We start from the raw sequence: 57,671 nt of genomic DNA on the forward strand, positions 1-57,671 counted from the left end.
GATCAGGTAGATGCGCCCGCGCGGGCTGTCTAGCTCGTTGCCGAGCGTCACATAGGTCGGACAGGTCGCGGTGCAGAAGCCGCAATGCACGCATTTGCGCAGGATCTTCTCGGATTCGGCAACATCAGGGTCGGCAAGCTGGGCCGGCGTGAAATTGGTCTGCATTGCCCTATGCTCCTGCCATCTTCCCGGGATTGAAGATGTCGGAGGGATCGAATTTCAGTTTCAGCCGCTGCGACAGCAAGGCTACAGCTTCCTGCTGTGGCTGAAAGGCAGCCGTCATTGATCGCATCTGTTCGGATGCGCGGATGAGCGTGGCGTGACCGCCGCCCAGCGCCTTGATGAAACGACGCAGGAGGTCGGCATCGGCATCTGCCTCCATCCGCATCCAGATCAGCCCACCTTGCCAGTCGTAGAATGCATCGACCCCAGCCTCAAGCCGAAGTGCCGCGACTAGCTGGTGACCGACGCTTGGGGCTACCGAGACACGCCAGACCGGTCGCGGCGTGCCGTCGGCATAAGGAGCAACGTCGCGGATGTCTTTCCAGAGGCGAACACTCTCGCTTTGTTCCAGCCGCGCGACGGATCCGAACCTTGCCATGGCCGCGGCGAGCTTGGTTGCCCTGGCATCGACAGAGCCGGGCAGGCCCTCGATCCGCAGACAGGTCGCCTCGCCTTCAGAGAGCGTGCTGTCGAGAAATTTCCAGGAGACGGTCATCGGCAGGTGCGCGGCGCCGGAGACTTCGACCGGCAAGGCCATCGCCGCCGCCATGGCGTTGGCGGCTTCGGCATCGTTCAACCCGGAGACGACGATCGTCGCTTCGGTTCGTGGTCGCGGTGGCACGCGGAACGTCACTTCCGTCAGGAACCCCAGCGTGCCGTGTGAGCCGGCCATCAACTTGACGAGGTCCAGCCCGGTGACATTCTTCATCACGCGGCCGCCGGCCTTGATCACCTCGCCCCTGCCGTTGATGAAGCTGACGCCAAGCAGGCTGTCGCGCGCCGCCCCTGCAACGAAACGGCGCGGGCCCGAGACGTTGGCGGCAAAAACGCCACCGATCGTCGGTTCGCCTGCCGTTCCCATGATCGGCCGATGGTCCATCGGCTCGAAAGCCATCATCTGACCGTTCTCCGCCAGTGCGGCTTCGATCTCGGACAACGGTGTTCCCGAGCGGGCAGTCAAAACCATCTCGCCCGGATTATAGGCCGTGATCCCGCCGAGATTGGACGACCGCAGGCGGCTTTCCGCAACCACGGCGTTTCCGAAACCGGACCGGGTGTTGCCGCCGCAGATCGCGAGCGGCTTGCCTTCCCGCGCATGGCTGCGGACGATTGCCGCAGCCTCTTCGTCCGCCATAGGCAATAGGTCGATCATGCGGCTGGGCGCCCCTCGAGCGGGAAGACTTTGGACGGATTCAGGAGCCAGGCCGGATCGAAGGCGGCACGTGCTGCCATCTGCTGCGCCAAATCCGCTTCGGAATACTGATGGCGCATCAGGTCGCGCTTTTCGATGCCGACGCCATGCTCGCCGGTCAGGCAACCGCCGGCATCGACGCACAGCTTCAGGATTTCCATGCCCGCCGCTTCCGCGCGGGCGGCATCTTCCGGATCGTTGGCATTGAAGAGGATCAGCGGATGCATGTTGCCATCGCCGGCATGGAACACGTTGGCGACGCGAAGCCCATAGCGATCGATGATTTCAGAGGTTTTCATCAGCACATAAGACAGCTGGCTGAGCGGAACGGTTCCGTCCATGCAGATATAGTCCGCAATACGGCCGGTTGCGCCGAAGGCCGACTTGCGGCCCTTCCAGATCAGCGCCGCCTCGGTTGCCGACTGGCACTCACGGACGGTTTTCACGCTGTGCCTGCGCGCGATTTCGACAATGCTCTTCAGCATGTCGTCCATTTCCGCTTCCGACCCTTCGACCTCCACGATCAATAGCGCGCCGACATCAAGGGGATATCCGGCCTTGGCAAAGGCTTCGCAGATTTCGATTGCTGGCTTGTCCATGAATTCGATGGCGACGGGAATGATCCCTGCCGCGATGATGTCGGCGACGCAGGACCCCGCCTCTTCGGAGGTATCGAAGCCAAAGAGAACCGGGCGCGCGCCCTCGGGCTTGGCGATCAGCCGAACGGTCGCTTCCGTGACGATCCCAAGCTGGCCCTCATGTCCGCAAACGAGGCCGAGCAAGTCGTAGCCCGCCGCATCGAGTGCCTTGCCCCCAAGATCGATCACGATACCATCCATCAGCACCATCCTTACGCCGAGCAGATTGTTCGTCGTCACTCCGTATTTCAGACAGTGCGCGCCGCCGGAATTCATCCCGATATTGCCCCCGATCGTACAGGCCAGCTGGGAGCTCGGGTCGGGAGCGTAAAAGAAACCATCCGCCGAGACGGATTCCGAGATATTCAGATTGGTGACGCCTGCCTCGACCACCGCCACGCGGTTGGGCAGATCAATTTCGAGAATGCGGTTCATCTTGGATACGCAAACCACCACCGCATCCTCCTGCGGAATCGCTCCGCCCGAGAGCGACGTTCCCGCACCGCGCGGCACCACCGGGACGCCATAGCGATGACAGTATTTCATGACTGCGGCCACTTCCGCGGTGGTCCGCGGCAAGGCAACTGCCAATGGCATCCGGCGATAGGAAACGAAGGCATCGGTCTCGAACGGCATCAGCTCGCGCGCCTCATGCACCAGGCATTCCGGCGGCAGCAGGTCGATGAGATCGGCGACGATCTGCCGGCGGCGGGCAAGCACATCGGCACGCGGGGCGAGAAACGAAATAGTGTCGGACATGGCTCTCTCCCTTCGCTGGCGGCAGCGAAAACCGGACGCCTCCTCCGCGCTGCCGGCTCAATCGGGCTTAGCACTTTCCCCATTATGGCGCAAATGCTAAGCACTTATTCCAAAAGGACAAACAATCAAAGCACATGACCAATCTGGGTGACCTCGAAATTTTCGCAAAAGTCGTTTTGATGGGGAGCATGTCGCTCGCCGGCAGGGCGCTCGGGTTTTCGCCGGCCGTGGTTTCCAAACGCATCAAACGCCTGGAGGACCGGTTAGGCACGCGGCTCCTGCAGCGCACGACGCGGCAGATTTCGCTGACCGAGGCCGGCCAGGGTTTCTACGACCGTGTGCTCGGCATTCTCGCTGGCATCGAGGAGGCCGAATACTACATTTCCGGACGCTCGGCGCAGATGCAGGGAACGCTGAAGGTGACGGCGCCGACCTCGTTCGGACGCACGCATGTCGCCCCGCATCTGAAGTCCTTCATGGACATGCATCCCGGGCTTGCGATCCATCTCGTGCTCAGTGATGAATTCACCGACATCGTCGGCGAAGGCTTCGACCTTGCGATCCGCATCGCGGAACTGACGGACTCAAGCCTAGTCGCGCGGCGACTTGCGCCCGTGCGGCGCCTGCTTTGCGCATCGCCGGATTACCTTGCCGCCAACGGCACACCGCAGACGCTCGAAGACCTCAAGCAACATCGCTGCCTGCCCGCGCACAACAACGATGCCTGGCGGCTCGAAGGACCGGAAGGGCCGCTTTCTCTGCGGCCAGAGGGGATGCTTGTGACGAATTCCAGCGAGGTGGTGCGAGAGGCTGTCATATCGGGGCTTGGCATCGCGCTGCGCTCCACTTGGGACATCAGCCGTGAGCTCAAGGACGGCCGGTTGGTGCACATCCTTCCCGCCTATGAAGGATCGCGCAATGTGACGCTTTCCGCGGTCTATCCGAGCCGCCAGTTCCTGCCGGCCAAGGTGCGGTTGTTCATCGACTATCTCGCCGAAGTTTACGGACCGGTCCCCTATTGGGAACGCTAGAGCCTTCAGGGTTCAATTCGCCAGTCTCTCGATTACGAGATCGAGAAGTGCCCGCAGGCGCGCCTGCCGCTTCATGTCCCGGTGATAGCCGACCCAGGTGTCGCGTCCCGGCGGAGCTTCCCCGAGGTCGACCGGCTCGATGTCAGGGATTGAATCGCCAAGAGGTCGCGGCAGAACCGCCAGGCCGGCACCGTTTCTGCAAAGAGTTGCCTGCACATCGCGATTGTTGCTGCGCATGGCGATCTCCGCCTTCGGCAGAAGGCGCGTCAGCCATGCGACATCTGGCGTGCCGCCAAAGGCCTCGTCCATCGTTACCAGACGCGCGCCTGTGCCGTCGCCTGCTTTTGGATGCTCCCCGCCTCGGCCGACATACAGCCGGTAGTCAATGTGGAGCAGCTTGCGCGATATCACCTCCGGCTCGGTAAAAGGTGCGATCCGAAAAACGACATCCGCTTCTCGCCGGGAAAGGCTCAGCAGGCGGCTATCGGTCAGCAATTCAACGACGATATTCGGGTAGCTCAGCGAGAATTCCGCAAGCACCGGTGAAAGCACGTGTGCACCGAACCAATCCGATGAGGACAGGCGCAGGAAGCCACTCAGTTGGCGGTTCTGCCCGGCGAGTTCTCGCTCAAGGCCAAGTGCTTCCTCTTCCATGCGCTCGGCACGTGCGAAGACGGCGGCGCCCTCATCCGTCAGAACGAAGCCGTCCGCCGTCCGCTGAAAGAGCGTCTGGCCGAGCGAGATTTCCAGCGCACGCAGGCGACGACCCATCGTCGGCTGCGTCAGGCCGAGGCTGCGGGCGGCAGCACCGAGAGTGCCTTGGCGCGCAATCGCCAGGAACAGCTTGAGATCACTCCATTCCACCATCTATCTTCCAAACACAAATGCATGAACTTCATGCAATCTCTTTCATTTCCATTCGCATATCAACGGCGCATTTTCCGTCCCATACAGACGAAAGGAAAGTTGCATGTCTGCGACAACGATGAAGGCGCTGCTGATTGACACGCCGAAAGGCGATTTCCGTTCAGCAGAGATCGCCAGGCCGACGCCGCGTGAAGGTGAAGTGCTGGTCCGGATCAAGGCGAGCGGCGTCAATCCGCTGGACACAAAGATCCGCGCCGGCAATGCCGCCCATGCGCGCCATCCGTTTCCGGCCGTTCTCGGCATAGATGTGGCTGGTGTCGTCGAGCAGGTCGGCCCCGGCGTCACCGCGTTCCATCGCGGCGACGAGGTCTATGGCATGACCGGTGGCGTCGGCGGCATCCAGGGCTCGCTGGCTGAATTCGCAGCGGTCGACGCCAGGCTGATTGCGCCGAAGCCCCACAACCTCTCAATGCGGGAAGCAGCAGCCCTGCCGCTGATCGCAATTGCCGCCTGGGAAGGGTTGGTCGATCGCGCCAACGTCGGCAAAGGCCAGCAGGTTCTTGTCCTCGGTGCCGGCGGCGGCGTGGGGCACATTGTCGTACAGGTGGCGAAAGCCGCGGGCGCCAATGTGTTTGCCGTCGATGGTGCCGCCAAGGCTGACTACCTCGCAAGCCTCGGAGCAATGCCGATCGACTACAGGATAGAGACCGTGACGGACTATGTCGGCAATCACACGGGCGGCAAGGGCTTCGACATCGTCTACGATACCGTCGGCGGCCCCGACCTCGATACTGCCTTCCAGGCGGTCGGCCGGTTCGGTCACGTCGTCAGCGCACTCGGATGGGGCACACACGCGCTTGCCCCGCTATCGTTCAAAGCGGCGACCTATTCGGGCGTATTCACGCTGCTGCCGCTTCTGACCGGCGAAGGGCGAAGCCACCACGGCGAGATCCTGCGTGAGGTCGGCACGCTCGTCGAGGCCGGAAGGCTGATGCCGAGGCTGGACGCGCGCCGCTTCGGACTTTCCGATGTCGCGGAAGCGCATGCGTTGATCGAAAACCGTCAGGCAAACGGCAAGCTGGTGGTGGAGATCGCTTGAATTCACAAGGTGCGGCGTATGCTCGCCGCACCCGTCTTACCGCGCCAGATCGAGATAGGCGCTTGCCACCATGGCATCGATATCTTTCGGCACCGGAACAATGCAGCTCTCGGCGCCGACCTCGCACCTGGCAACACGTTCGAGGCAGCGCGCCTGCAGCGTGAAGCCCAGGTCCATCGACTCCACGGAATTGCCGAGCGGACGGGGACCGGCGAGGTTCGCCATATGCCCGCCGCCCAGAATATGGAAGCAGCGACCATCCTTCAGGTGCAAGGTCTCGATATGGTCAGCCTCGTAACGATCGATCCGCACTACGTCGGGGTAGTGCCGGAACGCGGCGACGTCGATCTCATGCGGGAAATGTCCGCCATTCATCAGGATGGCACCATCCTTGATCAACGGAAGATCCGCTGCGGTGACGATACCGGGGAGGCCGGTGACGGTGATGAGCACGTCGGCGGAGGCAATCGCCTCGTTGCGCAGCGGCGTGGAAAACCCGTCGAGATGAGCCTCCAGCGCTGTCACCGGATCGATATCGACGACGCTGACGCTTGAGAACGCGTTGCGGAAGCAGGCTGCGGTTCCCTTCCCGCAGGCGCCGTAACCGAAGACCGTCACGCGCTTGCCGTTGGTGGAGCGGTTGGTGAAGCGCATGTAGCTTTCGAAAAGGCTCTGGCCGACGGCATGTCTGTTTTCGGCAAACTGCTTGATCGGGCTATCGTTGATGACGAGGATCGGCATGTTCAACTTCGCCCGCATCGGCAACAGGCGCGTGCGGCCCGACGTCGTCTCCTCGGTGCCGCCGAGGAGACTGGCGTAAGGGGCCTCGGCCGCGATCGCGAAGAGGTCGCCGCCATTGTCGAGCAGCAGATCCGGCCTTTCGGCGACAACCGCCTCCAGGCTCTTGCGGTGCGCGACAGGGTCCGTCGTCTGAGTCGCAAACATGGTGATCCCCTGCGCACGGAGAAACTCGACGGTCGAAGGCTGTGTGCTGTTCAGATTGCCGGTGCAGACGAGTCGAGCACCGCCGGCCCTCAGCGTCATCAGCAGCGCCACTGTCTTCGGTTCCAGATGGATACCGGTGCCGATGGTCAAACCGCCGAACGGCTGGGTTTTCTCGAACTCTGCAGCCGTTGCCTTCAGCAATCGGCAGCCGTTGCCAATCCATTCGATGCGGGTTGCGTCTCTCTGCATATCCGTGTCCTTCTGCTCTCAACGCAGTGTTAGACCCGGCAGCAGCTTTCGACCATGGAGATAATTCTTCGCAATAGGGCAGAAAATCTGCCCTATTGCGCGGACGCGTCGGAACGGAGCAGCCAGTCGCGAAGCGCGGTGAAGGCGGGTTTCTTCGCGTCGGTGGCGCGGCAAGACAGGCTATAGCCGGCCGGTCGGCGAATGAAGCCATAGGGTGCTGCGAGCACATTGCGCTGCAAGTCATCCTCAATGGCGGCGCGAGGCGCGAGCACGACACCCACACCCGATCGCGCCGCCCCGAGTGCGAGGAGCAAATCCTCGAACTCCTGCTTGCGCCGGAACGTCACGGCCTGAGTGCCGCTTTCGGCAAACCATTCCTGCCAGAGGGTTGGCGCGCTGCGGCTGACGAGAGCGGTGATCTCCACCATCCGAGCAGGATCGTCGGCGATCATTTCCGTAAGACCCGGCGTGGCAACGGGACCGAAATCATCCTCCATGAATTTGACTGCCGTTATGCCGGTCGCCGACCGGTATTCACCGCCCATGATGACCGCGTCAAGCTCCGGATGCAGCGACAACGGCTCGACGATCGACATCGGCACGATATCGACGTTAACGCTTCCGAGTTCTGCCTGCATATTTGCAAGCCGCGGCATCAGCCACCATATAGCAAAGGCCGAGGGCACGCCGAGGCGGATGCGGCGATGCTCGCCGCCCGCAAATTCCGCGGCGGCACGCTCCAATACAACCAAGGCCTCGTTGGCCGCCTCCGCGAACCGTGCCGCCTTCGCGGTTGCAGCCAGTTTTCTCCCGTCGTGCGCGAACAGTTTCTCCCCGAAATAGTTCTCCAGGATGGCAATCTGCTGACGCACGGCGCCACGCACGACACCAAGTTCCGCGGCAGCGCCAAGAATGCTGCCGTGGCGACAAACGGCTTCGAAGGCGCGGACCGCTTTTAAGGGAGGAAGAAGCATGGTTACCACAGTATTGACATAACAGTGCACGACATGACGCCGTCATTGATTGAAATGCAAGACGGGCCCATATTGAACGCCTGTGCAATGGCGGAACCAGGACAGTATTTGGCGGATCTTCCGAACCGTGGAGATCAAATCCCGCTGGAAAACTTGAAACACGTATGGATTGCGCAAGCTTTCCAGTGGATACTAATATAGCGACTTCAAGGAGCTGAACTTAAAAGGTGACCCGACCGTTGACTCTTCTTTCCCGCCTCGCTTCAGACGTACAGCTGATGTTCAGACGCCCTCCGCGTCAACAGTATGCTGCGCTTTGTTATAGGGTGAAGAAGAGGACAAGCGAGGTCGAAGTACTTTTGCTGACGAGCCGCGATACCGGGCGGTGGATTATTCCCAAGGGCTGGCCGATGGACGGGCGTACAGCCTACGAGGTCGCCGCCCGCGAAGCTTTCGAGGAGGCCGGGGTACGTGGGACGGTCGAGAGCGATATACTTGGCACCTATTCCTATCCGAAGGTCTTGAAGAATGGGCTCAGCGTAACCTGCAAGGTTCAGGTTTACACACTCGAGGTCGCCAACATCGCCAAGAATTTCAAGGAGAAAGGCGAGCGCAAGACCGAGTGGGTTTCCTGTGACGAAGCTGCGAAACGGGTTTACGAGCCCGAGCTTCGGGAGATCTTTTTGCTCTTCAAGCGCCGTATGGCGGAGCAGCTTGCGGCAAGGATGTTGAAACAAATTCCAGCGGAATGATACTGCCATCTTGCGCTGCTAAACTTGGCGACGTTAAAGCAGGACTGAACGCCAAGGAATAGCATGCCCGACCGACCAGCCGTCCTCACCAAAAGAACGCTCGACAAGGATCTCGACAAGCTTACGCATGTCGAGGATGCGACGAAATTCGTGTCGCGCAAACTGGTGGCCCCTGGCCTCGGGCTGATCTTCCTCGGACTGGCCATGCTTTTTGCCGGCGTTTACGTCTTTGACCGGCCAAGCGCGGTGCTCGTGGTCGCGGCGGCGGCGCTTGCCGCCTATATGGCCATGAACATCGGTGCGAACGACGTCACCAACAACGTAGGCGCCGCCGTGGGTGCGCGTGCGATGACGATGGGACAAGCGCTTGTCATCGCAGCAATCTTCGAAATTCTCGGCGCGACGGTTGCCGGCGGCGAGGTGGTCAAGACGATCTCCTCAAACATCGTGGACGCGGTGCAGGTGCCGCCGGGGACGCTCAGCTGGATCATGATGGCGGCATTGATGGCCGCCGCTTTATGGATCAACCTCGCGACCTGGATGAACGCGCCGGTATCGACCACGCATGCGATTGTCGGCGCGGTGATCGGCGCGGGTATCGGCGCGGTCGGTCCCGAGCCGGTGAACTGGCGGGTGATGATCGAGATCACGTCGGCTTGGGTGACCTCCCCCCTGTTGGGCGGCGTGATCGCCGCCGGCCTCCTTTTCATGGTGAAAACCCTGATCATCTACCGCGAAGACAAGATTGCCGCAGCGCGACGTTGGGTGCCCATCCTGATCGCGATGATGGTCGGCGGCTTTTCGTCCTACATGATGCTGCAGCTTCAAGCGCCAAGCGAATTCTCCACGCTGACCATCCTCCTGTTCGGGGTCGCGGCCGGCTTCATCGGATGGGCCGCGGCGCGGTCATTCGTTCTACGGCAGGCCGTAGAGCTCGAAAACCGTAACAGCTCGCTGCGTGTGCTGTTTCAAATCCCGTTGATTGGCTCAGCTGCGTTGCTCTCCTTTGCGCATGGCGCCAATGACGTGTCCAATGCCGTCGGGCCGCTTTCGGCAATCGTGCGCGCGGTCGGCGGATCCGCAGAGGGTGCAGTGGACCAGCCTCCGATCTGGGTGTTGCTGATCGGCGCCTTCGGTATCTCCGTTGGACTGTTGCTCTTCGGGCCACGCCTGATCCGGCTGGTCGGTGAGCAGATCACCAAGCTCAACCCGATGCGGGCCTATTGCGTGGCGCTGTCAACGGCCTTCACCGTCATCGTAGCCTCATGGCTCGGCATGCCGGTTAGTACGACGCATATCGCCGTCGGTTCCGTGTTCGGCGTCGGCTTCTTCCGTGAGTGGTATACGCGGCATTCGAAACGCCGTATCGAATACATACGCCGCAGGGCAGAGAGCTGGGCGCTCGACGAACCGGAAGATCCAAACACGCACGAGGTTCGCCGCCGCTATCTCGTCCGCCGATCGCATTTCATGACGATTATCGCCGCCTGGGTCATCACCGTGCCGGCCTCCGCAGCGCTTGCAGCCATCCTCTATTGGGTTATGTTCGCGCTCTTTGTTTGAGCAGGACTTTTCAATGCGCGCCAATTTTCGGATGCAAAGGTTGTTTGTGGACGCCCCCCTCGCTGCCGGAACAACCGTGGAGACGACGGCAGATCACTTCAACTATCTCGCTAACGTGCTGCGTATGGCCGAGGGCGTCGAGTTGCTTGTCTTCAACGGCCGCGACGGCGAGTGGAAGGCGCGTCTCACCTTTCCGACGCGAAAGCGTATTGTGCTGATTGCCGAGGAGCAGACGCGGCCGCAGCCTGTTCCCTCCGACCTGCACTATCTCTTTGCTCCCCTGAAGGTCGGGCGCCTGGACTACCTAGTGCAGAAGGCAGTGGAGATGGGAGCAGGTGTTCTCCGCCCGGTGATGACCCAACACGTGCAGGGCAAGATTACTAATCTCGATAAGTTGAAGGCAAATGTCATCGAGGCGGCGGAGCAATGCGGCATACTTGATATCCCTGATGTTGCCGAGCCTGTGAAGCTGTTCGATCTCCTGGACACCTGGCCGAGCGACCGCCGCATCATCTATTGCGACGAGGGCGACGCAGGGCAGAATCCGCTGCCATTGCTGTCCAAAATCAGCGAGCGAAAGCTGGCCCTCCTCGTCGGCCCCGAGGGCGGTTTTTCCGAGGAGGAGCGCGCGCGCCTGCGCAGCTTCGATTTCATTACCGCAATCCCGCTCGGGCCGCGGATCCTGCGAGCGGATACAGCTGCGGTTGCTGCCATGGCTGTCATTCAGGCGTCGATCGGCGACTGGAATTAACCTTAGGATCGGTCGCTGCCGAAGTAGGCAGCTATTTTTTTGATGGACCGTTGAAACAATTTCACTTGCAACATACGTGGGAGCGGTCCTAATCACCCTTCCAATTGCCCGGTTTTTTCCGGGCGCTCTCCCATTGCAGGTAGACTTGAATGGCTCGCGATACCACCGACCAGACGCCACTCTCTTCGGTTCAGGAGCTGACCGATTATCTTGCTGTGGGAAGCAAGCCGAAAGAAAAATTCCGCATCGGCACTGAGCATGAGAAGTTCGCCTTCTTCCGGGCCGACAATAGCCCGGTGCCGTACTTCGGTGAGGCCAGTATTTCGGCGCTGCTCAAAGGTCTGCAGCAAAAATCCGGCTGGGATCCGATCATGGATGGCGACAACATCATCGGCCTTGGCGAGCCGAAGGGGATGGGCGCCATATCGATCGAGCCCGGCGGCCAGTTCGAATTATCAGGCGCGCCGTTGGAAACGATCCACGAGACCTGCAAGGAATCGAACGCGCACCTGGCGACATTGCGCGAGATCGCCGAGCCCATGGGCATCCGCTTCCTCGGCATCGGCGGCAGCCCCAAATGGACGCTGGCCGAAACACCGGTGATGCCGAAATCCCGCTACGAGATCATGACCCGCTACATGCCGAAGGTCGGAGCCAAGGGTCTAGACATGATGTATCGCACCTGCACGATCCAGGTGAACCTCGACTTCTCCTCGGAGGCCGACATGCGCAAGAAGATGCGCGTCTCGATGAAGCTTCAGTCTCTGGCAACCGCCCTCTTTGCCTCCTCGCCCTTTACCGAAAGCAGGCTCAACGGCCTGCTCTCTTGGAGGGGCGATATCTGGCGTGACACCGATAACAACCGCTCCGGTCTTCTGGACTTCACCTTCCGCGACGACTTCGGTTTTCATGACTATGCCGAATGGGCCCTCGACGTGCCGATGTATTTCGTCGTGCGCGACGGGCATTATCACGACTGCACCCATGTTACCTTCCGGCAGTTCATGAACGGCGCACTGAAGGGCGAAATCGCCGCCTGGGAGCCGACGATGGGAGACTGGACGAACCATCTCTCGACGCTCTTCCCGGATGTGCGCATGAAGCGCTTCCTCGAGATGCGCGGCGCGGATGGTGGGCCTTGGCGGCGCATCTGCGGGTTGCCAGCCTTCTGGGTCGGGCTGCTCTATGACGACGCGGCGCTCGAAGATGCCGATATGCTGACCAAGGACTGGACGTTCGACGAGGTCAACGCCTTGCGCGATGCCGTGCCGGCTCAGGGCTTGAGGGCAAAGTTCCGCGGGCATGAGCTCTACGAGACCGCACGTGAAGTCATCGCCGTTTCGAAGGCGGGGCTGAGGGCGCGCAACAAGCTCAACAAGGAAGGGCAGGACGAAACCATCTTCCTTTCGCCGCTCGATGAAGTCATGGCGAAGAAGGCGACCTTGGCCGAGGATCTGCTGGCGCTTTACCATGGCCGCTGGGCTGGTTCGGTAGAGCCCGTCTTCGAAGAGTATCAATACTAAAGCCAGGACCTACTAAATTCATCCGTCTGTTTGACGGCATGGGATTGGATGGAGGTAAGCAAGCGCAAGGCAAGGCTTGTAGCCTTGGCGAGCATTGCTTGCGATCAGACGGCCCATGCCGCCTAACCCGAAGGGCGAGACGGATTTTGCCCCTGACTGCTTCGGAAAGACTTGAAAGTGGTAGGGCACTTCCGACGCCTATCCTTCTTGTCGAAAACAAAATCCGTCACGCAGAATGGATGAATTTAGTAGGTCCTGACCCTAAGCCCTTCTGCAAAAAGCGGTTTGCGCATTCCTTTTTCCGGCTATAGTGACGCAATTAAGCGTTGCGAACCGGGAAGGGGATTTCCATGTTGCCACTCTTCGACATGATCATGCAGGCCCAGAACGGCGCGGCGATGGATGCAGTCTCCAAGCAGTTCAATCTTGCCCAGGAGCAGACCGCCAAGGCGATGGCGGCGCTGATGCCGGCATTTTCCGCCGGCCTGAAGCGGAGCACCAGCAGCCCTTACGACTTTATGGGGCTGATGCAGGCGGTCGCCTCCGGCAACTATGCCAAATATTTCGAGGACATGAGCAAGGCTTTCACGCCGCAGGGGATATCGGACGGCAACAACATCCTTGCGCAGCTGTTCGGCTCCAAAGAGGTCTCGCGCGCGGTGGCTGCGCAGGCGGCCCAGATGACGGGAATCGGACAGGAAATCTACAAACAGATGCTGCCCGTGATGGCCGATACGCTGATGGGTGGTCTGTTCAAGCAGTCGATGGGGCAGATGACGACCCCCGTCAATCCGTTCGTCAACACGGCGATGGGCGAAACCATCCAGAAATGGCTCGAAAGTACCGGCTTCGCGCCGAAGCAGAAGCCTACCCCCGAGCCAAGTATCTTCGACAACCCTTTCACCCAGGCCATGCAGCTGATGTTCGGCATGCAGAAGCCGGAGGCCGAGAAGACGGTCACTAACCCGTTTTTCGACAACCCGTTCGCAAAGACCTTTCAGGACATGATGGGCTCGCTTGGAAAGCCGGTCGAGCCGAAAGCAGCCGAAGCTCAGAAGGAGCAGGCGAAAGCGGAGACGGAAAGCTACATGGACATGCTGAACAGCATGTTCGACAGCGGGCTCGAGGTGCAGAAGAACTACCAGAAAAGCATGGAAGCGATCTTCGAAACCTATATGCCTAAGACGCCTTCCTCCACGCCTCCAAAGGCATAAAAAAACCCGGAGACGGCTGGGAGGCCGGTCACCGGGCAAGAGGCAGGGCTATTGGCTATCACCCTGCGGGGAAATCTGAGCCGGCCTTAATCCTTTCGGGACCGGAAGAGCGACTTAGGTCCACGATTGCGCGCGGAACGCGTCAGGTGCTCCGACGGATCTTCAAAGAAGGTGGACGCCAGGAACGCCGAGGTCAGATCGGCCCTGGTAAGGCCGATATCCCTCAATTGCTTGTCATCGAGATCGTGCAGCCGGTTGATCTCCATACGGTTGCGGAACACGCGCAGTACGGATGACAACGTTGCAAAGCCATTTGCGAGACGCTGGGAGAACGTCGGGGTGGTCTGGCTGCAGTCGAGTTCGAGTATCCGGTCTGTCGTGCGCATGGTTGATCCTTTCATTGGCGCGCAACAACCCACCCCTCCCGCGAGTTCGAGCGGGAAGGCATCGGGTTGAAATCGGAGCGGACAGGCAGGGTGTCTGTCCTTCACTTTGCTTGATTTGCACCCCGAAGATGCCAAACACCTATTGATCAGTCCAACGAATGTTTCTAATGATTATCATCAGAGAACTTTATGGGTGAACTCATGACCGCGCCTCTTGATATTGATCAGTTGCAGACCTTCATCGCGATTGTCGATTCCGGCAGCTTCACCAAGGCCGCCGACAGGGTCTACAAGACGCAATCGGCCGTTTCCATGCAGATGCGGCGGCTGGAAGAGCGCATTGGCAAGCAGCTTTTCATCAAGGACGGCCGCGGCAACCGCCTGACCGCCGAGGGCGAAAAGCTGTTGAACTATGCGCGGCGCATCATTCGCCTCAACAATGAGGCGATCGCGGCCTTCGACGACAATCGTCTCGAGGGCACGCTGCGCATCGGCACACCCGATGACTACGCCGACCGCTACATGCCGGAGATCATCGGCCGTTTCGCCAAGACACACCCGAACGTCGAGCTCTATATCGTCTGCGAGCCCTCCGTGGGTCTCGCCGAGCGCATGAATCGCGGCGAACTCGACATCGCGCTGGTGACACACAATCCGCGCGAGCGCATGTCGGATGTCGTGCGAACGGAACCGCTCTGCTGGGTCGGCTCGGCCAACCATCCCATCCGTGACGACGCGCCGGTGCCGCTCGCCGTCGGTCGTCGCGACTGCCAGTGGCGCCAGCTCGCCTGCTCTGCGCTCGATGCGGTCGGGCGCGAGCACCAGATCCTGTTCACCAGTTGGTCGTGCACCGTCGTCGCGGCCGCAGTGCTTGCCGGCATGGCCGTTTCGGTCATGCCAGAATCGGCGCTGCGTACGGGGATGAAGGTCCTGAGCCAGGCAGACGGTTTCCCTGCCCTGCCCCCTGTTCAGATCGGCATCATGAAGCGGCCGGGTGTGTCGATCTCACTGATGAACGCTATTACCGCGCATATCACCGCCTGCCTCGACAACATCACGCCCGCCGTCGTCGACGACAATCTCGAGCCTGAGGTGAAGAATGCCTATGGGCGGGTGCAACCCCGCCTCAAGATCGCCAACATCGTACCGAGCTGGTAGACGTCACGCAGCAGCCGGCGAGAGGAAAGCCTTGCGGATCACGCGCTTCCACTCGTCGAGAATGCGTCTGGCAAGCGAGTCCTCGCTGACGACGGCAAGGCGGATCGAGGCCCCTAGCAGGTGGCTGAACAGATAGCTACGGGCCTGCATGTCGGCTACCGAGAGTTCCGGTGCGACGCGGCGGACGGTATCCTGGAAAATGTCCGCAATCCGCTTGCTGTGCTCGATGTTGAGGCGCAGCAGATCGTGATCGGTTTCAGTGCCCATCCAGATACCGAGATAGGCGGCATCGTTGCGGTAGTCGTCATAGTGCCAGTCAATCGTGGCGGCGAGTACCTCGAGCGCATGGTCGACGGAGTGCACAGACGCAAAGGCATCGGCTATCCGCGTCTGGATCGTCAATGCCTGGCGGTCAAAGAGAGCTTTGACGATCGCGGCCTTCTCGGGAAAATATTGATAGACGGAGCCGATCGGCACCTTGGCGGCGACGGCCAGTTCCGTCATCCGCATGGCGCTCACACCCTTCTCGGCAATGATTGCTGCAGCAGCCGACAAGATGAGGTCGAGCCTCTGAATACTGCGTTCCTGTTTCGGCTTCCGGCGGAGGCCAATACGATCCAAACTTCCGACCTTCATGTCGTTCCCATTTGTTCTATTTGAAGCGACGGAGTGGTTCATGCCGGCGCCATTTGGCCGATATGACATGCAGGTCTTCACGACTCGTAAACGAGATAGATCGGATTGTCTGGATTGGGAAAAGTATAAAAAAATCGGGGTGATACGCCCCGATTTGGCCAGCTTCCGACTGCGAACTTACTCGGCTGCCTCCGGCTCAGCACTGATCGCGGCGATCTTATAGCCGTCCTGGACGCACGCGCGATTAGCATCCGCTTGGGCGCGCTTGAAGTGTGCCTGTTGATGATTGTCGCCCCGCACCACCGGAATGGTTGTCCATTGACCTTCGATAATCTCCAGTCGTATTCATTAAGAGATTCGATTGGAAGAAATTATCATGCTGACACTTCGACAGATGCGCTACTTCGATGCGCTGGCAACGACGCGCCATTTTGGCCGCGCCGCCGAAATGGTCCACATCAGCCAGCCCGCGCTGTCGACCCAGATCATGGAGATGGAAGAGTATCTCGGCGCCAAACTCGTCGAGCGCACCCGTCAGAATACTATTCTGACGCCGAAAGGCGAAGAGGTGCTGCACTACGCCCGCGCCATCCTGCATCAAGTCGACCTGCTCGAGCAGACGGCCCGAAAAGGCGGCGGAACACTTGAAGGTCTGATCCGCATCGGAATTATTCCCACCGTCGCGCCTTACCTCGTCCCGCAGTTCGTGCCACATCTGCGCAAGACATACCCCAGCGTCGAGGTGGAGCTACGGGAGGCGGTAACCGATCGACTGATGGCAGATCTTCTGACAGGGAAACTGGATGCCGTGATCGCGGCGTTGCCGCTCGACATCGAAGGCATCCAGACGCGGCCGCTCTTCACCGACCGCTTCTTCATGGCCGTGGCCGACAACGGCGAGGCGGTGCTGATGTCACCGCTGACCGAGCATGAGGTTAATGTGGACCGCCTCCTGCTGCTCGAGGAGGGACATTGCCTACGCGATCAGGCGCTCGCCGTCTGCAGCGCCGGCAAGCGCAGCCTTGTGAACTTCGGCGCGACGTCGATGGCGACGTTGCTGCAGATGGTGTCGCACGACATGGGCATGACGCTCATTCCTGAAATGGCCATTCCGACGGAGACCAGTCGCAATTCGATCCGCATCGTCCCGTTTGCCGACCCGCAGCCGTCGCGCGAGATCGGCCTCGCCTGGCGGCGTAGCAATCATCGTGGCAAGGAGATGGAGGCGCTGGCAGAGGCGATCATCGCTGTCGCCCCTGCCCCGCACGAATTGGCCGCCTGATCAGGCCAAGTTCTTCTTCAGGAATTCAACCGTCCTGCTCCAGGCAAGATCTGCAGCCTTCTTGTCATAGCGAGCCGACGACGTATCGTTGTTGAAGGCGTGGTTGACGCCGTCATAAACGAAGATCTGGAAGTCCTTGCCGTTCTCCTGCAGCGCCTTCTTGTAGGCATCGATGCCGGCATTGATGCGGTCGTCGAGACCGGCATAGTGCAACATCAAGGCAGCCTTGATGTTCGGCACATCGGCCGCCTGCGGCTGCGCCCCGTAATAGGCGACGCCGGCCTTCAGCTCCAGCGATTTGGTGGCGAAGTCGTTTACCAGCCCACCACCCCAGCAAAATCCGATCACGCCGACCTTGCCGTTGGAATTGTCGAGCTTGGTCAGATAGGCGAGCGTTGCCTCGGCGTTCGCCACCGTGGCGGGCCGGTCCAGCGCGCTGAACATCTCGCGGGCCTTGTCTTCGTTCTCGGGGGTGCCACCATTGGGCGAAAGGAAATCCGGTGCCAGCGCGATGAAGCCTTCCAATGCCATGCGGCGCGCAACATCACGGATATGCGGGTTGAGGCCGCGGTTCTCGTGGATCACGATCACCGCGCCGAGTTTGCCTGAAGCATCCTTCGGCTCGACCAGGTAACCCTTCATCTCGCCGGCACCGCCGGGATAGGTCACGTTTTTTGCGATCAGCCGTTTGTCGTCGGCGGCGATCATTTCCGCGCTCGCCTTATTGGCGGCGAGCATCGGCGCGATGACCGCGGCGGCGCTAGCCGAGCCAGCCAGTTTCGTCAGCTTATCCATGAAGCTGCGGCGGTCGAGTGTCAGATGCGTGTATTCGTCGTAGGCGCTAATCATCGCCTGCGTGATTTCCGGCTTGCTCATTTGGGTCCTCCTGCTCCCTACTTGTTGGCTTTCGCCTGCCGGGGAAGATAGGTCAGCCGCCGGTAACGCAGGAACAAAACTACGTTACTTCAAGTCGCTCAGCCGTTCGGGAAGGCCATCCAGACGGCAAGCCACAGCCACATGGCGCCGAGCACCACATAACCGGCTGCAAAGAGCGGGCTACGGTAACGGAGGTCGTTGCTGGTGACATGGACGAAGGCGTGCAGGTAGCGTAGCGCCACGAAAACCCAGGCAAGGACGACGGCAACGAGGTTGTCGGCCTCCGTGATATAGAGGAGGAAGCAGCACGCGTAGAAGAGCACCGGCAACTCGAACTGATTGGCGAGACAATTCTTGACGACGAGGCCTTCCGGTGGCTCGTCGCGATTTTCGCGGTAGTTCGAGCGGTGCACCTTTCCGACCTGCACCAATTTCTGGCGGCGATAACCGAGAAGCATGTAGAGGAAATAAACCAAGGCTACGTGGGCGATTGCGGGCCAGAACATTTCGTAGCCGGTCATGCTGTCTCTTCCTTGCGGCTTTCCGTTTGATTTCCGTGCTGTAGAGGAAAAACAGCAAGGCCGCAAATGCCCGCCACAGTTCTGCGGCGGGCGCGGCGATGTCAGACTTGAGCAATGCCGCCGTCGGCCGCGGTGAGACTATCACTCGCTCTCTTCGCGATGCATCGCGCGCACGAGGGCGAAACGGGCAATGACGATCACACAGATGGCTAGACTCGCAAACTTCAGTCGCGTCATCCACGGCAATAGGTCAGCGGCCTGATCCGTCCAGGCGCTGTCTCCGAAAGCAACCAGGCTGGAGATGTTCTCGCCGTAGTCGGAAAAGCCATAGATGAAGGGAAGCGCATAGACGAGCTTGGTCAGGGAAGGACGGATCGGGCGATTGAAGTATGAGCCGCTGGGCCTCAACCTCATCAACACCAGCAGCAGAAGTGCAGTCAAAAGCGCCGGGAAGATCAGCTCGGGACCGGCATACATCGCCCGAAGCAAATTGTTGGCGATCTCGTTCTCGCCGAGGAGTCGCTGCATCCGGCCGATGGTCAATTCGTCGTAACCGGCGAAATAGATATCGAGAACCGCCTGCCCGGTCTCATGTTTGAAGGGGACGACAAAGCCGAATGTCGTCCACGCAAGCACGCCAAGGCAGATGGCCGCGAGCAGCGCGATAATCCAGAGCGGAATACGGCTGCCCGCGTTCATTGTCAGCCGCCGGCGCTCGGATAGTTGGGGCTTTCGCGGGTGATCGTGACGTCGTGGGGATGGCTTTCGCGAAGGCCAGCGCCAGAGATGCGGACGAAGGTCGCGCGCTCCTGGAACTCCTTGATATCCTTGCCGCCGACATAACCCATGGCCGCCTTGAGGCCGCCTGCAAGCTGGTGGAGGACGCCGGAGACCGGACCCTTGTAGGGAACCTGGCCTTCGATGCCCTCAGGCACGAGCTTCAGCGTGTCACGCACTTCGGCCTGGAAGTAGCGGTCTGCCGAGCCGCGCGCCATGGCGCCGACGGAGCCCATGCCACGGTAGGCTTTGAAGGAACGGCCCTGGTAGAGATAGACTTCGCCCGGGCTTTCATCGGTACCGGCAAGCAGCGAGCCGATCATGACGGCGGAAGCGCCGGATGCGATCGCCTTGGCGACGTCGCCCGAGAACTTGATGCCACCGTCCGCGATGACGGGAATGTCCTGGGCCTGGGCTGCCTCGACGGCCGACATGATGGCGGCGAGTTGGGGAACGCCGACACCGGCGACGATGCGTGTCGTGCAGATCGAGCCCGGGCCGATACCGACCTTGACGGCATCCGCACCGGCATCGATCAATGCCCTGGTGCCTTCCGATGTCGCCACGTTGCCAGCCATGACGCGCACGGAGTTGGAAAGCTTCTTTACGCGTGCCACGGCATTGAGAACGCCTTGCGAATGGCCATGGGCGGTATCGACGACCAGAAGATCGACGCCTGCCTCGATCAAGCGTTCGGCACGTTCGAAACCATCGTCACCGACGCCAACGGCAGCAGCGGCGCGCAGGCGGCCCTGCGCATCCTTGGATGCGTTCGGGTTCAGCTGCGACTTTTCAATATCCTTGACGGTGATAAGACCGACGCAGCGACCTTCGCCGTCGACCACCAGCAGCTTCTCTATGCGATGCGCATGAAGCAGACGCTTGGCTTCCTGCTGGTCGACGCTTTCCTTGACGGTGACGAGGTTCTCGCGCGTCATCAACTCGTAGATCTTCTGCTTCGGATCCGACGCGAAGCGGACGTCGCGGTTGGTCAGAATGCCGACGAGACGGCCGGACTTTTCTACGACCGGAATGCCCGAGATGCTGTAGGTCTTCATCAGGCCCAGCGCATCGGCGAGCGTCGCATCAGGGCCGATCGTCACCGGGTTGACGACCATGCCGCTTTCGAACTTCTTGACCTGGCGGACCTGCTCGGCCTGCTCGGACGGCGTCAGGTTCTTGTGGATGACGCCAAGACCGCCGGCCTGCGCCATGGCGATGGCAAGGCGGCTTTCCGTGACGGTATCCATGGCCGAAGAGATGATCGGGATGTTCAGCTCGAAATCAGTGGCGATGCGTGTTGCAACGCTCGTCTGACCGGGCAAAACCTCGGAATGACCGGGCTGCAGGAGCACGTCATCGAAGGTGAGTGCGTCCAAACCGGTGGGCGTTTCTATGATGCGAGCCATGGCCAATTTCCTTCAATTAAGAAAATGCAACGCCTCCCGGAACGAATCGTCCGCACCGGCGGTGTGCAAGGGTTGCGTTGGAAGTTGGCGAGGGCTGGTAACACGTCTATGACAGGAAGGGAATAGCAAAAAGCCCGACGTGTCCGCCGGGCTTGGTATGGCTGCCATGCAGCGACCTCACAGATCGAACTGATAGGTCTTCGGAACGAAGCGATAGCCGTCCTCGTATGTCTCGACAAAGCCGACGGCCGGGAACGGAATGTGGTAGCCGAGGAAGGCAACCTTGTCGGCGGCGATCATGCCGAACACCTTGCGGCGCGTGGCTGCTGCCTGCGCCTTGTCCATATCGAAGCGAACCTCCCAGTCCGGTTTCTGCAGCGACAGAATATAGTGATTGGCAGTGTCACCCGTCGCCAGGAGGCGCTTGCCCTCGGATTCGACATGGAAAACCATGTGGCCCTGCGTGTGACCCGGCGCCAGCATCGCGGTGATACCGCCTGCGACTTTGCCGCCATCGCCGATGAAGGTCGCTTTCTCTGCAAGGGGCACCACATTGGCGAGAACCGCCTTGTGGCCACCTTCGGCAGGCGTGCCCTCGCGGGCCTTATCGGTCCAGAAATCAAATTCGATCTGGCCGATGACATAACGCGCATTCTTGAAAGCCGGAGCGCCACCTTCCATCAGGCCGCCGATATGATCGCCATGCAAATGGGTCAGTGCGACCAGCGTGATGTCGTCGGGCGTATAGCCGGCAGCCTTGAGCCCCTCGCGAAGCTGGCCGCTGCCGCGGGCGCGGCCGCCTTCGCCAAAGCCGGTGTCGACGAGGATGACATCCGATCCGGTATCGATCAGCGTCGGGGCATAGGTATTAACGAACTTATCGGTCGGCAGGAAATTCTTCGCGAGCAGCTCCTGGACCGTTTCCGGCTTCTGGTTAGTCCCGAAGGTGTCATAAGGCTTTTCGGCAATCGTGGCCCCGTCCTTGAAGACAGTAAACTTATAAGAGCCGAGCTTGAATTGATTGAACTGGGGCTGCGTCGTCGCATCCATCTTGGTCTTTTCTCCACTTGCGGCCATTGCGGCCGTCTCTCTCAAAATCATCGGCGCCGCCAGCAGGCCGATGCCCGAAGCAAACAAAGTGCGCCGTTTCATCCCCGACGGTACTGCCATATCCAATCCTTCCAATAACGTGCGACCTCTTTACCGACACCCCCAATGACGAACCGACCGCCGCGTTTCTTGCAGCTGGTCGAAACAAACATATGTCAATCTTGACCGTTGAAATTGCTGAGCAAGCCGTCTCACGCAGACGTGATGCAAACGTGCTTCAGAAGCGGAAAGAGAGGTTGGCAGAGCCTTTTCCGAGGACTACAGAGCACTGGCTTCCCGAGCCGCCTTCGCAAGACCTTCAAGGCATTCGCGTATGAACCGCATCGTCCCGCTGATCCTCGCCGTCGCTCTCTTCATGGAGCAGATGGACTCCACCGTCATATCGACCGCCCTGCCAGCAATCGCCAACGATCTTCACGTCGGGCCGATCACTTTGAAGCTGGCGCTGACCTCCTACATGGTGTCGCTCGCGGTCTTCATTCCGATCAGCGGCTGGATGGCGGACCGGTTCGGCGCGAAGCGCATCTTCCGCCTCGCCATCTGCGTCTTCGTCGTCGGCTCGATCTTCTGCGCAATCTCGTCTGGCCTGATCGAGTTCGTCTTCGCCCGCTTCCTGCAGGGCATGGGCGGTGCGATGATGACGCCGGTCGGTCGCCTCGTGCTTCTGAGAACGACGAAACGAAGCGAGCTTGTCTCGGCAATGGCGCTGCTGACCATTCCGGCGCTCGTCGGACCGTTGGCCGGCCCGCCGCTCGGCGGCTTCATCACCACCTATTTCACCTGGCACTGGATCTTCCTGATCAACGTGCCGGTTGGCATCATCGGCGTCTGGCTCGCAACGATCTTCCTGCCCGAGGTGGAGGCGACGGCGCCGCCGAAGCTGGATCTTATCGGCTTCCTGCTGACGTCGTTTTCGGCCGCCGGCGTCGTCTTCGGCCTTTCCGTCGTCAGCCTGCCGGCGTTGCCTCCTATTATCGGCATCACGGCGACGGCAATCGGTCTCGTCTGCGGTTTTCTCTACGTGCGCCATGCCAAACGACATCCGGCGCCGATCCTCAACCTGAACCTCTTCCGAAACCCGACCTTCCGCGCATCGACAACCGGCGGCACGCTGTTTCGCATCTGTATCGGCGCCATGCCCTTCCTGACGCCTTTGATGCTGCAGCTCGGCTTCGGCCTGACGCCCTTCCAGTCGGGTCTCATCACCTTTGCCGGCGCGATCGGCGCCATCACCACCAAGTTCATGGCTCGCCGCGTCTTCGCGGCGGCCGGCTTCCGCACCACACTGCTTTCGGCGGCAGGCGTGACGACGATCGTGACGGTCACGACCGGCTTCTTCACGCCGCAGACGCCGCACCTCGTCATCATCGCCATTCTTCTGATCGGCGGCCTTTCGCGGTCGTTCTTCTTTACCGGCGTCAACGCCCTGGCATACGCCGACATCGACGACGCGCAGGCGAGCCAGGCAACGTCGATGAGTTCGGTGATGCAGCAGATCAGCTTGGCACTGGGAGTTGCTGTTGCCGCCGCGATCCTGGAGACGTCGATCTATTTCCGCGGCGAGGCGCTGCAGGTGGCCGACTTCCACATTGCCTTCTATGTCATCGCGATCCTGACCGTCGTGGCAACCATCCCCTTCATCCGGATGGACAAGAGCGCCGGCGCTCTCGTTTCCGGCCACCGGGCAAAGCGTCTCGCCCCAGCGACGATCGAGGCGGAACAACAGGCCGTGAAGTAAGGCTATTCCGGGTTCTCACAGACGGCGCTCAACTTGTTGCCATCCGGATCGCGGACATAAGCAGCATAGAAATTGGCATGGAACGGTCGCAATCCCGGCGCGCCTTCATCAACACCGCCAGCGGCAAGCGCTGCGGCGTGGAATGCGTCCACGTCAGCACGGCGCTCGGCATGAAGCGCGACCATCGAACCATTTCCGCTCGACGCCCGCCTGCAGTTGAATGGGGTTACGATCCAGAGCCGGCAGCGGGTATCCCCATCTGCGGCATAGCCAATTTCTTCTTCGGAGTAGCGCTGGCGGCGGTAACCGAGCAGCGGCAGGACGATGTCGTAGAACCGCCTCGCCTGATCGATGTCGTTGGTTCCGAGGGTGACGTAGAGGAGCATGGTAGCTGGGCATTCCAAGTCTTGGGAGGCCGATCATCACTCAAGACCGACCCAAAGATCAAGCTTCGGGAATGTCGGGCTCCGCTTGGCGACCCTTGAAGCCTTTCGCCAGCAGGAACATTTCGACCGACTCCGCGCGCGAGGACGCCGGCTTGACGTGAACGACCTGCTTGAAATGCCGCTTCAGCATGTTAAGAAGCTCGCGTTCCGTGCCGCCCTGGAACGTCTTTGCCAGGAAGTGACCGCCCTCACCTAACACTTCGACAGCAAAGTGGGCCGCTACTTCGCAGAGGTGCATGGTGCGCAGATGGTCGGTCCGATGATGGCCGGTGGTGGGCGCCGCCATATCCGAGATTACCAAATCCGGCGTGCCGCCGACGGCCTCGATCAACTGAGCCGGTGCTGACGGATCGAGGAAGTCCAGCTGCAGGATCTTCACGCCCGGCAGTTGAGTCATCTCCAAAAAGTCGATCGCCGCGACACGGATATCCTCATCGGTCGAGCCGGTGACCTTGGCAGCGATCTGCGACCAGCTTCCGGGTGCAGCGCCAAGATCGATGATGCGACGAGCACCCTTCAAGATGTTGTGCTTCTCATCGATCTCGAGCAGCTTGAAGGCTGCGCGCGCGCGATAACCCTCGAGCTGGGCGCGCTGCACGTAGGGATCGTTGATGTGACGCTGCAGCCATTGCCGCGACGACGCCTTCATCTTCTTGTTCTTGACGCGCTGGCCGAGTTTGCGGCCGGTGCGGTTACCCGCAATGGTTGGCTTCGCCATGCTTGTCCCCTATTTGCCGCGCTGGCCGCGGCGGTTGCGGTGGCGCCGCCACACGCCGTCGTCCGCCATCATGTCCGTGAGCAGGCCTTCCCTCAAGCCGCGATCGGCAACGCGCATGCGCGGGCTCGGCCAGCGACGGCGGATCGCCTCGAGAATGGCGCAGCCTGCGAGCACCAGATCGGCGCGATCCGGCCCAATGCAGGGATTGGCGGCGCGGCTTGCGAAATCCCACGACAGCAGCTTTGCCTGCATCGCCGAGACCTCGTCATCCGAAAGCCAGATGCCATCGACCTTGCGTCTGTCATATCGCGGCAGGTCGAGATGAACGCCGGCGAGCGTCGTCACTGTTCCCGAGGTGCCGATGAGGTGGAAATCATCCGCCTGACCGACGTCGATCACAGGGCAATCGAAGCGGTCAAGCATGCCTTCCACCTCCCCCACCATGCCCTCGAAGACATCCGGCGTGACATCACGTCCGCCATGGCGCTCCGAAAGCGTGACGACGCCGACGGGAAGCGAGGTCCAGTGCGTGATGTGGTTGGCGAGGCGATTGAAGCGGTTATCACCGATGCGGATGACCGCGATTTCGGAGGAGCCGCCGCCGATATCGAAGAGAACGACCGAGCGTGTCTCGCGCCCGACAAGCGACGAGCAGCCGGAGACGGCCAGCCGCGCTTCCGTCTCCCGATCGATAATCTCAAGTTCGAGCCCAGTTTCGGCAACGACACGGTCAAGGAACTGGGCGCCGTTGCTCGCCTGCCGGCAGGCCTCGGTCGCAATCAGCCGCATACGGCGGATTTCGCGATTCTTCAGCTTTGAAGCGCAGACGCGCAGCGCATCGACGGCGCGATCCATCGCATCGTCGGAGAGGCGACCGCTTGCCGCCAGCCCCTCGCCAAGACGCACGATCCGGGAGAAGGCGTCAACGACGCGAAACTGGCCCGGTCGCGTCGGCTGGGCGATCAGCAGACGGCAATTGTTGGTGCCGAGATCGAGAGCGGCATAGAGCTCGCCCGGCCACGGGTGTTCGCCCGGGCTGCGCTGCCCGCCGTCGGATTGGCGTGCCGTACGATTGTCGTTCTGGCCGGTTCGCGATTCCGCAGGTCCGTTCCGTCCGGCCGGCACTGGCTGCTGCGGCTGGACCGCGTGTCCGACCGGCGGCTTTTCGTGCGCCAGCGGACGCCCCTGAAGGCCGCGCTTGCCGCGATGCTTGCGGCGATTGCGTCGGCTCGGCGCCGATTCGCTGTCGCCGGGAACGGTGCGTCCTGCGGTTGCGGATATTTCGTTGCTTGCCCGTTGCGGCTGCTGCACGGCTTCGCCTGAAGCGCCCGCGCCACGGCGGCGACGCTTTCGCTTGCGCGCCGCGTTGCCGGCTTCAATTGGGCGCGCCGCCTCTCCGGTATCGCCGGAGATGACATGCTGAGCGGACTGGTTCGCATTGCGGGATTGCCCGCCACGCTTGCCCTTGCGGCGCCTGGATTTCTTGCCATCCCTGCGCCCTACCGCCGACGCCCCGTTACCTTGCGGCCTTGAGCCGCCTTCGGGGTCTTCCACGTTCTTTTTCCACCGCGCCGCGCAAGTCCAAAGGTATGCAGCAGGCGCTCATTCGATTTTGCGTTGGCGCGAAGATACCAGCGCACGGCGAAATCGCCAAATTCTTTTTGGCAGGCGGGATATTAGACCTCCCAGATGGCACCAAAAACCATCCGAACGTCACGTGGATTTTTTTCGAAACAGGTATTTGCAATCCTCGATCTTTTGTTTATAAGCGCCGCACATCAGCGGAGCCGCTTCGAGCGCCGCACCTGCTGGGGAATAGTTCAATGGTAGAACAGCGGACTCTGACTCCGTCGATCTTGGTTCGAATCCAGGTTCCCCAGCCAGTCTCTCTTTGTCTTTATTTTTCAAACACATAGTCCATGCTGTCTTCGGGCAACCGGAACAGTTATTCGCATCACTTTTCCGGATCACTGGAGAGTTTGCGACGAAGTGCGCCGACTACGTCCTCGCTGACAGCGTCGGTTTACGATTTCCTTGCTTGGAAGGCACCAGAAGCACACGACAAGGATAGCAAAAGATACCTTAGCCTTGCACACGGCCTAGCGACTCAATTATTCCGAGACTAATAGTTCTTTCTCGCTACAACGTTGAGCGAGAGCCAAGGCCAACTCGGCTGGAATGATGGCTAGTCAGCAAGGTCTCGGGGGCGACGCTTGACGGTAGATATTGCAGATCTGACACTGGACCAGGTTGTCCAGCATTTGGCCTTTGGAAATGCACTTCATGTATCGGGTGGCGATGAATTCTCATTGCCGCGGCAAGACAGTCGCACCTTGCTGGCGTTCTACAATCAAAATCGGCAGGCCTATTGGAACCCCGACAAGGACACCAACATCTTAGATGGCGAGATTGATCGCCTGCTGGACGCGCTGGACAAACCCTCCAAGGTGACTCCTCCGGCGACACGGCCGGCAAGCCAGCAACAACGCTGGCAGTTGGTTGGGATCACGGCGCACCGTTTCCGCGGACTTCACCGCCATTGCGACGAGAAGGGAGCCGACCCGAAGCCTTTCAAGCTTGATCTTTCCCGGAACGCCACACTCTTTCGTGGCTTCAACGGCGCGGGAAAGACTTCCCTGATCAGCGCGATTTGCTGGTGCTTGACGGGTTATGGACATCGATCCCAAGGTCTTCCCTCTCCCTTGCACATACCCATCACGGTCCAGATTGCCGGCAACGACAACAGCCCCGACCCCAATGCTACATTCGAGCTGCCATCGATTGTGCCTATCCCGACGGAAAAGGAGCTTCTGGCTGTCGACGGACAGCCGCAGGTCGATACGTGGGTGCGCCTAAAATTCCGGTCGTTGGTCGACGGAACCGAAATTGAGGTCGAACGCCGCCTCGAGCGAGACGGCAAAAAGGCCTTCAAGGCGACCGCTATTGGTCTGAACAAGCTCGGATTGTCGGACCTGGCGCTACAGGTTGGCACCTTGATGCCCGGGATAGCCGCGGCGACCCGCTTCGATGACAAGACGACCCTGTCACAGGCGGTGTCGACGCTGACCGGCTTGCGACCACTAGCTCACTTTGGGACCCGAAGCAGCCGCCTCCACGAGCGCTTGATTGGGAAATATCCCAAGCAAGCGACCGAGGACATAGAGCGGTGCGAGAGTGACGCTGGCGAGCAGGTGACGACGCTAAAGGATCTTCTTAAGGACGGCGAACGACTACCGGATCTAAGCTGCGTGACCGCGCCAAGAGAGACCGCCCCGGATGAGTGGAAGGACGGTCTAAAGCAGGCCGAGGAAATTCTGAAGTCGGCTGAGGATCAAGCTGCGACAGACGCCCGGTTGGTTCTCGGAAACCTGCCGCCGGTCACGAGCGACAACGAGATCAAACGCTTCGACGGCGCAATTAAGGCGGCTGAGACTTGCTTCAGCAACGCCGCACTTAAGGGCCTGCCGTCGATGCGACTCGCGCAGGCGCTCGGCGAAATTAGCGAGGAGGATTTGTGGGACGCCGAAACAGCGCTACAGAATATTGAACGTGAGGCGGCGGCTCTGGTAGCGCAGCTTTCACAGGCCGAGCGCGCTGATCGGGTTCGCCTTTATGGCCTGGTGGCAAAATGGCACGACGCGGCTCATCCGGGCCATGCGTTCACTGCCTGTCCGGTTTGCGAGCGCGACCTTCTGCAGGCCGGTGCGGTTCCTACCGACGCCCTGTTAGACAAATCAGTGGCGCAAGCGTTGGAGGATGCGCGTAAAGCCGACGCCGCAATATTGAAGACGGCGGCAGAATGGGAACGTGACACGAAGAAAGGTTTACGCGACCACCTACCTGAAAAGCTGCGCCGGTTCGTCGATGACGACGTCCCTGACGATCTGGCCTCCGTATACGGCGCAGCTCTGTCGAGGGAGATTTTCCATCTCACCGACTTTCCGCAGTCTCTCAAGCCAATGGCCAAAAGTATCGCCTCCCGTTGCGCGGCCGCCTGGAAGGACGCCCCTGAACGCGAGCCGCTGCCCGGCGTCGATTTGCCGGCCGAGATTCCTGACAATGAGAATCTGCGCGCAGCAATCCGCGGCGTACGTCGGGCAATGGCGCTTTCCCGCTATCGTGCCGCCCACGCCGAGTTTGCCCGGGAAGCAGTCCTCAAAGTCATGCGGACCGAGGCGGATGAGACGGCACTTGCAGCCAACGAGCGGACCATCGAAGGGCAATTGAGAGTTCTGAGGGCCTACCTCGATGCGGCTACTGTCTTCGCTGGCATCCGCCGCCAGTTAGGCCAGATTAAGAACACCTGCGAAAGGTGGGCCAAGGCGCGCGCGCGAATCGAGAAGCTTGCGCGAGCGGCGAAAGCCGTAGAGCCGTTCAAGAGTTTCCCGGAACTCGTACATAATCAGGTCGCCGGGCTGATCACGGATTTACAGGAGCAGGCGACGTCTTGGTCGCAGCGTATGTACAGAGCGCATTTTGTCCAGGCGCCGGAATACGCGGGATTGGACCCCGCCAAGAGCGACGGTCTCACGTTCCTCGCAGCCCATGGCAAGCATCTGGTTGAGGCTCATCATGTGATGAACGCGTCGGCGCTGCGAGCCTTCCTCTCCGCATTCGTTCTGGCGCTTTGGCAGCAGGTCTGGACGCGGTCGGGCGGCATCTCGACTTTCCTTATGGACGACCCCCAAGACTTGCTCGATCCCGGGAACGTCGCCAACCTTGCCGCCACGGTGCCATGGTTGATCGCCGAGGGCATCAATCCGATCATCGTCAGCAACGACTTCGGGTTCATTCCTACAGTTGAAGCATTTGTCACCTCAGACAAGCGCGCGATGGGGCAGGTGCGAACTGAAACCTGGGAGTTCTCTGCTATCTCGACCTCAAAGTGCACGGTTAGCCTTGCCCCAGTGGCCGACGAGGTCAGAGTTCGGTGTGAGCGCTGGCAAAAAGCCGACCCAAACGACACCGGTCTCGCCCGCGAGTTTGTCGATCCGGTTCGGGTGCGTATCGAGATAAAGCTCTGGGATCTCCTCGCGTCGGATCCAGCGGTCCTGCATGACCCGACAATGGGCGATCTGCTTGGAAAGATTGCCAACGCCCGTAACCGCGGTGAACAACCATTCAACGAAGAACCATTTCGGCGGCTACTTGACCTGCCAGCCCTAAAGCCCGGCGCCCCTTTTCGTGACGTCATCAACAAGGCCCACCACGGGCGGGCCGATCAGATCACGCCGGTCGAGGCCGAGATTGTCAGGCAGGGTTACGAGGACGTTTTCACGGCGATCGACGCGTGCTGGCTCGCCTATGCAAGGTTCATGGGAAGGTTACCTTCAGAGGAAGCTGTGGCAGAAGCCCAAAAGGCGACTCCCGATCTAAAGCTCGTCGCACTTTGCAGCACGCCAATTTCCATCGTCGGCCGACTTGCCGCGCGCGCGGTCGGCGCCCCGCTTACGGCCATCGACCAGGCGACAGATCAACTACACTTGTCGTCACTCGGTGACGTATCGCTGTTCACGATGAGGGCGCCAACATTGGGCTTGGTCGCCTTCCCTGGTCAGACCCTCATCGTATCTGCAACGGCCGAAGTGAAGAATGGTGACCTCGCGATCGTTCGGACGCCCGGTAAGACCTATGCGAGGAAGATTGGGATCGATAAATCAGATCGCTCGCGGATCGCGCTGGAGACGATGCCGTCGACCAATCCGCGCGCACCGCAGACACACTTCGTTCGACGCAGCGGCGCGAAGCTGAGCAAGGTGATCGGGGTACTGTTCGATGAAACCACGCCATCGAAGTCGCAAGACGAGGCTATCGAAACCGATCGCTCGCCGATTCTCGAGCAGGTTGTTGCCGCTGCCGGTGTTGTGGGTGATAGCGCCTTCCCCGTCGTGCTGGATGCAGGTCATGTTCTCCTGGGCGCTGCCACAGACCTGACGCTACTTGACGGGCGCATCTTGGCAGTCGTCGCTAGATCCGACGAGTTTTCGACCGAGCACTTCGCATATCTCAAGCGGCTAGGAAAGGCGATGCCGGGGTCACAGACTGTTTATTATCTTGAGAATGTTGGTCAAACCGGCGAAGGGGAATTCGTCCAGTTTCCGCTGAGCGGCGTCGCGCCGATTGCGGGCATTCCGATTGTCGAACAAACATGGAAGGTTGTCGGGACCTTATTCTAATCTCCGAGCCGCGGCGGGGGAAAGGCAGCGATCCCAGGGACCGATCGCCGGACCATAATACGGGGACCAAGAAAGCCGAGACCGCCTATTCTACCCTTCCCTGCCGAAGACGGCCTTGATCACACTCCGCGCGATACGACTCTGCGACTTCGGGTTATCGCCTGCGGCGTCCCGAATGACGGTTAGCCAAGCCCGTTCGGCAGCGCTCAGCCGAGCGCATGGCTCTCGAGCATTGCGATAACCTCATCGCGGTAAAATTGGCCGAGGGCCAGGCGAAAGAGTTCTTGTCAGTGGCGTGCTCAAGACAGCTTCTTGGGCGCGGGCGTCTCCATCCGTTTGATGAACTCCTCGGCATCACCGGCTTCCCTGCTCGAAGGTTCGGGAACAAGCTCGTCCTCTATAGCTAGCAGCTCTTCCAGCAACTCCAAATTTCTTTGATCAGATAGCTCAGCAATCTTAGCGCCTTCTTCGCTCTCAATAGCGCTTATCATTGCGACCGCCAGGCTCCATATGTCCTCACTCGGCGCACTCTCGTACACTTCCTCAAATACGTCTTTCTTGTATTTTTCGAAATATTCAGCCTGCTTGACGTAACGGCTCACGTAATAAATCGCAGACCTCGCATCTGGCTGCGAAATATTCGAAATCATATCTCGGACGTGCCTCATTTCCCTATCCTTATTACATCAAATGCCGATTGCGGCAGATCAGCCAAAATGTACTCGTGCGAAAGAGGGTTGGCCTTTGCTCTAACATCCACTTTTTTGAAGAACGATGATGCTTCGATCTTAGAGATAATACATAACAGCGGTTTAAATTGCTGAACCGGAGTGTGTTTTGATATCGCAAATATTTCTTGTTTTGCGGCGGCTGTTATTCTTCCAATCTTCTCCATTTGCTCGGCACCTTTACGAATGCCCAGGCGATTGAGCTTGATTTTTGTGGCGTGCAAATCACCGCCTTCTATTTCTTTTTGAAGCGTGTTGTATATCTCAAGAGGGGACGAGCTAGGAGGAACAGTAAAATGCGGCGAATCGAAATCAGACCCAAAGTACGGCGTACACCACATGTAATGACAGTCACCATAAAACTGCTTATTTATATTATAAGCGACGACTGTCATGGTTGAATACAGTATAGGGTGCGGAATATCTACAGTAGCCAATTTTTTCTCTTAGCTTCCATTTCAGTGATTTCAGCAATATGGTAGGCAGCTCCTAAAAAATCGTTTCGTTCAGCGTAAGGGATTATCTGTATTTCGAGGTACGAAAGGCTTCTAGAATTTTACGCTGCACGCCGTTGGCCCTTGGCGACTAGCTTCCCGACTCGAGCTTGCGAGAGTCGAATTCGACCAATGGCCGGAAGCCCGATGAGTTGAGGGAATACGTTTCCACACCGCATCAGGCTCGTCGGCTCCCAGTCTGAATGCTATGCTGCTTTTCCTACCAAGATCTGCAGGCGGCGCCGCATTTTCACGGTGATTTCCGGAACTTCACCGCCAAAGACCTCCCTTAGAGCCAAGATCCAGCCGCGTTCAGCCTTGTCTCCATGCATCGCCCCGAAGCATTCCTCGAGCTGATTAAACAGCTCATCGCTAAACCAGGACTTCAGAGCCAACACAAACAACTGTGCACTATCGCAGCCCAACGCCTCTGCCAGAGGCGCGACCTTGTCGAGCGGCACCTTTCGGTCTCCCCGCATAAAGCAATAAATCATGTCGGAAGTCTTGAAGCCGCAGAGAAGGGCAATCTCTTCGTAGCTATAGCATGAACGGTTCGCGTGCTCCTCGATGAAGCGCGCGATGGGGGTTTGCAGTGCTGCAAGCATGATGTTTTCCTTTGTCTTGCGTGTTGATGAGTATTTTATAGCGTGCTGAAATTTGGGATGCGGGAGGGGACTGCGCGGATCACATCTCGACTGAGAAGAGCGGGATTGATGGACGTCATCAGTCTGCTGATCGAGTTGACTGGAGGGTGAGTTGGGATTTTACCGCCACGACCGAATCATGCGATCGATTTTCGGCTTCACGAGACGACGAGCATCCTCACGGCTGACGCCCGCGAGGAGGAGTCCCTCGTAACGCGTCATGTTATGCCGGAGATAGTTCTGCATCGTAATGCCGACTGCTTTGCCGATGCTGGCGCCTCGCCATTTCTTTTTGGCAACTTCGGCAGCGAAGAAGTTGACGGCAAATTCTGGACACCGAGGATGATGTTTCCGGATATGGTCGGAGACTTTGTCTACGGTATATTTCGGCATCGACGCCCTCTCTCAATGAGTGAGCATCCTAAAAATCACACGAACATCAGTGTAAGCAAATGCTTACTGGCAACTAAACTGTGGATACGTCCAGGTCGCGTGTACGCCACCTTCAACGGCTAACAACTAGGCACTGACGATCTGCGCCTGGTGCCGTCCTCCAAATGACGACTGGATGTCCTAGGAAACCCCGAGGAGCAAGATGGGGATGCCTTTTGGGTCGACCGTTGTCCGCGTGTCCAAACCTCCCATGTCGCCAACGCAACCTATGAGAGATTGTAAAAGTTTACATTCACGTTGACACTGTCAACTTTTGGGCCGTTTTTCGGCTGCATCAGGCCGAAAGTGTCAACTTTCGTGGCGCTTCGTTTGACTTTCTTAAAGCAAAATCCCTCTCAACGGGCGCGTAAGTTGACAGAGCTTTACATAAAGTTGACAGTTTGGCCTCGAAATTGAGCTTTTTCCAAAAGCGTCAACTTAAGAAACCGCTAAAACGTTGGGGCGTGGCGATCATTGTCCTGAATTACCCAGGGCCATAAAATGCTAGCCAAGGAACAACACATTCCGTCCTAGTCAACTCTATGTAGGGACGCCGAGATGCTCGAGAAATCAACGGCGAAAACATTTTCGCCGCTGTTTCTGATCGACACCGTCGCGTACTTGGACCAACGCTGTTTCCGTTGTTGAGACGGGTATAATTTTGACAGCCACCGAGCCCCGGCAACACCGGGAACAAATTGCTATGACAGGTGACAAAGGAGGCAATTCACCGCGCGGATTCAATGTTTTTTCGCGCAGGCAGCAGTGTTCCTCCCTTTACCCGCTTCTGGTCGATGCCATCCAAGTTACTCTTTGGCTAGGTCCAGCAAAGCCGATCTAATACTGGGACGCAGGCAATTCACCGAGGTATTGGTTTTCTGCTACAGCCAATCGATGGCCCGTTTCCGTTCTGCAGAATCATCGAGATCCCGAACAACGTGTCGCTGAGAGATATCCGGACGCATTGATTTGCAGTTCACTGCACCGAGGAGAACTTTTGAAAAAATATGGCTTCGGTCGGGCGCGCTCATACAGCGCGGCCAAGTAGGAGCAGCCCATGTTGATCTCAGTTTTCAGCATCTGCGGCCTCCAAGAGGCGTCGCCACCCCGCTTTGGCTTTGCCTTTCAGCAGATCGACGGGTGTACCAAATCTTCCGATTTGCGCAGCCACATGGTCTCCGGCTGATTAGGACTATTGCGGACAACCGTAGCGTACGACTGGACGGGTCTTGTAGAAGTACTGATCTGGAATAAAATCAAGTGTATGCCATACATCGGCGGCGTCTGTTTTCCCTTGCGCCTCAATTACACCGCCAGCGACATAATCAACCGCTACAACCGGAGCGATCAATACATAGGGCAGCCCCGAACCCACTGTCCCACCTTCATCTGTAACAATCCAATTTTCTCGAGGGCCAAGTCCGTATCGAACGGCTGTTACCCAACTGTTTTCGACAGGGTTGAAGTAACGGAGATATATATCCAATCTTCCGTGGTCGCAGACATTTTCTACCTTGATTATAGGCGACGGTATTTCTGACCAGGTCGGGCAAGCCGAAATCGCGTCGACGGCTGGTCCGGTGAGAACCGGGTGACGGCTATAGTTGGGGTAATATTCCACAGTCACCTTGTTGGAGATTGGCTTTCGTTGAGGCGCAATACCCTTTACTTGAACACCTTTGTCGAGCAACATCATCGCAAGACTTTTTGCTGCGAGTAGCCCCCTGTCCGAGCCACACGTCACTACGTTTGATGGATATTTTGCGTACTTTGCGTCGCTGGTCTGCTTCCTCCACTTCAAGCCAGTATCATGCAGGACCTTCCGAACTAACTCATTGTCGCTTGAACGCTCGAAGTATATCACGTCAAGTCCGGCGAACTCGGGGGGAGCGGATTCCTGAGAAGGTGTGACCTCTGGCTTTGCGATTTCGGGATTAGGTGTGTCAGCAATTTTTTCAGGTACTGGCATCGCATTTGCGGCTCCTCCGAACCAAATGGCTAGAGCGGCCCTGACAATGGTCGCAATTGTGGACTCGTTCGTTGCGCCGGTCGCTCCACTCGTTATGCCGCTTGCCACGCCAAATACTTTTCCGCTTTCTATATCAATCCACGGTCCGCCACTTTCCCCTTCCCGCGATGGTAAGCTGGTGACGTAAGATATCCCTGATGGCTGGCCAACGCCTATCTGATAGGGCTTTATTAAATCTGTACCACCAGCGCTAAATCCAAGCAGAATGACGTCATGTATTGAGTCCTTCTCCGTAAGTGGATCACCTAATACGAGAGTGGGAAACCTTCCTTGCTCGATCATCAATAAAACGAAGTCCGTTCCCTCTGGGCCTGCGCCTGCCGGAAGCACGTGCACCGTCCCGGTTCGCGGGACTAGCGTATTGGTATCATCGAGGCTAGAGACATCGATCTTACGTGCAACACGTCCGTTCTCAACCTTCCAATCAGGGTTCTTCGCCTGCTCAAGTGCGATCGCTCCGATCAGGTGCTGAGCGGTTACTATGAACGTTCTCTTCTCATCGGATCCGACGAAAAAGCCCGTACCCTCTTTATCTATGTGCTCACCGCCCGGCCCAGTGCCAGTTACATGAATCTTGGCAATTGCGCGCCTGCTGTCATTTACAACTTTCTCGACTCGTTTGCTTGAAACTTGTGCGAACGAACTCCAGGAGAAAATCAAACAGCAGGCCGCCCCGGCCCAAATTAATGCGCGGCAAAGCTTTCCGGCGTTCATATCTAATCGCCCAGGTTAGAGATGTTTCGATATCGATACATTAACGATGACTACTCCAGTGAATTGAACTGCCACAATTCTGACTACCGAATCACGGCGTCACCACAGCGAATGGGACGCTAAAGGGCGACAGTCCTGGCAACACTGTTCGAAAGCTAAACGGACCGTGCGTGTTAGGAGCGTGAACCTTGAAGCGCACCGTCACGGAACCGGATTGGTGCTCCTGTGTTGGCAGACTTTCGATCAGTTGAGGTGGTCCGTCTGCGACGATCTCCAGGCGGAAGTTTGAGAGGTCGGCGTCAATGAGGTCAGGGCCGCCTTCCAAAGTTACAGTCAGCGTTAAAGCCTCATTAGAGGTCGCTATACGCGGAAATATATCCAGCCAACCTGACTTCACCTGATGCTGCTTCCCCTGAGAGTCCCAGATTGTTTGCTCGAAGCTGGAAGAGCCGGCCGTCCACTTTTTGTCCGACAGTGCGGCTCTCATTACTAGCTCAGGCCCCTCCCCCACGAACACTTTTTCATGCTCGCGCGAAGATATCTGAACTTGGGCCGGCACGCCGTTGGTTGCGCTAAACAACAAGACCGATCCGTCACCAGGAGAAAGCGTATGTCCAGTTACTTTGCCAGTTGAGGCATCGAAGAACACGCGCGACCAGGTTTCCAGAAATCCGTTTGCAATGAAATGGATTTTAGCCGAGTCGTCCGGCTGCATGGCTATCGATGAAGCAAATAATGTCCTTAAACTGCGAGCATCGGCAAGATACCGATCAAGGGATTGCTTATACGGGCCGGTTCTGAAATCTTGGGGAATTGGCAAGCAGTCCCACAGCTCATTGGACAACGCATCGACATATTGCGCTTTAGTTGCATTCCCATCGACGCTAAACCCGCAACACTCGCTGTACATGGGCAGTAATTGGTAAGTGGACGGGAAAGATAAAATTGTTGATTGGATTTCTGGCACCCCCCCGGAAAGCGCGTCGGGCCAGTTATCGAAGCCGTCAAAGATCCTCTCGAAGATTTTAGCTGATCCTTGGTGTGGTGTACCAAGCATAATGAGTTGGCTGACCCGATCGCGTCCGCCAAGCGATTGATAATATATCCTGGCCACCATGCCGCCCATGCTGTGCGCCACTATATCGACTTTTTGGTCACCTCCAATTTGATCAATTCGATTCTTCAGTCGAATGGCGTTCTCAAAGTTGCTCAATCTCCAGTCATAGTCGAACCTGATGATGTCTCCCTCTGTATAGCCTAAGCTTTCTAGAAAGTTTGTCAGTTCAACATAGACATCGGACTCCCAAAACAGCGGAATAACGCTTACGGTTTCGATCAACCCACAGGGATGAATTCCGAAGTCCCGATCCTTTAGATTGGGCGGGAGGCGCAATGCTTTTATCCGCGATGCCGTGTAAGAGGCTCGGTCACCCCATAGGACCTTACCTGAAGCATCGCAAAGCTTCGAACCCATTACACCTGGCACGATAATTACCGGCCTGGGCTTTGCGTGAGCCTGCCACGGAAATGCTAGTCCCAAGAATAAGCAAACAAAGAGCCCAATCAACCTTGCCATTGTATATCATCCGTATCATCGAGGTTACCGGTCGTTCTCGAAATCCAGCCGTTTAGCAGGCGACTAGGTCTCGGGATGGTGCGTTAGTGCTCTCTCGATCTTCTTCATCGTGAGACTCGCCAAGCGCGGTTTTGATACGCTCTGAAGATACTGCGCGGGTCGCAGACACGCGCCTGACGTCCATGAAAGAATGTCTGCCACGCCGGCACAAAAGCAGATCGAAATCTACAGATGAGATAATGTTTATTATATTTCCCGGCAAAGACCGCGCCTCGTTACAGGCGGCCCCAAGTTTTTTCTGCGTTTTTACATTGCAAACGAATTGTATCCGCGAGCATTCTATGCGGCACTATCTAAAAATGCAACTATTATGAAGTATACGCGTTGGGAACTGGCGTCCTCCGGTTGGTTGCGTGCAAAATATACCCTTAACAATTACAGATACATATATTTTCTTGCTTTTTAGAAGAATCTTGCGACACTTGTTGCGGGGGCATTTTATAGAGGGTCACTTCTTTGCATCACTTTCGCTCACTGAAAGTTGGAGTTGTTGCCTTAACTTCGCTTTTAGTTGGTTGCGGAATCTATGTTCCGGAGAAGGATCCATTACGCGAGAACACTATTAGCGCTAAGAACAAGTCATCCTTGCAAGGCCGTGTCGAAGCCAATATTCTAGCAAACATCAGATGTGAGGTTACCAAGGGCCTTTTTAGGGCTGTCGCTTCGAAGAATGTTCCCTGGCTGACGACCTGGGGGGTTACAATTTCACTCAACCTCACATGGGAAGAGCTGTCCAATCTCAGTCCTGGTCTGACCTATACCAAGCCTCTCGCTGGAACCAACTTCGCTACAATTGGTGGGGGCGTGTCGGGTTCCGCGCACGCAACGCGCACCGAAGCTATTACCCTCACCTGGGATAACGCAGTACTTCTTCAAGAGGCGAAGCTTACGCACAAAACCGATCCCACGCTCGATTGTTCGGTGACAGAAAAAGGAGTCACGGTTAATAGCAACCTGAAGATAGACGAGTTTATCTATGATAAGGCTTCAATCGCAGATACGCCGACATCAAGCACCATGGGAAGTATGTATGCTCCGTTTAGTACTTTTCAGGAGACTCTGACTTTCGTCGTTTCTTTCGGTGGAGGTGTAACGCCAACATGGAACCTCACGAGATTTACGATCAATCCTGACGGTTCGTTCCTGGGGGCGACACGTACAAAAACAAGCCAAATTATCGTTACGCTCGGGCCGGTCGCAGCTCCAGCCTCGCCAGCGGGCATGGCCGAACTGGCGGCGCAAGCACAGATTCAACATGAGGCTGCCTTGTTGGGCGGATCGACGGCGGCAGCTATCATTAGTCAATCCCGTTAGAGTAGGAGGAAAATGTGATGGCCAATGATCCAAAGGGGCCGAATGACGGATTGCCTTCGATTGATAAGGACTTAGGTATTAACATTAAGGGGATTACCTATTTCCCATTGAAAAACGTTCCTTCTGTAATTAATCCGTGCGCTGGAAAGACCAACGGCACGTCCTGCGGACCTGGTTGCATCTGCCAAGGCGGGCAGTGCTACTACACGCTCTTCAAAATTCAGGAGATGGGGATTAAATTTGAAGAGTGATCGATTGTCCGCTACGACGATGATCATACGTCTGAACTCTGTGCGGAAAAACAGCGGCAGATGGTTCCGAGTCGTGAACCCCTAGGGGCAGATTCCGGCTGAATTGAGTTCGAGCCTACATTGAAAACGTGAATTCGATAGAGCTGTACGGTCGCCGGTCCACAAACAAAAACTCCCGCTTGAGGATTTGTGCGAACTATGGTCGGAGGGCGAAAGCCTAGGTCAACGCTTTTAAGCCCTGGGCAACGGCGGTCTCCGATTTCCTCGATCGTCTCCTGTCGGTCTTCTCCTAAGCCCAACGATGTTAGCGCTGCTAGCGCGGGAGAAGGCAGCACCTGCTCAGGATCATCAAGGCGTAGGCCATCGAGGAACTCGGACCAAAACTGATGTCTGGTTTCCCGTCTTTGTGCGCGAGCAGCAAGCCTCTCAGATGAATCGGGGACGCCCACGGCTTCATCGTCACCATCATCTGGCTCTTCCACTATCATGCCTTCCAGTACCGAGACCACATTCCGGGCGATAGTTAGCGTCTTGGCGAGAACTCGAGGAACGATAATTCGAGAACCATCTGAGGTCCCATAGATTGGCAACTCCACGAGACCAAGCGTGAAATGCAGTCCGGCATGAGCCTGCAGGTATTCCGCAATGGCCTCAACCCCTTCCCCTATAACGTCACCATCGATGAGCAGCAGGAAGCGACCGCGGCGGAGATTGAAGGTCACGCATTGTTGAAGGCGACTTCATCAACGTCATGTCCGGCCCTCCCTTACGAGATAGAGAAGCACACTACCTTGCCGCCCCAGTCGTCGGCTTGCTTCACGCTGCAGGTCAGACGCGGACCATTTTGTTAGCTCTTTCTAATAGTCGAGGATCTGCCCAACGACTTCTCGGCGCCCCTCAGCGTTGCGCCACAGTTTGCATTCCACGAGAACCGGTGGTCCAGTTGGCGTTAGAAAACAATTGTCTATCGGGCCGGCCGGGCTTAATTCTCTGCAAACCGCGATCGGACGGCGAAAAGCGGATCAATCTCGGCCATGGGAAGGCACGACAGGTGCCGGTGAATCAGTTCGTGTATTGACGCCTCCGTCATCCCATCGCCAACTCTTAAGCCAAGGGGCATGACCTTCGAGATCGAAAATTGATCCGGTGAAATGATAAGCGGCGCGGCATGTTGCCTTCCCACGCTCTACCTCCATGAAAGAAGGTGCACCCTGGGAGGTGCACCTCAAACAAATATCAGTAACGGTCTTCAACGATCGACGCTAGCGCCCTGCGGATCTCGTCAATCTCATCGTTGTTGCTCGGATCGTCGCTCATCCTCTCGAGATCAGCACGCAGCCGATCCAAAATGGCGATCGTCGCATTGATATTGCCGCGAGTGAGCTTTTCTTCGATTGATAGCGCGTCCCAATCATCAACGTCGAACAGAATAGCGCCACGGCTGTTGCGTTCGATAGCATAGCCGGAGTTGTCGCATTCCGGATAATGCTCCGCCACTTCACGATAAAATGCAGCACTCTTCGGATCGCTCTTGTCGAAGTTGCGCGCTACCGTCTCCCACAACTCCCGCTTCGACATCGTCATGCCGTGCAATCCAACCTTCTCAGTGACTTCCTTCGGATAGTCAAAGAGGTAGCATTCGCAATTGCCATCAGGCTTGTCAGTGTTTCCCATCAAGTATTCTCCTTGTGAACAAGGTCCGGCGTCCAGCCGGGCCTATTTCATGCGGAGATGATGAGCCTGCGTCGGCGTGCACATTTCTCGGTTCTTTCTCACAGCGGTCGTATCTTGTTTTATAGCGGCTGACGCCTGTGATGCGCGAAAAAGTTGGAGTCCGGGGTCAGAACTCTCGATCAGCGTAGTCTCCATTCGATCCCCGCACCGGTGACAACATCGTTTCCGGAGTGGGACGTCACGCTAAAGAGCATAGCGGTCAGTGGCAGTAGCGTTCGACCATTTCCTCGAACTTGACCGTCGAGAAGATACAGCAAGTAATCGACGGAAACCGCATTGCTGGTAAAGCCCAGCTTTGCAGCATGGGTGCCCGAAAAGTGGACATACAGCGGACCGCGCGCGTTATCGTTCGCCGCTAGGAGTTCTGAGTTCATTAACGTTCTACTCTCCCACAATATTACGGGCTACACAGATGGCAGCCTCGTTGACGCTCGTCTAAACCAAGCACTCCATTTGTCGGGGCGGTATTCCGAAAGGTCATTTGCCTCACCTCTTTTCGCTAATTTACTTGTAGCGGGTCTCGATGTGCGAACGCACATTTTCCTGTGTCATTTCCGCAACATCGACCTCGTATCACAATCAAGCGCTAGCCGGATCGTTCCTCAGCGCCTTAAAAGCCGACGACCCTCTGAAGGCCAACCCGGATTCCAAGAATGCCCAGGCATCACCGCATTACATTGTACAGAAGCAAGCTACGTGATGCGCCGATTGATCTTACATATGCAGAAGAGACTCTCAGGCGGTCACAGAAGCGTTTTCGCAATCGGAGAGTCCTGACCCCTGCAATTGATCTCGACGCCTACCAGTGGGGCGCTGTGGTCGATTGGATCGACATCGAGTTCGAGCTGATACGGCGCACCCAGCATTGGAAGCTGAACGATCGGATCGAAGCTCGCACCGGCCGGAAGGAGTTTCCGGAAGCATTAGACTTGGGCGCTGGCAAGACGGCAACCCAATATAGGTTGCGGGTTCAAGAGCCCGATTTTGCGATCGTCCGGAAGGTGATGGAGGACATCGAGGCCGAGTATGGCTTGACGGCTCCGGCACGGGTGGTGGGGCTGGAGGTTAGTATAGATGCCTATCCGAGAACCGCGGGTGAGGAAGCCAGGGCGCGGTTACACGGCGTCTTGGTCCGGCACTTCTTTCCGACCACGGCGGTTCTGACTGGCGATAAGAAATGGCCACGCTTCGTTCCCGGGATGATTGATGACACGGACCACATAGTCGGCCGGAATAAGGAGGACGTCACGCTTGATGTGATCGACCGAATGACGCCGAGCACGGATCGGCCGGTCCTCTACGCATCAACTTTCTACGTCGGCGAAAAAGCGGACAAACGCGCGTTATGGCGAATCCAGAACAAAGTGCTGGACAAGCAGAACAAGGCGGCCGGCACCCGTGAAGTCTTGCCTGAAGATAGGAAACGGATTCGGATCGAGGTCGCTCTGGGACCTGATGGGTGCCGGGAAGCAGGTCTCCAGTCCTTTGAGACGATTGGCGACTTCAAATTCACCAGGCTACAAAAGCTCTACTTTCAATTCGTGAAGCCTACATTCGGAGTATTCCCTCATGGAGGCGCTGGCGCTCACATATCAGCTGTCAGAAGGCAGGCAGAGGAGACACGTAGACAGCGGTTCTTGAATGCCGGCGTGTTAGGGCTCCAGATCAGGGAGGACGCCAGAGAAGAACTCAGAAGACTGGAAATGGCTAGCTTCACAAGCTGGCATAAATCACGCGGGAGCAAGATGCCTCGTAAAATCCGGACGGGCGCCGGACCATATGGAAGTATGGTGGCTTACGAGGAACTAGCGCGCATCGTTGAGCGCGCATTGAGCGGTCTACAAAAGAGAGTAAGGAGGGAGATGGTTAGGGTTGGTGTGAGATGAGGGGGTCAGAGGGCATAGTATATCAAGTTATTAGGTCGCCACATCAAGTTTCGCGCAAACGCCTCCTATGCAAAGGTATGTCCGACACCCCACGATGACACAGGTCGGGAAAAACTTGCACCAGAGAAGACAGTTCGACGGTCAATTTGAAAGCCTCAGGCCTTCTACCCGGGAACAGTGGTCAATGAAAATTCCGGCTTTTGACCTTCAGCGTTTGGATCTGCAGATCCGGAATATAGATATCCCGCACCTTCACTGCCGGCCTATCGCGTGATTCCAGAATTCCGGCCAGTCCTAACAGATCCGCGGACAGATCAAAGAGCTGCTGGGCACTGAGGTGAACGACTTCGCCTTCCTTGGATTCGGCCGTTGACTTGGCTATCGGAGCAGATCGACAGGAACGCCTCCGAAAAGTCTATCCTTGTCTTTTTGGCATTTGCCGAGATGTCATAGGTAAATATCATCATTCCTTCGGCCTCGACTGCCGACTGGAGAGTCTCGCTGGGCTTCCGCGGAAGAAGCAGGATTCGGCGATGGTCAGAAAGATCCAGCATTCGGCTATAGAGAATGAGCTGGCCCACCCCCTCGTAGATATCTGCTGCCGACGCGCTGGTCTTGATTTCGATGAGGATGTTTGAGGGCTCGGCGAAGATGATACCGTCGACTTCATAGCCTGCATCGTGACGAAGCTTTACAAGCTGGAGGCCGGAATGCTCCACCATGCGGCGCAGTGCAAGCCAGACCTCGCCCTGAAGCCTGAGTATCTCCCGTTCAGGATCGGCATCCCTCGCCTTCTTCAGAAACACGCCACCCTTCTCGTCCGACGCTAAGGTCGGTGGTGCGGGCAGCGGAAGAACGATGCCTTTAGATCGAAGACGAGCTTTGGCGCATGCATGTACAAAATCGCCGGTCTGCCGTCTGATCCTTTCGGCGCTGCCATCGATGTCCGCTACGACATACCAGTCTCGCGGGATATGGCTGGCAACGCCCTTTACGGCCACCGGCTCGAGCTCGCTCAACCTTCGAAACCGCAAGCCTTCGACTTCGCCGTCCGAATCCGGATTTGGGCGCAGTCGGCCCTGCCGGAGCACGAAGCGGCGCCCCTGCTCGTTGGTGGCGACACTGACCAGTCCATTTGGATCGGCCGCAGCCCTGGGAGCAATAATCTCAACCGACCATGGTTTTCCGGAGCTGCGCACCCCCAGCTGTACATTGAATGTGCCAGCTCGCTTGCCGGATGCCGATGCCTTCAGCATCACCGCTTCTTCACTCATCCAGAGCAGGCGGCCTCTGGCCGGGCGTGATCCGAGCTTCAACGCCTCCAGCCATTCATCGAGGGCTGCGTCGATGTCAGAAAGCTTCGACATCATTGTCAGAGGCTGAGCCATGAAGCGGCCCGCCAGCACGAGCTCCAGCTCTGCGGCCTCCTTCGGAGTACCTGGCAGTATCACGGTGAGTGTCATCCTTCTCGTGGCATTGCCACCACTGGCCTGCTCACTCTCGATCCGGCCGCCGGCGTTTCCCAGCGCCTTCCGCAGCTTGACGCTGTCCCTGCCTCGAAGTCGCAGGGGGAACGGGAAGGCTCGGGGCTCGAAGCTCGGATCGATCCCTTTCTCAAGGACAAGTTTCATCACAGTGTCGCTGGTGATCCGCGCGCCCGCCAGCGTCGCGTCAAGTTCCGACAGTCTTTCGAGGACGATCTCCACACCAGCGCCATACTGGGAATTGCGTCCACGTCCGTCCCCGGATTCGAAGGTGATCTCGAAGATTGGTTGCCCGCCGGCGACGCTGAAGGTTGCACGAAGCTCATTACCATTGTTGTCGAGTGGTTTCACATCTACCCCTGCAAAGTTTGATGCCGACTGCCACGCGACTGCTATCCTCGAAATCCAAGTGATCGCGCTTCGGCAACGATCTTTTCCCCGTGCATGGCCTGCTTGCGGCTGGGTGGTTTTCCGCTTCCTGCAAGCTTTCCCAGACTGAAGGAGAGCGACCGCTGCCACGGCTGGAGCGATTGCGTGTCCTTTGCCCAGGCCGCCAGATCGAACCAGATCTGTGCAGGCAGCGCAGAAATACGTGCGACCTGCTCGGATTCCGCCACGCTTGTCTGCTCTTCGAGGGCATGAATCGAGCCGGCGGTCTGCACCCTGTCGCGCGAGACGAGCTCTGCCTCGAGCGCCAAGGGCAGCGGAATCGGCTTACCGCGAAACTGCTCCCAGCAGGCTTCCTTCTTGCACCACTCCTTGACGTCCTGCCCGCCGGGCGGGGTCGTGATGTGGTCATGCGCGTGGACACTGAGCGCTGCGATGAATTCAGCGAGGCTGGTCGAAAGCTCCTGTCTTGCCCAGATCGCATCCAGATCGATACGCTTCGCGGTATGATGGGAAAGCCAGGCAAGCGTATAGGTCACAATGTTCGCACGGTAGCCGCCGAACTCCTGCTTCGACACGATCCTTTCAGACTGCTTGAACAGAATGGCGCGCGCCACGCAACGCTTGAAATAGGACTCGTCCGGCTCGAACCCTCCACGCTGGGCAAGTCGATCCATGAAGTCCAGGTAGTTTTTCTGACCGTGGCGGCTGACAATATACGGCAGCTGGGACCACGTCTGTTCGAACTTGGCCAGATCCGTCTTGGTAATCAGCTGGCTTCTTGGATTAGTGGCCTCCCACGCCTTCCGCTCGCCATCCGTACGACTTTCGGCCAACGCATCATGATACTGCCCTCTGGCGCGCTCGTAGAACCAGTGAGACTGGCGCTGCATGCCGCTGGCGGGCGGGGCCCAGATAGACCGCGAGACCTCCTGCATCTTCCGATGAAACGGGTGGTTCGACGAGAAATCGGCCATGTTGACTTTGTTCTGATTGTTCGCCGACTGGGATATTCGTGGAGCGATCAGCTCGATGTCGCCGTCCGCCAAGATCTCCGTGATCTTCACTGGAACCTGCAGACGAGTTGCGTCCACCTTGTCCTTTCGCGAAGCTCTGAAGATCGAACCGGTGGTCTGCCCACCATTGACAATCTGGAAGTCACCGGCGGCCAGAAGGTCAACCGTTCCATCGCCGTGATCGCGGACCCTGAGATCTGTCGCCGTGACCGACAGGCCGTTGTTGAATGCGAGAAACATCTGCGGTTCATCGATGATGGTCTTGCGGATGCTCTGATTCACCTTTCCCTTCAGCTGGAGAAAGCTTCGGACGTTGCGCTCCAAAAGCCGTGGCCCGTGCAGCCTGTACATTTCCACGAGAACGTTGCCAGGCAGCATTGTCAGAAGAGAGCGATAGCCGCCTCCTTCCGGGCTGGAGACGATGCAGCGCAAGGGCGATCCACCCATCGCGGCGAAGTCCACATGGATGGGTTCACGGCTAGCGCCGGATGATGCTGTCCGATAAAGTCGGCGAAGGTCCCAGAGATGGCGGGATACCTCGACTGTTCCGAGCGCGGAGCCTTCCAGCTGTTCCACGCCGGCGAGACCGTCGGTGATGATGAAAAGCCGTATATGGCTGACATCATCTCGCGCATCCCATATTGCGCGCGACATGTCATACGCAGGAAGAGCCTCTTCCTGTTCGCGGTAAAGCCCAGCGACTGCCTTTTCCAGATAGGCATTTAGCCGGCGGAAGGCAGTGTCAATGTCGGTCCTGGAGACGCTCAAAGCCAGGCCATCAAGACGCGGAAGTACCAGAAACAGATCCAGACGGTCGTTGTCCTCGGAAAGGTAGTAGCCGGAGCAGCGCATTCCGCGCGCTTCGAAGTTGCAGGCAATTCCGTCATCGATCTCGGCCGCGTCTGCGAGATGCTCGAACATCAGTTCGGCAAACGCTTCTGCCCGAAGCCCACCATCAGCGACGGCGTCCGCACGAGCGATGACATCCTGCTGTATGTTCAGAGCAAACCTCTGAAGATCCTCTGTTTCAGACATTGTCAACCTCAAGCAGTCTGGAAACTTGTTCCGCGCTGACCTCGTACTGCGCCAGGTCATCTGCGATGATCGAATAGCGTATGTCACCGACTCCCACCGGAAGATTGTGCTCCGTGAGGCGCGGGAATTCTCCCTCGACGCGAAAGAATCGTGTCGAGGCGACGAGCCATTTCCTTCGGGTGTAGATCGGAGCGTGCAGATCGAGATAGCCGGCCAGCGTCAGTCTGTCGTCCAGTTCCCGCGCCGCTGCTGGATCCACTTTGACCCGGTCCCGGACGCGCGTGACCAGCGATGCGAGCGAGACGCCAAGGGCTGCGCTTTCATCCATCCTGAGATGCGCAAGGAAAAGCGCTCGGTGTGGTCGCTCGTCGAGCTGCTTTTCGTTGTTGATCACGACACGCGCGTGCCGCTTTGCAAGGCTCGTCTTGACCTCGACTGCCGTTCCGGCATGTATGAAATCCTGGTTCGCCGGGTCCGGCCCGACCCAGGAGGTCACGGCGGGAAAAGGAGCCAGAGCTTCCAGCAGGAGTGAATCCATCACGGCCAGTTCGCCGAAAAGACCGCGCTGTCGCTCCTCCGAAAGGCCTTCGGCGGGAATCCGATCGAACAGGATCTGCCACATGCAGAGCCGATCAAGGCATCGCGTCAGACCGGAGCCAGTCGTGGTTTCCGCCGTAACCACCTGGACGAGATCTGCGGACAGGACAGCAAAGATGTCAAGCAGGCTGTCATCGTCGAGCATCACGCGCAGGATTGTTCGCGGCCCCGGTACAGACGCGACCTCGTGCACCGTGCGAACCCCGCGGCAGGCCGGAAGCCTGTCGCCGGGAGGACGGAATGCCCCCGCCCCCTCGACAAGAATGCCCGGTCGGCGGCTCGGCCAGAACACGCATGCAAAGATGTCGACCGGTGACTCGGTATCAAGTCTACGACGATGCATGCCGCTCGGGCTGGACGTTTGCTCTCCCAGCTCGCGCCAGATCTCAAGCAGGCGCTCTGGCGTCATTCGAAAACGCTTTCAAGCTGCTTCACGCTGTTCTCGGCATAATCGATCAGCGGCGCATGTTCGTCGAACGGGAAACTGATGGCGAAACCGACGAGGGGGATTTCGGCGGGCGGCCTGGCGTTGAGTGGATAGATCAGCAGGAGACCGCGGTCCGGACTGCGTTGACGTCGTATGAAGGGACCACTCGGCGACTTGGGACGGTCGCGCTTTGGTTCGGCCTTCTTCTCCCAGGCTGCGACGGTCTGGCTCATTGCCAGATCCTGTGCTGGTCTGTCGAGATCACTGACTTCATCGGACGGACTGACAAGACGGCCAATCGTTACCCTCGAGCCGTCGCCGTGAACCTGGTTCCTGCGATTGGCCAGGATCACTTCATACGGACCGATCCACTTTGTGATCCCGGAGTCACCTTCACCGACGAGCACGACAGTCCACTTGCCAAGTCGTCCATTGGCAAGTCGGTCAGCAACGTAGTCTGCGAGTGCTCGCGCGTTTGCCTTCCATGATTCCTGCGATGTCTCGAGCCGCTGAAGAAGACCCAGGACCTTTGCCCCATCCACGTCGTCCCAGCGCTGCCGACCCGTGCCGTCCCTGTCTGGCATGGATTTGAGAAACTGACCGAAGGCGTCGAGGTTCTTCTGCGCGCTCGCGACGTCGAATGCGACCGTTTCCGAAATGGTACCGGAAAAGCCTGCTCTGACCCGCGTGCCCGCCCGCATCTTGTTTGCAGCCGTAATCAGCATGCCGTCAGGATGCGTGCGAACCCTGTGTCCGAACTCGAGCGGCGATTCTCCGTTGTCGAACGCAAGATCGAATTCCTCGCGCAGTTCGGCCGTTGCCGTCGCGATGTGTCGGTACCAGCGGACCAATACGGGCGATGTGTAGAGGCGGCACAGATCCGCATAGCGAGGGCGGTAGCCGAACCACCTTCCCATCTGCATCAGCGTGTCATACATGCGAGACGTACGGATGAAATAGCTGACCGAGAGGCCTTCCAGGGTCAGTCCGCGCGCCAGCTTGTCACCGCCGACCGCAATCACGGAAAACCCCTCGGGATGGGTCACATAGTCCAGGGCATCCTTCGCCGACCCGTTGACCTGCCGGACAGCTATTCGCTTGGCAGCATCGAACAGTTGCGACCTGACCTCGTCCCAGTTGACGGGCGGCAGATCATGATCGGAGAGAAGGCTTCGCAGGTCTTCTGCCCTGGAAGCGAACTCGCGCTGCCACAGCGCCTCGAGTTCCGAAATAGCCGTGCCACCTGTGCCGGGGAATTCCAGCTGCCGTACGATATCGACAAGATGCTCGTCCACGAGCGTGGCGACCTTCTCCTGTACAGCGATGAGTCTTGTGACGTGGACCAGCATGGAATTGTGGACATCGACATCACCGCGGACACGGCGTGCAGCACAGGCAAGAATGAAGGCAAGCATTGCCTCCTTCAGTGTCTTGGGCAGTTCGGTGACCTGAAGATCCCTCTTGTGGCCTGGCGGGAAGATCGCCTCTGCATCGCGAACCTCCCGTGTCATCGGCAGGCCCCTGGCTTCACCGTCCGGACCGGGTCTGTTCAGTCCGAAGACCCGTTCTGGCCCGATGTAGTTCGACGGCGCCGGCAGATTGATGATGAAGCTGCGAGGAAACAGATCCTCTCCCGCGATCCTGTGCCTTGCCTCGTGGTGCATGAAGACATTCGCGAACGGCGTCGCGGTGTAGCCGACATATGCGCTCTTCTCGAATGAGGTAAGCAGGCGCCGGATCAGGAAGTTCGTCTTTGTCGGGTCGGCATCCTCATCGATGTTGCCATCATCGTCGCGATATTCATTGGTGTTCGCGGAGGCGTTGTCGGCCTCGTCATCGATGACAAGCATGGGCACGTCACGGACAATCTTTCCGCCCGGGACCGAGGCATCCTCCACCGCTCGCACCGAAAGCACCCAGGCCAGCAGATTCTCAAGGATGCTGACTCGCTTCTTGACGACAAGGATAATCGGATCGCGGCCACCCGGTATGAGGCGGGTGCCGTTCGCCGTCGCAGTCTTGAAATCCCCGCCTTCGGAACTGCTTGTCAGCGAGTGAGCGACGAGGAAGGCGGCACTTGGCATTCGGCCTGCGCCGATCCGCTGATTTTCCTGTTCGTCGGCCAGAAGACCAAGTCTGGTATCGAAGCCCAGAAAGCCTTCGTCGAGGCGCTGCTGTGTCTGACTTCTCAGGCTGTTATGCACGCCCGCCAGCACGATGACGAGCGGAAACCCGGCATCGACCGCCTTGCAAATCAGCGCAGTGTAGTTGGATGTCTTGCCAGACTGCACGTCGCCGACGACAAGTCCGCGGCGATCCCACGCGCCGGCCGTTTCGGGATTTCGCAGGCGATCCAGAATGTCATCGGTCAGCCGATCCATCTGCCTTAGCGGACCGTCGGCCCAGCGCTTGCCACGGTCCATCCAGTGACGATAGCGATCCCAGAACGCAAAGGGACGGTTTTCTCGCGCCTTGGCGACCCATGCACTGAAATCCTTGTCGTCGATTACGGAATAGCCGCTGACCAGAGTGTTGTTTCTTGCCTCGAGGTCCCGCAGCAGTCGTGTGCGATCGACGCCGATGAACCGTGGCATGGCCAGCACGGTGTCGACGGCAGACTCCAGCGCTTCCTGCGTGATCCGTGGCTCAAGTTCCAGAAGCGAATTTGCGACACCATACGCGCTCCTGAGAAGTGCTTCAGACGATAGCCCCCCGGCCATATGCTCCCCCTTGCTCTACCGTTTTCGAACGGGACTCTTCCGTGCTACTTCGTCAAGAAATGCCGAGACCAGCTCCGGATAGTTGTTGAATGGCTCCATCAGCAGCAGCGACCGTGCTGCCTCCACATGCTCGCGACCATCTTCGACCAGAGCGTCGAACACCTCCGCCATCGCCTTGCGAAGCTCGGTTGGAGAGTGTTCGAACGGCTGGCTGAAGGCGTCCGGTGTCTCTGCGTTGTTGATCACGATCAAAGGTGCAGGAATGGTCTGCTCGATGAGGTCGAAGAGCGACCGGATCGGTCCGCGATCCTCGGCCGTGGCCAGGACCTTCTTGACAAGCGGATGATCGCGATTGATGCGGTAGAAGGATTTCCCGTGCTTCGTGTAATGCGTCCACAGGAACGTCTCCCTGTCGCCAAGCGCGCGCTGGATGATCTTTCCGCGATGCCGATAGATGCTTGAAGCGCGGCTGCGCGCCGCGCGCGCGATCCGCTGCAGATCGCGTCGCAGTGCAGCTGGTGGCCGGGCCCGCGACTTCTTGACGTCGATCTGCCAGAGAAGATCGGCTGTATTGTCAAGGTCGATGCGGATACGGGCAAGCTTGAAATGCTCTTCCTTCTGCATTCCAAGACCAAGCCAGTCGCCGGCGACCAGCAGGCGCTTGTTCCGGTAGATGTAGAAGCCCTGGTGAGCATTCCAGCCACGGGGACCAGCGGCTGAAGAGTGCTGTTCGGCGCTGATCCGACTGTGATGCGGCAGTATGAATGGCTTGATTTCGGCCCGTTCGCCTTCACAGACAAGCTCCTCGGCCGCCATCGGATCCGTGAAGGGAGTGTCCTCCATGAATGGATCCCAAGGCTCGATCGGGCGTCCGTTGATGTGCAGCTGAACGGAATTGCGTCCCTTCAGGAACCTGTGAAACACCATCGCAAGATGCAGCTTGACTGCTTCCGCGCGTTCCCGGAAATGCTTCTGCGCCGCCTCGTCATCGAACTCGACGTCGCCTACCAGAGCATCAAGCCTGTCCCAGAAGAGGATCGTTCCGCTTTTCTGACCCGCAAGAACCAGATGGTCGGCCTCTGAAAGAAGATCCATGCGTTTCAGGAGCCGCCACTCGCTTGTGCCCGTCGCCTCGATATAGTCGAGATCCCAGCGCCGGAGGGCCGGAGATGACTGCAGGGTCTTCGATAGAACGGTCAGGCAGCGGCACTGGGAGATCGAGGCGGTCTTCATCCCGAGGCCGAAACGGCCGAGATCGTTTGCCTCACGGCTTGCAAGAGGGCTGCGGCTTCCCGGCCTCATGGCCTGCCGAAGCTCGTCCTCCGACATGCCGCGTCCATCGTCGCGCACGACAATGCGGGACGCGCGGCCCGCCCATTGCATATCGATCCAGACGTTGCGCGCTCGGGCGGTGATGCTGTTGTCGACGATGTCGGCCAGCGCCGTTGGCAGATCATAGCCGAACGCTCGCAGGGACTCGAAGAGTTCCCCTGCTCCCGGACTGGCAATGTCGTAGTCAAGCGACATTCGACAGTCTGGCCCTTTCGATCGGTTCGTCTGCAGCGCCGGCATGCGCTGTCAGGATGGAAAACAGCGCCTCGCCAATCCAGCGGGCGAGCAAGGGGGGAACCGCGTTGCCGACCTGAATATACTGCTCCGTCCGGTTTCCCTTGAAGAAATAGTTGTCTGGAAAGGTCTGAAGCCTAGCGGCTTCTCGTACCGAAAGGCTGCGGCACTGGAGCGGATCCGGATGGATGAAATAGTGCCCGTCCTTGGAGATGTGACTTGTCACCGTTGTCGAGGGTCCACCGGAAAGCTGGACACGAAAGCGATCCGCGAACTTGCCGGTCTTCCAGTTCTCATGGTTCGGAGACAGCGCCTCCGGGAAATCGGTCGCCTTGGGTGATCGACCGACCACCTGAGCAAAAACCGCCGCAAAGAAATACCGTGCAAGGTCGCTTGGCATGTGGCTTCGCGTTGCATGGTTTGGAAGGTTGGACAGTCTTTCATCAACAAGCCAGTCCCGCAGCTCGGCGGGGCATTCGGCGGAAATCCCGTATCCCCAAGCTTCACGGCCTGGAAGCCGGTTCATTCCCCTCAGGGCGGCGAGGCATGTTCTTGCCCTGGCAGTGAAGGACAGCTGCAGGTCGTCGGGGAGACCGATGTCGAGATCTGCCACGAGGGCCATGGCATCTTCAACCACGGCACGCCATTCGCCGTCGCCGTCGATGCCACGGCTTAGCCCGCTTCTCAGCTTCGGCATGCCGTCGAGGACATGCTGAACAGTCGCCTTCAGAGTATGCCGCACCATGAGATCAGCCAGGGCCGCCGTCGGCAGACCTTCCGCGACATCGGCGCGCAGTCCTACGACAATGACCCGATGACGGGCCTGCGGAACGCCGAAGTCCTCGGCACGCACGATGAAATCGGCAGCGCGTGGTTCGAAAGCCGACAGATCCAGCTGGCGGCGGGATCTCGGGTCAAGCGCAACGAGCCGGTATTCGGTAGCCCCCGGCCTTTCTCCACGGAGGTCGCGAAGAACCTGATCGAAGATCCGGTTCTCGCCATCCACGGATGACGACAGCATGCCCTTGACGTTCTCCATGACGAAGGCAGCCGGCTGCAGGCGGTCGAGAATCCGGATATATTCCTTATAGAGGAAGTGTTTCTCATCATCGCTGGCGATGTAATCCTTCTTCCCCTGATTGCGAGCCCGGCCCACGAGTGAATAGGCCTGGCACGGTGGACCGCCGATCAGGATCGAGTTGCCACCGCTTTGCTCGCGGATCTCGTCGATGCGTCCATTGAGCCGCTGCTCCGGATCTTCCTTGCCCAGCTCCAGCTGCCACGCTTCATCCACGGCCCTGGCCCATTCCCGCGGATATTCGGTCGCCCAGTCCGGCTCGTCACCGCCGCGCATCAGGAAGTCGTAGTACTGTTCCGGGAGCACGCCATTGAACTGGCGCAGGAAGCTTCTCAGACGCAGGGTGGAATGTGCAGCCCTTTCCTTCTCGATGGAAAGGGCAATGTGATAGGCGCGCTCATCCCCGATGCCGGAAACGCTCGAAAAGCCTTCCGCCAGCCCCCCTGGCCCTGCAAAGATGTCGACGACGGAATATGATGGCAAGAATCACGCACTTCGGAGTTGTAGACAGTATTCGCAATGAATATCATCTTCGCGTGGAAATGACAGGCAAAACGTCATGGTCGACGTAGTGAGTCCGGAAAAACGGTCGCAGATGATGTCTGGCATCCGCGGCAAGAATACGAAGCCGGAGCTGACACTTCGACGTCATCTTCACTCCGCTGGTGTTCGATTTCGTCTCCACGATCCGGATGTAACCGGTCGGCCTGACCTTCTGTTCAAGTCGAGAAAGGCAGCCGTGTTTGTCCACGGCTGCTTCTGGCATCGGCACGAAGGCTGTCACTGGTGCACCACGCCGGCATCGAACCCCGAGTTCTGGGCCGCAAAGTTCGCGCGCAACATAGCCCGCGACATCGAAGTTCGTAATACCCTGAACGCATCTGGCTGGCGGGTGGGCATCGTCTGGGAATGCGGCCTGCGCCCTGTGCGGCTCGCGTTGACGTTGGACGAAGTGACCTGCTGGATTAGGAGTGGAACGAAAAATTTCGAGAGCGCACTGGTGCGGCCGCGACGCGAGGCAGAAAGTCCACAGTAGGCAGAAATGTTACCTATCCTGGGTGAAGAATGCAATTACACCCAGGATAAGTAACAAATCATGTGTTACCTATCCTGGGTCTAAACTCGAATTGCACCCAGGATAGGTAACAAGTGGCCGCATCGACACAGCAGGAACGACTGCGTGACTATATCGCCGAACACCCAATTGTAAGGTTCTATGAGCTGCGAAAGGCAGGCATATTCGCGATGACAATCGCCCGAGCTGTGGAAGCCGGAGAACTTGTCCGACTGTCGCGCGGGCTTTACCAGCGTCCGGATGCCGATCTAGATACGCTGCAAGCTCTGGCTGAAGCAGCAAAACTGGTCCCACAGGGCGTCGTTGCTCTGACTTCGGCGCTAGCATTTCACGGTTTGACGGATCAGATCCCTCGCGAGGTATGGATGGCCGTAAGCCGGAAGGACTGGGCAGTTGCGCCAGCGTATCCGCCTATCAGGATCACGGAATTCCAGGACGCTTACATGAAGCAAGGCATGGAACATCATAAGATCTCCGGAATCGCAGTACCGATTTTCTCAGTCCCGAAGACGCTTGCCGATGCCTTCCGGAGCAGGCTCGTTGATCGATCGGTTGCTATAGAAGCGCTGCGCGCAGCACTCCAGCAGCGAAAGGCGAGCCCGGCGGCCATAACCGAGACTGCCATGGCGAACGGCGCCTGGAGGAAGATGAAAGCCTATCTGGAGGCTCTGACCTCGAATGGCTAGAGAAATCAGAAACAGGGCAGCTTCCATCAAGCAGCAACTCAACAACCTTGCCCGTCGTGAAGGGCGGGTCTTTGAAATTGTCATGGTCCGATATGCCCTCGAGCGACTGCTCTTTCGGCTGTCAGCATCCGACAAGGCCGATCGCTTCATCCTCAAGGGTGGCATGCTCGTCACGCTCTGGCTGGAAGGGGAAAATCGCGAGACCCGCGACGTCGATTTCCTTGGATACGGTCAGGCCGACGGAGACACGCTGAAATCGATCTTCGCAGACATCATGGCAGTTCATTACGATGATGGGCTAGTCTTCGATATCGACAGGCTGCAGGCGGAGGTCATCCGGGAGGAGATGGAATACAACGGCGTGCGACTTCGCACGGTGGCCCTCTTGGAGCGCACAAGAATACCGGTCACCATCGACATCGGATTCGGCGATGCGCTGACGGGAGCCGAGATGACCTCCTACCCTTCCCTACTCGGCATGGAATCCCCACGCATCCGCAGCTATCCTCCGGCGGTCGTCATTGCCGAGAAATTCCAGGCGATGGTGGCGCTCGGCGTCATCAACGGCCGGATGAAGGATTATTTTGACCTCTGGGCGATCCCCCAAGTCGTCAGCATACCAGATGAGGAGCTGGACGCTGCGATTAGTGCGACGTTTGTACGGAGACGAACGTCAATCCCCTCCACTCGACCTCCGGGTCTGTCCAGCGCTTTCGTTGAAGATTCCGGCAAGCAAACCCAATGGCGAAACTATGCCCGGTCGATCCAGGTCACAGGGCTGCCGCTAGACGAAGTAACAGATGCGATCTGGCGCATGCTTGAGCCTTGTTGCTCGCGTCTGCTTTCCGCAACAGACGCGAGCAACAAATCATGACGACACCAAACGCAATTGGGATAACGAGTTCGAATCTTGGTAGACTTTAGAGAAGGCGGCGCTGGCCACAACCGTTTAGACAAGTCAGCAATTCGCTCGAGACGGCCTGCGAACTGATAGCGCGGACGCGCTACATGCCCCGAAAATCAAATCACCCAGCCAGAGAACATCGACCAGCGCTTTCAGTTCACGACAAGTCTAACAATCCCCTACCAACCTTTGTTCTCGGAGATGTCCCAAATCTAATCCGGCATACACGATCGCATTGATGAGCTCGGCCCGCTGCTCGAGCATTCCCTGCGTCAAGACACCATAGCCTTTTGTCACGCGGTTACCGCTGCTGACATGCCCGAAGATAAAATTGAATTGCTCATCCAAGTAGCCGGCGCGCCTCATCGCATCAAAAGCGCCGTGGCGGAATGAATAGAGCGATAATCCCCTACCCTTCTTGAGGCTGATCTTCTCTAGGTAGCGCCCAAAGTCCCGACTGAAGTCGGATAACATCTGGCCGCGATCGTTACGAATTGCTAGCGGGAAGACGCGCGCATGCCCGCCGTCTCGCATTGCTGCCAAATAATCGAGGAAGCCGAGGTTAATCAGCTCCCCGTGTACAGGCACAACACGACGAGAACCATCGGTTTTCAGCCTTTTGATGTCTTCGTCGCCATCGTCCGCGGTTTCAGTGATGTCGAAGATCCAGGTATGTTGCTCCTCCCGGACGTCCGAGAGGCCTAGCTGTGCGATTTCCCCGGGCCGGGCGCCCGAGTAGAGCATGATCAACGGTATCCAGTAGCGATGGTCACGAATTCTGACATCGCCCGGCTTGTTCCAGAAGCGAGGCGCATCATCGCTCGTACAACCGGTAAACAACGGCGACCGGAAGAGGGCATTCATCTGATCGACTGTAAACGGATAAACCTTCTTCCGTTTATCCTTCGCCAAAAACATTCCTTCGGTGGGATTGTCATCGATGTATCCATTTCCGACGAGCCAGCTGCAAAAAGCCGCTAGGTTGGAAAGATAGCGATTCACGGTGTTCACGCTCAGGACCGGCTTACAGACCATTTCGTTGTGCGCAACGATCTGGGCGATCTTCATACCTTTAAACGCTTTTGTCTCCGTCGCCTTGACGGGATAAAGCATTAAAAGTGCCTTCCACTCTCGAACAGCTTTCTTGTCGATCTTTGACGCGGGAAACGTCGAGCCTACATGGTCCACGAATAAACCGATATCGCGGCGAGCCTGGGCCAATGTGTCAGTTGTGACGCTGCGAGGATTTTCGCGGGCGTAAACCTCAAAGAGTTCCGTGATCGATTGCCCAGGCGCCGCCGTCTCGCGTGGCCTAGCGAAGGCTGGCTTCACGATTGGATCCTTGGGTCTCCCAGAGTAATCGCCGACATCCCGCTCGACTGTTCGCTCAAGGGCCTCAATGTCGGCGCGCATCATCAGCGCACCGAGTTCGCGAAACTGCTCGGATCCGTCATCTACCAACAAGAGATGCCGCTCTATGAACTCACGCACCTCCTCATCAATCAACGTGTATCTTCCGGCGGCCAAATCTCGCTTCAGAGCCGCCAATCGACGAGAGCGGAGGGCTGCGTCATCCTGTCGAGCGCGCTTCAGGAGCTCAAGGTCTGCATATCCATTGATCATACCGACCAGGTCATCGGAGCGTATTTCGCCGCGATCGATGCGCTGCCAGACTCGAGCTGCTTCCTCCTCGAGATCGGCATCTGTTGGCATTGTACGACGCTTTTCCGCATCTTTGTTTAGCCGCGCCTCATAGTGCTCCCAGACGGCGACGGCCCTATCGTCGTCGGTAACGTGTCGACGAGAGCGCATGTCTTCAAAC

The 57,671-nt window shown here is 58.3% G+C and carries 47 protein-coding genes, 1 tRNA gene and 1 pseudogene (2 of these 49 only partly in view); 19 read left to right on the forward strand and 30 right to left on the reverse strand.

Translation table 11 applies throughout. The features are described 5' to 3' along the window. The 3 genes in view from glcF to PMI09_RS21195 are tightly spaced (at most 4 nt apart) and all read right to left on the reverse strand, a layout consistent with a single transcriptional unit that may run on beyond the window. Positions 1 to 165: the 5' portion of a glycolate oxidase subunit GlcF gene (gene glcF / locus PMI09_RS21185; protein ID WP_007799257.1), read on the reverse strand. 1,149 nt of this gene lie to the left of the window's left edge; 165 of the gene's 1,314 nt are visible here — the first part of the coding sequence; it begins with the start codon at positions 163 to 165; the stop codon falls past the left edge of the window. Between the two features lie 4 nt (positions 166 to 169). Then, positions 170 to 1,375, reverse strand: coding sequence for a glycolate oxidase subunit GlcE (gene glcE / locus PMI09_RS21190; RefSeq protein WP_007799262.1), 1,206 nt, complete (start codon positions 1,373 to 1,375; stop codon positions 170 to 172). Then, on the reverse strand, positions 1,372 to 2,811 hold the full coding sequence (locus PMI09_RS21195) for an FAD-linked oxidase C-terminal domain-containing protein (RefSeq protein WP_007799264.1): 1,440 nt from the start codon (positions 2,809 to 2,811) through the stop codon (positions 1,372 to 1,374). The genes glcE and PMI09_RS21195 overlap by 4 nt, the downstream gene beginning before the upstream one ends. Positions 2,812 to 2,945: 134 nt before the next feature. Here PMI09_RS21195 and PMI09_RS21200 point away from each other — a divergent pair, with 134 nt between their 5' ends. After that, a complete protein-coding gene (locus tag PMI09_RS21200; RefSeq protein WP_007799267.1) occupies positions 2,946 to 3,842 on the forward strand; it encodes a LysR family transcriptional regulator in 897 nt (298 codons plus the stop codon). A gap of 12 nt (positions 3,843 to 3,854) precedes the next feature. Here PMI09_RS21200 and PMI09_RS21205 read toward each other — a convergent pair whose 3' ends face one another. Next, on the reverse strand, positions 3,855 to 4,706 hold the full coding sequence (locus PMI09_RS21205) for a LysR family transcriptional regulator (RefSeq protein ID WP_037083703.1): 852 nt from the start codon (positions 4,704 to 4,706) through the stop codon (positions 3,855 to 3,857). 106 nt (positions 4,707 to 4,812) lie between these two features. Between PMI09_RS21205 and PMI09_RS21210 the strand changes: the two genes are divergently transcribed. Further along, entirely contained in the window at positions 4,813 to 5,808 is a 996-nt protein-coding gene (locus PMI09_RS21210; protein ID WP_007799270.1) for a zinc-dependent alcohol dehydrogenase family protein, read from the forward strand. 36 nt (positions 5,809 to 5,844) lie between these two features. On the opposite strand, the gene PMI09_RS21215 is transcribed toward PMI09_RS21210, so the two are convergent. Together PMI09_RS21215 and PMI09_RS21220 are read right to left on the reverse strand one after the other, a co-directional pair. After that, positions 5,845 to 7,002 (reverse strand): adenosylhomocysteinase, encoded by a 1,158-nt coding sequence (locus PMI09_RS21215; RefSeq protein WP_007799272.1) that lies wholly within the window; start codon positions 7,000 to 7,002, stop codon positions 5,845 to 5,847. 92 nt (positions 7,003 to 7,094) lie between these two features. Continuing rightward, entirely contained in the window at positions 7,095 to 7,976 is an 882-nt protein-coding gene (locus PMI09_RS21220) for a LysR substrate-binding domain-containing protein (protein ID WP_007799273.1), read from the reverse strand. Between the two features lie 239 nt (positions 7,977 to 8,215). Here PMI09_RS21220 and PMI09_RS21225 point away from each other — a divergent pair, with 239 nt between their 5' ends. The 5 genes from PMI09_RS21225 to PMI09_RS21245 all read left to right on the forward strand — a co-directional run bounded on the left by PMI09_RS21225 (position 8,216) and on the right by PMI09_RS21245 (position 13,779). Then, complete coding sequence (locus tag PMI09_RS21225) at positions 8,216 to 8,728, forward strand: NUDIX hydrolase (RefSeq protein ID WP_037083687.1); 513 nt, start codon at positions 8,216 to 8,218, stop codon at positions 8,726 to 8,728. Between the two features lie 63 nt (positions 8,729 to 8,791). Next, the gene (locus PMI09_RS21230) at positions 8,792 to 10,291 is read left to right on the forward strand and encodes an inorganic phosphate transporter (protein WP_007799277.1); all 1,500 of its coding nucleotides are present in this window, start codon (positions 8,792 to 8,794) and stop codon (positions 10,289 to 10,291) included. 13 nt (positions 10,292 to 10,304) lie between these two features. Further along, positions 10,305 to 11,042 carry a 16S rRNA (uracil(1498)-N(3))-methyltransferase gene (locus PMI09_RS21235; protein WP_007799279.1) on the forward strand — a complete coding sequence of 246 codons (738 nt, stop codon included), beginning with the start codon at positions 10,305 to 10,307 and terminating at the stop codon, positions 11,040 to 11,042. Positions 11,043 to 11,191: 149 nt separating this feature from the next. Continuing rightward, entirely contained in the window at positions 11,192 to 12,565 is a 1,374-nt protein-coding gene (locus PMI09_RS21240; protein ID WP_007799281.1) for a glutamate--cysteine ligase, read from the forward strand. A gap of 350 nt (positions 12,566 to 12,915) precedes the next feature. Further along, a complete protein-coding gene (locus PMI09_RS21245) occupies positions 12,916 to 13,779 on the forward strand; it encodes a DUF937 domain-containing protein (protein ID WP_007799283.1) in 864 nt (287 codons plus the stop codon). Positions 13,780 to 13,865: 86 nt separating this feature from the next. Here PMI09_RS21245 and PMI09_RS21250 read toward each other — a convergent pair whose 3' ends face one another. After that, positions 13,866 to 14,165 (reverse strand): DUF1127 domain-containing protein, encoded by a 300-nt coding sequence (locus PMI09_RS21250; protein WP_007799285.1) that lies wholly within the window; start codon positions 14,163 to 14,165, stop codon positions 13,866 to 13,868. A gap of 201 nt (positions 14,166 to 14,366) precedes the next feature. Here PMI09_RS21250 and PMI09_RS21255 point away from each other — a divergent pair, with 201 nt between their 5' ends. After that, the gene (locus tag PMI09_RS21255) at positions 14,367 to 15,323 is read left to right on the forward strand and encodes a LysR substrate-binding domain-containing protein (protein WP_037083705.1); all 957 of its coding nucleotides are present in this window, start codon (positions 14,367 to 14,369) and stop codon (positions 15,321 to 15,323) included. Positions 15,324 to 15,326: 3 nt separating this feature from the next. On the opposite strand, the gene PMI09_RS21260 is transcribed toward PMI09_RS21255, so the two are convergent. Next, positions 15,327 to 15,959, reverse strand: coding sequence for a TetR family transcriptional regulator (locus PMI09_RS21260; RefSeq protein WP_007799289.1), 633 nt, complete (start codon positions 15,957 to 15,959; stop codon positions 15,327 to 15,329). Positions 15,960 to 16,335: 376 nt separating this feature from the next. On the opposite strand from PMI09_RS21260, the gene PMI09_RS21265 reads away from it, so the two are divergent. Further along, on the forward strand, positions 16,336 to 17,241 hold the full coding sequence (locus PMI09_RS21265) for a hydrogen peroxide-inducible genes activator (RefSeq protein WP_007799291.1): 906 nt from the start codon (positions 16,336 to 16,338) through the stop codon (positions 17,239 to 17,241). Here the strand turns inward: PMI09_RS21265 and PMI09_RS21270 are convergent, their stop codons facing one another. The 5 genes from PMI09_RS21270 to PMI09_RS21290 all read right to left on the reverse strand — a co-directional run bounded on the left by PMI09_RS21270 (position 17,242) and on the right by PMI09_RS21290 (position 21,994). Next, the gene (locus PMI09_RS21270; RefSeq protein ID WP_007799293.1) at positions 17,242 to 18,117 is read right to left on the reverse strand and encodes a dienelactone hydrolase family protein; all 876 of its coding nucleotides are present in this window, start codon (positions 18,115 to 18,117) and stop codon (positions 17,242 to 17,244) included. A 98-nt stretch (positions 18,118 to 18,215) separates the two neighbouring features. After that, positions 18,216 to 18,638, reverse strand: a complete 423-nt coding sequence (locus tag PMI09_RS21275; protein WP_007799294.1) for an MAPEG family protein — start codon at positions 18,636 to 18,638, stop codon at positions 18,216 to 18,218. 141 nt (positions 18,639 to 18,779) lie between these two features. After that, positions 18,780 to 19,337, reverse strand: coding sequence for a hypothetical protein (locus tag PMI09_RS21280; RefSeq protein WP_007799297.1), 558 nt, complete (start codon positions 19,335 to 19,337; stop codon positions 18,780 to 18,782). Positions 19,338 to 19,339: 2 nt separating this feature from the next. Then, on the reverse strand, positions 19,340 to 20,824 hold the full coding sequence (gene guaB, locus PMI09_RS21285; RefSeq protein WP_007799299.1) for an IMP dehydrogenase: 1,485 nt from the start codon (positions 20,822 to 20,824) through the stop codon (positions 19,340 to 19,342). 177 nt (positions 20,825 to 21,001) lie between these two features. Next, on the reverse strand, positions 21,002 to 21,994 hold the full coding sequence (locus tag PMI09_RS21290) for an MBL fold metallo-hydrolase (RefSeq protein ID WP_007799300.1): 993 nt from the start codon (positions 21,992 to 21,994) through the stop codon (positions 21,002 to 21,004). A gap of 253 nt (positions 21,995 to 22,247) precedes the next feature. On the opposite strand from PMI09_RS21290, the gene PMI09_RS21295 reads away from it, so the two are divergent. Then, positions 22,248 to 23,672, forward strand: a complete 1,425-nt coding sequence (locus PMI09_RS21295; protein ID WP_007799302.1) for a DHA2 family efflux MFS transporter permease subunit — start codon at positions 22,248 to 22,250, stop codon at positions 23,670 to 23,672. A gap of 2 nt (positions 23,673 to 23,674) precedes the next feature. On the opposite strand, the gene PMI09_RS21300 is transcribed toward PMI09_RS21295, so the two are convergent. Genes PMI09_RS21300 through PMI09_RS21310 form a run of 3 tightly spaced genes read right to left on the reverse strand, consistent with a single transcriptional unit; the run spans position 23,675 to position 26,390 of the window. Next, entirely contained in the window at positions 23,675 to 24,058 is a 384-nt protein-coding gene (locus PMI09_RS21300; RefSeq protein WP_007799305.1) for a VOC family protein, read from the reverse strand. A gap of 58 nt (positions 24,059 to 24,116) precedes the next feature. Continuing rightward, on the reverse strand, positions 24,117 to 24,836 hold the full coding sequence (locus tag PMI09_RS21305) for an RlmE family RNA methyltransferase (protein ID WP_007799307.1): 720 nt from the start codon (positions 24,834 to 24,836) through the stop codon (positions 24,117 to 24,119). Positions 24,837 to 24,845: 9 nt separating this feature from the next. Next, positions 24,846 to 26,390 (reverse strand): Ppx/GppA phosphatase family protein, encoded by a 1,545-nt coding sequence (locus PMI09_RS21310; protein WP_007799310.1) that lies wholly within the window; start codon positions 26,388 to 26,390, stop codon positions 24,846 to 24,848. Positions 26,391 to 26,645: 255 nt separating this feature from the next. Between PMI09_RS21310 and PMI09_RS21315 the strand changes: the two genes are divergently transcribed. Together PMI09_RS21315 and PMI09_RS21320 are read left to right on the forward strand one after the other, a co-directional pair. Further along, a tRNA-Gln gene (locus PMI09_RS21315) sits at positions 26,646 to 26,719 on the forward strand. A 330-nt stretch (positions 26,720 to 27,049) separates the two neighbouring features. Beyond that, positions 27,050 to 31,012: an ATP-binding protein gene (locus tag PMI09_RS21320; protein WP_007799312.1), complete on the forward strand. Its 3,963-nt coding sequence runs from the start codon at positions 27,050 to 27,052 to the stop codon at positions 31,010 to 31,012. Positions 31,013 to 31,311: 299 nt separating this feature from the next. On the opposite strand, the gene PMI09_RS21325 is transcribed toward PMI09_RS21320, so the two are convergent. From PMI09_RS21325 to PMI09_RS21350, 6 genes are all read right to left on the reverse strand, one after another. After that, on the reverse strand, positions 31,312 to 31,680 hold the full coding sequence (locus tag PMI09_RS21325) for a hypothetical protein (protein ID WP_007799314.1): 369 nt from the start codon (positions 31,678 to 31,680) through the stop codon (positions 31,312 to 31,314). After that, a complete protein-coding gene (locus tag PMI09_RS21330; protein ID WP_037083692.1) occupies positions 31,677 to 32,177 on the reverse strand; it encodes a hypothetical protein in 501 nt (166 codons plus the stop codon). Before PMI09_RS21330 ends, PMI09_RS21325 begins: the two co-directional genes overlap by 4 nt. Before the next feature lie 263 nt (positions 32,178 to 32,440). Further along, positions 32,441 to 32,839: a hypothetical protein gene (locus PMI09_RS21335; protein WP_007799316.1), complete on the reverse strand. Its 399-nt coding sequence runs from the start codon at positions 32,837 to 32,839 to the stop codon at positions 32,441 to 32,443. Between the two features lie 159 nt (positions 32,840 to 32,998). Beyond that, on the reverse strand, positions 32,999 to 33,271 hold the full coding sequence (locus tag PMI09_RS21340; RefSeq protein ID WP_007799319.1) for a DUF2293 domain-containing protein: 273 nt from the start codon (positions 33,269 to 33,271) through the stop codon (positions 32,999 to 33,001). 1,231 nt (positions 33,272 to 34,502) lie between these two features. After that, positions 34,503 to 36,053, reverse strand: coding sequence for a S1 family peptidase (locus PMI09_RS21345; protein ID WP_007799324.1), 1,551 nt, complete (start codon positions 36,051 to 36,053; stop codon positions 34,503 to 34,505). 91 nt (positions 36,054 to 36,144) lie between these two features. Beyond that, positions 36,145 to 37,629: an esterase/lipase family protein gene (locus PMI09_RS21350; protein WP_007799326.1), complete on the reverse strand. Its 1,485-nt coding sequence runs from the start codon at positions 37,627 to 37,629 to the stop codon at positions 36,145 to 36,147. Between the two features lie 516 nt (positions 37,630 to 38,145). On the opposite strand from PMI09_RS21350, the gene PMI09_RS21355 reads away from it, so the two are divergent. The 3 genes from PMI09_RS21355 to PMI09_RS21365 all read left to right on the forward strand — a co-directional run bounded on the left by PMI09_RS21355 (position 38,146) and on the right by PMI09_RS21365 (position 40,105). Then, entirely contained in the window at positions 38,146 to 39,003 is an 858-nt protein-coding gene (locus PMI09_RS21355) for a hypothetical protein (RefSeq protein ID WP_007799327.1), read from the forward strand. 17 nt (positions 39,004 to 39,020) lie between these two features. After that, positions 39,021 to 39,254 carry a hypothetical protein gene (locus PMI09_RS21360; RefSeq protein WP_007799329.1) on the forward strand — a complete coding sequence of 78 codons (234 nt, stop codon included), beginning with the start codon at positions 39,021 to 39,023 and terminating at the stop codon, positions 39,252 to 39,254. A 623-nt stretch (positions 39,255 to 39,877) separates the two neighbouring features. Next, entirely contained in the window at positions 39,878 to 40,105 is a 228-nt protein-coding gene (locus PMI09_RS21365) for a hypothetical protein (protein ID WP_037083696.1), read from the forward strand. Positions 40,106 to 40,490: 385 nt separating this feature from the next. Here PMI09_RS21365 and PMI09_RS21375 read toward each other — a convergent pair whose 3' ends face one another. Further along, positions 40,491 to 40,928 (reverse strand): hypothetical protein, encoded by a 438-nt coding sequence (locus PMI09_RS21375; RefSeq protein ID WP_007799335.1) that lies wholly within the window; start codon positions 40,926 to 40,928, stop codon positions 40,491 to 40,493. A 713-nt stretch (positions 40,929 to 41,641) separates the two neighbouring features. Here PMI09_RS21375 and PMI09_RS21385 point away from each other — a divergent pair. Next, the gene (locus PMI09_RS21385; protein WP_007799340.1) at positions 41,642 to 42,874 is read left to right on the forward strand and encodes a hypothetical protein; all 1,233 of its coding nucleotides are present in this window, start codon (positions 41,642 to 41,644) and stop codon (positions 42,872 to 42,874) included. Positions 42,875 to 43,055: 181 nt separating this feature from the next. On the opposite strand, the pseudogene PMI09_RS32670 reads toward PMI09_RS21385, so the two are convergent. The 6 genes and pseudogenes from PMI09_RS32670 to PMI09_RS21415 all read right to left on the reverse strand — a co-directional run. Then, positions 43,056 to 43,248 (reverse strand): annotated as a pseudogene (locus PMI09_RS32670) (hypothetical protein); the annotation flags it as partial. A gap of 1,502 nt (positions 43,249 to 44,750) precedes the next feature. After that, entirely contained in the window at positions 44,751 to 46,796 is a 2,046-nt protein-coding gene (locus tag PMI09_RS21395) for an AIPR family protein (protein ID WP_007799344.1), read from the reverse strand. After that, complete coding sequence (locus PMI09_RS21400; protein ID WP_007799346.1) at positions 46,789 to 47,802, reverse strand: PD-(D/E)XK motif protein; 1,014 nt, start codon at positions 47,800 to 47,802, stop codon at positions 46,789 to 46,791. The genes PMI09_RS21395 and PMI09_RS21400 overlap by 8 nt, the downstream gene beginning before the upstream one ends. After that, positions 47,799 to 50,540: a Z1 domain-containing protein gene (locus PMI09_RS21405; protein ID WP_007799348.1), complete on the reverse strand. Its 2,742-nt coding sequence runs from the start codon at positions 50,538 to 50,540 to the stop codon at positions 47,799 to 47,801. Before PMI09_RS21405 ends, PMI09_RS21400 begins: the two co-directional genes overlap by 4 nt. A 15-nt stretch (positions 50,541 to 50,555) precedes the next feature. After that, a complete protein-coding gene (locus tag PMI09_RS21410) occupies positions 50,556 to 52,067 on the reverse strand; it encodes an ATP-binding protein (protein WP_007799350.1) in 1,512 nt (503 codons plus the stop codon). Continuing rightward, positions 52,057 to 53,667 carry a DNA cytosine methyltransferase gene (locus PMI09_RS21415; RefSeq protein ID WP_007799353.1) on the reverse strand — a complete coding sequence of 537 codons (1,611 nt, stop codon included), beginning with the start codon at positions 53,665 to 53,667 and terminating at the stop codon, positions 52,057 to 52,059. Before PMI09_RS21415 ends, PMI09_RS21410 begins: the two co-directional genes overlap by 11 nt. A gap of 76 nt (positions 53,668 to 53,743) precedes the next feature. Here PMI09_RS21415 and PMI09_RS21420 point away from each other — a divergent pair, with 76 nt between their 5' ends. The 3 genes from PMI09_RS21420 to PMI09_RS21430 all read left to right on the forward strand — a co-directional run bounded on the left by PMI09_RS21420 (position 53,744) and on the right by PMI09_RS21430 (position 55,819). Further along, complete coding sequence (locus PMI09_RS21420) at positions 53,744 to 54,220, forward strand: very short patch repair endonuclease (protein WP_007799356.1); 477 nt, start codon at positions 53,744 to 53,746, stop codon at positions 54,218 to 54,220. Positions 54,221 to 54,333: 113 nt separating this feature from the next. Beyond that, entirely contained in the window at positions 54,334 to 54,945 is a 612-nt protein-coding gene (locus tag PMI09_RS21425) for a type IV toxin-antitoxin system AbiEi family antitoxin domain-containing protein (RefSeq protein ID WP_007799357.1), read from the forward strand. Further along, entirely contained in the window at positions 54,938 to 55,819 is an 882-nt protein-coding gene (locus PMI09_RS21430; RefSeq protein ID WP_007799360.1) for a nucleotidyl transferase AbiEii/AbiGii toxin family protein, read from the forward strand. The genes PMI09_RS21425 and PMI09_RS21430 overlap by 8 nt, the downstream gene beginning before the upstream one ends. Before the next feature lie 198 nt (positions 55,820 to 56,017). On the opposite strand, the gene PMI09_RS21435 is transcribed toward PMI09_RS21430, so the two are convergent. Continuing rightward, positions 56,018 to 57,671, reverse strand: the 3' portion of a protein-coding gene (locus PMI09_RS21435) for a site-specific integrase (protein WP_007799362.1). 179 nt of this gene lie beyond the right edge of the window; only the last 1,654 of its 1,833 coding nucleotides appear in the window; the start codon falls outside the window, past its right edge — the gene reads right to left on this strand; the stop codon is at positions 56,018 to 56,020.

The sequence above is a fragment of the Rhizobium sp. CF122 genome (genome assembly GCF_000282035.1).
Taxonomy (GTDB): domain Bacteria; phylum Pseudomonadota; class Alphaproteobacteria; order Rhizobiales; family Rhizobiaceae; genus Rhizobium.

What these genes read in the sequence shown, in the direction of transcription:
- glcE (WP_007799262.1), bottom strand. Translation starts at nt 1,375, where the DNA reads ATGATCGACCTATTGCCTATGGCGGACGAAGAGGCTGCGGCAATCGTC.
- PMI09_RS21195 (WP_007799264.1), bottom strand. Translation starts at nt 2,811, where the DNA reads ATGTCCGACACTATTTCGTTTCTCGCCCCGCGTGCCGATGTGCTTGCC.
- PMI09_RS21200 (WP_007799267.1), top strand. Translation starts at nt 2,946, where the DNA reads ATGACCAATCTGGGTGACCTCGAAATTTTCGCAAAAGTCGTTTTGATG.
- PMI09_RS21210 (WP_007799270.1), top strand. Translation starts at nt 4,813, where the DNA reads ATGTCTGCGACAACGATGAAGGCGCTGCTGATTGACACGCCGAAAGGC.
- PMI09_RS21215 (WP_007799272.1), bottom strand. Translation starts at nt 7,002, where the DNA reads ATGCAGAGAGACGCAACCCGCATCGAATGGATTGGCAACGGCTGCCGA.
- PMI09_RS21220 (WP_007799273.1), bottom strand. Translation starts at nt 7,976, where the DNA reads ATGCTTCTTCCTCCCTTAAAAGCGGTCCGCGCCTTCGAAGCCGTTTGT.
- PMI09_RS21230 (WP_007799277.1), top strand. Translation starts at nt 8,792, where the DNA reads ATGCCCGACCGACCAGCCGTCCTCACCAAAAGAACGCTCGACAAGGAT.
- PMI09_RS21235 (WP_007799279.1), top strand. Translation starts at nt 10,305, where the DNA reads ATGCGCGCCAATTTTCGGATGCAAAGGTTGTTTGTGGACGCCCCCCTC.
- PMI09_RS21240 (WP_007799281.1), top strand. Translation starts at nt 11,192, where the DNA reads ATGGCTCGCGATACCACCGACCAGACGCCACTCTCTTCGGTTCAGGAG.
- PMI09_RS21245 (WP_007799283.1), top strand. Translation starts at nt 12,916, where the DNA reads ATGTTGCCACTCTTCGACATGATCATGCAGGCCCAGAACGGCGCGGCG.
- PMI09_RS21250 (WP_007799285.1), bottom strand. Translation starts at nt 14,165, where the DNA reads ATGCGCACGACAGACCGGATACTCGAACTCGACTGCAGCCAGACCACC.
- PMI09_RS21255 (WP_037083705.1), top strand. Translation starts at nt 14,367, where the DNA reads ATGACCGCGCCTCTTGATATTGATCAGTTGCAGACCTTCATCGCGATT.
- PMI09_RS21260 (WP_007799289.1), bottom strand. Translation starts at nt 15,959, where the DNA reads ATGAAGGTCGGAAGTTTGGATCGTATTGGCCTCCGCCGGAAGCCGAAA.
- PMI09_RS21265 (WP_007799291.1), top strand. Translation starts at nt 16,336, where the DNA reads ATGCTGACACTTCGACAGATGCGCTACTTCGATGCGCTGGCAACGACG.
- PMI09_RS21270 (WP_007799293.1), bottom strand. Translation starts at nt 18,117, where the DNA reads ATGAGCAAGCCGGAAATCACGCAGGCGATGATTAGCGCCTACGACGAA.
- PMI09_RS21275 (WP_007799294.1), bottom strand. Translation starts at nt 18,638, where the DNA reads ATGACCGGCTACGAAATGTTCTGGCCCGCAATCGCCCACGTAGCCTTG.
- PMI09_RS21280 (WP_007799297.1), bottom strand. Translation starts at nt 19,337, where the DNA reads ATGAACGCGGGCAGCCGTATTCCGCTCTGGATTATCGCGCTGCTCGCG.
- guaB (WP_007799299.1), bottom strand. Translation starts at nt 20,824, where the DNA reads ATGGCTCGCATCATAGAAACGCCCACCGGTTTGGACGCACTCACCTTC.
- PMI09_RS21290 (WP_007799300.1), bottom strand. Translation starts at nt 21,994, where the DNA reads ATGGCAGTACCGTCGGGGATGAAACGGCGCACTTTGTTTGCTTCGGGC.
- PMI09_RS21295 (WP_007799302.1), top strand. Translation starts at nt 22,248, where the DNA reads ATGAACCGCATCGTCCCGCTGATCCTCGCCGTCGCTCTCTTCATGGAG.
- PMI09_RS21300 (WP_007799305.1), bottom strand. Translation starts at nt 24,058, where the DNA reads ATGCTCCTCTACGTCACCCTCGGAACCAACGACATCGATCAGGCGAGG.
- PMI09_RS21305 (WP_007799307.1), bottom strand. Translation starts at nt 24,836, where the DNA reads ATGGCGAAGCCAACCATTGCGGGTAACCGCACCGGCCGCAAACTCGGC.
- PMI09_RS21325 (WP_007799314.1), bottom strand. Translation starts at nt 31,680, where the DNA reads ATGAGGCACGTCCGAGATATGATTTCGAATATTTCGCAGCCAGATGCG.
- PMI09_RS21335 (WP_007799316.1), bottom strand. Translation starts at nt 32,839, where the DNA reads ATGCTTGCAGCACTGCAAACCCCCATCGCGCGCTTCATCGAGGAGCAC.
- PMI09_RS21340 (WP_007799319.1), bottom strand. Translation starts at nt 33,271, where the DNA reads ATGCCGAAATATACCGTAGACAAAGTCTCCGACCATATCCGGAAACAT.
- PMI09_RS21345 (WP_007799324.1), bottom strand. Translation starts at nt 36,053, where the DNA reads ATGAACGCCGGAAAGCTTTGCCGCGCATTAATTTGGGCCGGGGCGGCC.
- PMI09_RS21350 (WP_007799326.1), bottom strand. Translation starts at nt 37,629, where the DNA reads ATGGCAAGGTTGATTGGGCTCTTTGTTTGCTTATTCTTGGGACTAGCA.
- PMI09_RS21360 (WP_007799329.1), top strand. Translation starts at nt 39,021, where the DNA reads ATGGCCAATGATCCAAAGGGGCCGAATGACGGATTGCCTTCGATTGAT.
- PMI09_RS21365 (WP_037083696.1), top strand. Translation starts at nt 39,878, where the DNA reads ATGAGCCTGCAGGTATTCCGCAATGGCCTCAACCCCTTCCCCTATAAC.
- PMI09_RS21375 (WP_007799335.1), bottom strand. Translation starts at nt 40,928, where the DNA reads ATGGGAAACACTGACAAGCCTGATGGCAATTGCGAATGCTACCTCTTT.
- PMI09_RS21385 (WP_007799340.1), top strand. Translation starts at nt 41,642, where the DNA reads ATGCCCAGGCATCACCGCATTACATTGTACAGAAGCAAGCTACGTGAT.
- PMI09_RS21395 (WP_007799344.1), bottom strand. Translation starts at nt 46,796, where the DNA reads ATGTCTGAAACAGAGGATCTTCAGAGGTTTGCTCTGAACATACAGCAG.
- PMI09_RS21400 (WP_007799346.1), bottom strand. Translation starts at nt 47,802, where the DNA reads ATGACGCCAGAGCGCCTGCTTGAGATCTGGCGCGAGCTGGGAGAGCAA.
- PMI09_RS21405 (WP_007799348.1), bottom strand. Translation starts at nt 50,540, where the DNA reads ATGGCCGGGGGGCTATCGTCTGAAGCACTTCTCAGGAGCGCGTATGGT.
- PMI09_RS21410 (WP_007799350.1), bottom strand. Translation starts at nt 52,067, where the DNA reads ATGTCGCTTGACTACGACATTGCCAGTCCGGGAGCAGGGGAACTCTTC.
- PMI09_RS21420 (WP_007799356.1), top strand. Translation starts at nt 53,744, where the DNA reads ATGGTCGACGTAGTGAGTCCGGAAAAACGGTCGCAGATGATGTCTGGC.
- PMI09_RS21430 (WP_007799360.1), top strand. Translation starts at nt 54,938, where the DNA reads ATGGCTAGAGAAATCAGAAACAGGGCAGCTTCCATCAAGCAGCAACTC.